The following is a 43,175-nucleotide window of genomic DNA, read 5'->3' on the forward strand; positions in this document are numbered from 1 at the left end:
GCAGCCGACACTTCGAAACCAAGACAGCCAGCGGCGTCAGATACGCGCGTGAGTCAGACCGCGACCAGGCCCACCAAGCCAATCACTGATACGCCGCCTCGCTGGCGCTCGGCGGCTACTCAACCAACGAGCAGCCCAGCAACCGAGTGCACTCGGCAATCAGGGCCGCCCGGATCGGAGCACCCCGCTCGGCGTACTCGCGCTGGAGAGAGACGTACTCGGCCTTGCCCTCAGGAGTCTCGATGGCCACCGGCGTCCACGGCTCGCCGGTGGGGTCGAGGGTCCAGCCGGTCATGTCGTACGGCGCCGCGCGCATGTCGAGGATCCGGATGTCCCAGGCGAGCTCGAAGGCATCGGCGACGAGGTCCGAGCAGATGTACGGCGAGAGCCGGAACGCGTGCTTGTAGAGGTCCATGCCGCCGTGCAGGCAGGCCGGCTGCTCGTACGCCGGCCGGTCGTCGGCCCGAGGGGACAGCGTGTTGAACGAGCGCGCGGACGGTGTGAAGAACCGGAACGCGTCGAAGTGCGAGCAGGCGATCCGGTGCGACTCGGTGACGGCGTCGGTCCCAGCAGCGCCGAGCCGAAGCGGAACAGGATGACGGTTCTCCGAAGCGCCGTGCACCATGGCCCACTCGTGCAGCCCGAAGCACCCGAAGTTCCCGGGCCGCCCCGCAGTGGCGCGAAGCAGCGACAACAACCCCTCGACCAAGGGCTGCTTCGCGGCAGGCAGCGGCACGTCACCGGGGTGCCAGGTCAGCAGCTGGGTGGGCCGGTAGGAGTAGTAGACGAACAGGAAGTCGTGGACCGGATGCTTGATCCCGGCCGCGCGGCGCGCGAGGTACGGAGCGACGTACGGCGCAAGGCGCGCGCGATGTGCCTCGGCGGGGTCGTCCATGGGGTTATCTTCGCGCGGTGAGCAATCCTCCGGCCGGGTGGTACCCCGACCCCACAGCGCCGTACGCCGATCCGCCGCACATGCGCTACTGGAACGGTGCCGCCTGGACCGAGCACGCGTCCTCGCCACCGGCCGCCGGCATGCCGCCCACCCAGGGCGTCGGCACCGCGACCACGCCTGACGGCGTACCGCTGTCGGGCTGGTGGAAGCGCGTGCTGGCCTACTTGATCGACGGGCTCGTCATCGGCGTGCCGACGCTGATCGTGGTCGCGCCGCAGCTCGGCGACCTGCTCGACGTGATGCGCGACCAGATGCATCAGGCGGAGGCGCACCCGGGCATGAGCACCCATGCCTTCGACGCGCGCTCCGCGCACATCTTCCACACGATGTCGCTGCACCAGCTCCCGATCGTGCTGCTCAGCCTGGTCTACTTCGCCGGCATGCTGCGCTGGAAGGGGGCGACGCTCGGGAAGCTGGCGACCGGTCTCCGGGTCCGCCTGCGCGAGCAGCCCGGCCAGCTGCCGTGGGGCGCGGTCCTGCGCCGCGTCGGCATCCTCAACGGCCTGAGCCTGGTCCCGAGCCTGCTGGGCGCGGTGGGGCTGGAGCAGGTCGGCTCGCCGCTCGGCATCCTGATCGGCATCTTCGTCACGGTCGACGTCCTCTGGCCGCTGTGGGACAAGAACCGCCAAGCCCTGCACGACAAGGTCGCCGGCACCAACGTGGTGAAGGTGCGCTGATCCCTGCCCGGCGCGCACGGATAGGCTCCGGTGCGTGCGCATCGTCAGATTCACGACAGGTGAAGAACCCGCTTACGGCGTCCTGACGGGCGACCTCGACGAGTACGGCCAGCCCGACGAGGACGCGGTGATCGTCGGCCTCGCCGGCGACCCGATGTACGTCGGCATCAAGCTGCTCGAGCAGGAGCACAAGCTCGCCGACGTGAAGCTGCTCGCGCCGGTGCTGCCGCGCAGCAAGGTGGTCGGGATCGGCAAGAACTACGCCGCGCACGCCGCTGAGATGGGCGGTGACGTGCCGAGCGAGCCGCTGATGTTCCTCAAGCCGAACACTTCCGTCATCGGCCCGAACGACCTCATCGTCTACCCGGCCCAGAGCGAGGAGGTGCACTACGAGGGCGAGCTCGCCGTCGTGATCGGCCGCATCTGCCGCGACGTACCTCCCGAGCAGGCCACCGACGTCATCTACGGCTACACGATCGCCAACGACGTGACGGCCCGCGACCTGCAGCGCAAGGACGGCCAGTTCACCCGGGCCAAGGGCTTCGACACGTTCTGCCCGCTGGGCCCGTGGGTCGAGACCGACCTCGACCCGCACGACTTCTCCACGGGTCGGCGGATCCAGACCTTCGTCAACGGCGACGTCGTCCAGGACGGCAACACCAAGGACATGGTCGCCGACATCCCGGCCCTGGTCGCCCACGTGAGCAGCGTGATGACCCTGCTGCCCGGCGACGTGATCCTCACCGGCACCCCCGAGGGTGTCGGTCCACTGCAGGTCGACGACGAGGTCGAGGTCTTCATCGAGGGCCTCGGCACCCTGATCAACAAGGTAGGCAAGCGATGACAGGCTCGACCACCGGCAAGGTCCGTGTCCGGATGGCCCCGTCCCCGACGGGCAGCCCGCACGTCGGCCTGGTCCGCACCGCGCTGTTCAACTGGGCGTTCGCCCGTCACCACGGCGGCACGTTCGTGTTCCGCATCGAGGACACCGACAAGGAGCGCAACACCCAGGAGTCGTACGACGCCCTGCTCGACCTGATGCGCTGGCTCGGCCTCGACTGGGACGAGGGCCCGGAGGTCGGCGGCGAGCTCGGCCCCTACCGCCAGTCCGAGCGCAGCGACATCTATGCCGACGCGCTCGCCAAGCTGCGCGGCAACAGCCACGTCTACGACTGCTACTGCACCAACGCCGAGGTCGAGGAGCGCCGCAAGGCGTCCGGCTCCAAGGTGATGGGGTACGACGGCTTCTGCCGCGAGCTCTCCGCCGAGCAGGTGGCGGCGTTCGAGGCCGAGGGCCGCGCGCCGATCGCCCGCTTCCGGATGCCGGAGGGCTCGATCACCTGGAACGACCTCGTGCGCGGTGACGTCACCTTCGAGACGCAGTTCGTGCCGGACTTCGCGCTGTGCCGTGCCAACGGCGACCCGCTCTACACGCTGGTCAACCCGGTCGACGACGCGCTGATGGAGATCACCCACGTCCTGCGGGGCGAGGACCTCCTGTCCAGCACGCCGCGCCAGATCGCCCTGTACGAGGCGCTCAAGGAGGTCGGCATCGCCCAGGCGACCCCCGCGTTCGGGCACCTGCCCTACGTCATGGGCGAGGGCAACAAGAAGCTCTCCAAGCGCGACCCGGAGGCGCACGCGCTGGCCTACCGCGACCAGGGCTTCATCCCCGAGGGCCTGCTCAACTACCTCGCGCTGCTCGGCTGGGCGATCGCGGCCGACCGCGACGTGTTCACCCTCGACGAGATGGTCGCCGCGTTCGAGATCGGCGACGTCAACGCCAACCCGGCCCGCTTCGACATCAAGAAGTGCGAGGCCATCAACACCGAGCACATGAAGCAGCTCTCCGAGGCCGACTGCAAGCAGCGGATCCTGCCGTTCCTCGTGCGCGAGGGCGTGGTGGGGGAGCAGCTCACCGCCGACGAGGACGCGCTCCTCGACCAGCTGATGCCGCTGATCGCGCCGCGCCTGCGCAAGCTCACCGAGGCGCCGGCGCTGGTCAGGTCGTTCTACGTCAGCGAGGACGACTTCGCGATCGACGAGGCCGCGAGGGCCAAGGTGCTCGACGAGCAGGGTCTCGAGGTCGTGCAGGCGGCGTACGACGCCCTCGGTGCCGTCACCGACTGGACGACCGCGAACATCCAGGCCGCCCTCGAGGGCAAGCTGGTCGACGAGCTGGGGCTCAAGCCCCGGGTCGCCTTCGGGCCGGTGCGGGTCGCCACCTCGGGTGCCCAGGTGTCACCGCCGCTCTTCGAGTCGCTGGAGATCCTCGGCCGCGAGCGCAGTCTCGGCCGGTTGCAGCGTGCGCTCGGCTGATCCCGACAGGCTCGATCACCGATGACGGGGCCGCCCCCGCGGGGCCTGGGCTACCACCGGCTCCTGCAGCTCTCGGCGCCGGGAGGCTGGCGGCCGCCGGTCGGCGTGCTGACGGTGAGCTTCGTCGTCCTGGCGATCCTGCCGCTGCCGGCGTTCCTGGTGCTCAGCCCGCACAACACCGATGGGCACCCGGTCACGCCGGGCTACCTCGGCGCGGTGAACCTGACCTGGGCGCTGGCGATCCCGACCGTCATCGGGGTCCTCGCCCTCATCAACCGGACCGACTCCCGCTGGGTGCTGTCGGTCGTACGACGCCTCCGCTGGGGCTGGTTCGCGACCTGCCTCGGGCTCGCCGTCGTCACCCTGGCGATCACCGTCTGGCTCTCGGCGGTGCTGCCCTCGCAGGGCTCGGCCGGCGTGGAGATGTCGGGTGAGCTGCACCCGTGGAGCTCGCAGGTCCGCGACTTCCTGCTGGTCATCGTGCTGCTCACCCCGCTGCAGGCCGCGGGGGAGGAGTTCGTCTTCCGCGGGTACCTGACCCAGGCCATCGGCTCGCTCGGCGTACGTCTGAGCGATCGCCGCCGCGCCGTGATCGCCGTGCTCTTCCCGGCCACGCTGTTCGCGGTCGCGCACGGCAGCCAGGGGCTGCCGGTCTTCATCGACCGGTTCGCGTTCGGCGTCGTCGCCGGCGTCCTGGTGCTCGTGACCGGCGGGCTGGAAGCCGGCATCGCGATGCACGTCCTGAACAACTTCGTGGCCTTCGGCCTGGCGCTGGCGTACGGCGACATGACCTCGGCCCTGCACCCCGGCCACGGGTCGTGGTGGTCGCTCCCGGTGACGCTCACGCAGTCCCTGCTCTACCTCGGCCTGTGCTGGCGGTGGAGCCGGAAGCGGGGCCTGGAGCGGCGTGCGGGGGAGGGTGTTTTGGAGGCCGAAGCGGGCGCCATGTAAGGTTTCTCCCCGGTCCTCCGGTGAACTCCGAGGGGCCGGAAACACCTTGGGATATGGTGTAATTGGCAACACTACGGATTCTGATTCCGTCATTCTAGGTTCGAGTCCTAGTATCCCAGCGAAGCTCCCGCGGGCAGCGTCACAGCAAGCCGATTTGGCTGGTCAGGACGCAGATCGCTAGAGTTCCACCCGTTGTTCCGGAGAGATCTGGGGCAGCAAATGCCCCCGTTGTGTAGCGGCCTAGCACGCCTGCCTCTCACGTAGGTAGCGCCGGTTCGAATCCGGTCGGGGGTACACACACAGAAGGCCCTGGTCCCTGACCAGGGCCTTCGTGCGTTTTCCCGTAGCCCTGTCGCATCGGTGTGACGCGTGCCACAATCCTCGGCACCTACCAGTGACACCGTGTCGCTGCTACTCCTGCTCCCTGGAGGAACGATGACCCTCACCCTTCCCGAGGGGGCCGACGACACCGGCTTCTTCGTCGCGCACCACGGTGACCCCGACGACTACACCAAGAAGGGCAAGCTCAAGAAGGAGGTGTACGAGCGGGAGATCGAGCACCTCCAGCAGCAGCTGGTGCAGCTGCAGTACTGGATCCAGAAGCAGGGCCTGAAGGTGCTGGTGATCTTCGAGGGCCGTGGCTCGGCGGGGAAGGGCGGCGTCATCAAGACGATCTCGGAGCGCACCAGCCCGCGCACGATCCGCACCGTCGCGCTGCCCAAGCCGACCGATCGGCAGCGCACGCAGTGGTACTTCCAGCGCTACATCGAGCACCTGCCGGCCGCCGGCGAGATGTGCCTGTTCGACCGGTCCTGGTACAACCGCTCGAACGTCGAGTGGGTGATGGACTTCTGCAGCCCCGAGGAGCACCAGGAGTTCCTCCGCGCGACGCCTGACTTCGAGCGGATGCTGGTGCGCAGCGGGATCATCCTGATCAAGTACTGGTTCTCGGTCTCCTACGAGGAGCAGCGCAAGCGCTTCGAGGCCCGCAACGCCGAGCCGCTCAAGCGCTGGAAGCTCTCCGACATGGACCTCGCCGAGCACGAGCTGTACGTGCGCTACTCGATGGCCAAGGACACGACCTTCCAGCACACCGACACCAAGCAGGCGCCCTGGTACGTCGTCCCCAGCGACGACAAGAAGACCGCTCGGCTCAACTGCATCAGCCACCTGCTCAGCCAGTTCGACTACGAGGACGCGGCCCCGGCCGAGGTGGTGCTGCCGACGATGCGCGAGGAGACCTACATCCGCCCGCCGATGCACGAGCAGACGTTCGTGCCACAGCTGTTCTGAGGAGGGGCCGTGCCCGACAACCTGCCGCACGCGCCCCATCTCGACCGCGAGCTCAACGAGCTGCTCCAGGAGCTGCGGGTGATCCAGGGCGGCATCCTGCTGCTCGTCGGATTCGAGCTGGTCGTGGTGTTCTCGTCGGGCTTCGCCGACGCCACGCGCTTCCAGAAGATCGACTACTTCCTGACGCTGCTCGTCACCGGAACCGCCGCGATCGTCGTGGTGGCGCCGGTGGTGCACCACCGGATGGCGTTCCGCAGGCGCGACAAGGAGCGGGTGGTGGTGCGCGGCAACGCCTGCATCCTCGTGGCGATCCTGCTGGTGGCCTTGTCGATGCTGGGTATCGCCACGCTGGTGACCAACTACCTCTGGGGGACCACGCTCACCATCGTCGTGGCGGCGCTGTACGTCGCCTGCGTGTCGCTGCTCTGGGGCGTGCTGCCGCTGCACTCGCTGCGGGTGGCAGCGCGTGAGAACGGAGCCTGAGCGCGCCTGCGGGCGCGCCCCCGTGCCCGGCCCTATTTTGAGAGCGCCATGGAGACGCAGCGCCTGAACGTCAGGGTCGCCGGCCGTACGCACGTCTTCGACGCGGACGCCGAGCTCGGGCGGCTGCACCTCCGTCTCGACGAGCACGGCTGGACCGCCGTCGACGCCGGACTCGAGGGCGGGCTGTTCCTGCACGGCTGCCGCGTCGCCTCGCTACCGGTCGACCCCGACCGCTCCGTGACCGTGCACATCGGCGAGGACGGACCCGAGGTGCTGCTCGAGGTCGAGCCCGCACCGCTTCCCGTGACGGTCGCGGTGCAACGCCCGCGACCGCCGATCGCGCTCGCCGTCGACCACGTCGGGTTCGCCACCGACGGACGGACCCTGCTGAACGGCATCACGTTCGCCCTGCCGCCGAGCTCCCTGACCGCGGTGATCGGCCCGTCAGGGGCCGGGAAGTCGACGCTGCTGCGCGTCCTCACCGGCCAGGCGAAGCCGTCGTACGGCCATGTCCGCTGGCGCGGGACCGACGTCCACGCCGACCACGAGGCGTTGCGCAGCCGGATCGGGCTGGTGCCGCAGGAGGAGATCCTGCACCCGCAGCTGACCGTGGCGACGTCGCTGGAGTACGCCGCAGAGCTGCGGCTGCCCGCCGACACGACCCTCGCGCAGCGCACCATCCGGGTCGAGCAGGTGATGGACCGGATGGGCATCGCGCGGCAGGCCGACCAGCGCATCGGCGCCCAGCTCTCGGGAGGTCAGCGCAAGCGGGTCTCGATCGCCACCGAGCTGCTCACCGCGCCGCCGCTGCTGTTCCTCGACGAGCCGACCTCCGGGCTCGACCCCGGCCTCGACCGGTCGGTGATGCAGGAGCTGCGTGGGCTGGCCGACGAGGACCGTGTGGTCGTGGTCGTCACGCACTCGGTCCTCGGCCTCGACGTCTGCGACAACCTCGTCGTGCTGGCGCGCGGCGGCGCGCTGGCGTACGTCGGCCCGCCGGAGGAGGTGCTCGACCACTTCGACTGCGAGGACTTCCCCGAGCTCTTCGACCTGCTCGAGGCGCGCCAGGTGCCGGCGTACGTCCCCTCGGACGGGCTGTTCGCGAACGAGACCCGGCGCCGGGGCGGGACCGGCGTACCGCCGCCTCAGCCGGGGTCCCAGCTCCGCACGCTCGTACGCCGCAACCTCGCGGTCCTCCTCGCCGACCGGCTCCACCTCGCGCTGCTGGTCGCGCTCCCGCTCGTGCTCGCCGGCCTGGCCCGGCTGGTCCAGGGCGACGCCGGGCTGTCCATGTGGCACACCCGCAACCGGGCCGGCCAGCTGATCGGCACCGAGCCCTCGCAGCGGCTGACGATCCTGGTCATCGCCGCGGTGCTGATGGGCATCGCGATGACCGTGCGCGAGCTGGTGGGGGAGCGCGCGGTGTTCCGGCGGGAGTACGCCGTCGGCCTCTCGCCGGGCGTCTACTACGCCAGCAAGGCGCTGGTGCTCGGCACCGCCTGCTTCGGCCAGGGGTTGGTCGTCGCGTGGATCGCGCTGGCCGGGATGCCGGGGGTGGACCGCGGCGGCGTGCGCGGCTGGGGGTGGTGGGAGATCGCCCTGCCGGTCGCGCTCCTCGCCGCCGTCACGGCGCTGATCGGCCTGGTCGTCTCCGCCCGGGTCCGCGCGCTCGAGCACACCATGCCGGCCCTCGTCGCGGTCGTGATGGCGCAGCTGGTCCTCTCCAGCGCGATCGTCCGGATGGCCGGGCGGCCGGTGCTCGACCAGGTCTCCTGGCTGTCCCCGTCGCGCTGGGCGTACGCCGCCGGCGCCAGCTCGGTGCGCCTGGGCCGCGCCCACCAGTTCGACCCGACCACGCACGACGACCCGCTGTTCCACGCGACCGGCGGCCAGTGGCTGCTGGACGTCTCGATCCTGGTCGTGCTCGGCGCCGTGGTGGTCGCGCTCGGCGTACGGGCCGTGCGGCGGTCCGCCGCCTAGGCTCCGCGGATCAGGTCGGTGAACAACCGCGGCGCGACGATGAGCCCGCTCAGTCGGCCTTGGTGACCGCGTTGACCCGGCGTACGAGCGTGGTGAGCAGGGTCTTGGCGATGGCCGTGACGGCGAGCTGGTCGACGATCGGGACGCGCTGGTCGGCGCTGACGGTGTAGTCGATGCGGGTGCCGGTGCCGTCGGCGGTGAGCACGACGTCGCCGTGGTAGTTGCGGAGGGGCACGCCGCTCAGCGCCTTGTAGCCCAGCCGCGCGCCGGGCTCGAAGACGGTGATCTCCTCGACGATCGCGGGCGCCGGACCGGGCGCGTTGATCTCGCGGACCGCGCCGACGCCGTTGCGCTCGGGTGCGCCCTCGGTGCGCAGGCTGACCTTCAGGCCGGGCGCCCAGTGGGCCATGCCCTCGTGGTCGGAGAGGATCGCCCAGACGGCGTCGGGGGCGGCGGTGACGGTTGCGGTGGAGGTCGACTGCATCGGGCCAGTCTGCCGGGTCACGCCGGCACGACCTCGACGGGCACGCCGTTGAGGGCCGTGGTGCCGGTCGGCTCGTCCAGGAAGGCATCGTCGACCAGGACGTTGCAGTTGACGCCCGCGTGCTCGGTCGCGGTGGTGGTGCGGGTGCCGTCGGTGCCATGACCCCAGCCGTGGGGGATGGAGACGGTGCCGGGTCGCGCGGTGTCGGTGACCTCGACGGGGACGCGGACCTCGCCGGTCCGGGAGCGGACGATCGCGTCGACGCCGTCGCGCAGACCGAGTCGCTCGGCGTCGCGTGGGTGGAGCTGGGCGGTGCAGGTGTTGCCGCCCCTCACCAGCGCCGGGATGTTGTGCATCCAGGAGTTGTTGGAGCTGACGTGGCGGCGACCGATCAGCACCATCGAGCCCGGGTCGGCGGGCGTCGCCAGCAGGGCGGCGAGCCGTGGGACGTCCTTGGTGATCGGCTCGGGCGCCAGCTGGACCCGGCCGTTCGCGGTCGAGAGCGCACCGGGCAGGCGGCTGGCGAGCGGACCGAGGTCGAGGCCGTTCGGGGCGCTCTCCAGGTCGGCCAGCGTGACGTCGTACGGACCGCTGCGGAGCATCAGGTCGACCAGCCGCGCCGGACCGACCCGGTCGCCGACCACGGCCACGTCGAGCCCGGACCGGCGGGCGACGTCGTCGGCGACGAAGGCGTCGAGGCCGGCCACGTCGGCGTACGGGCCCATGCCCATGGCGATGCCCGAGAGGCGGAGCAGGGTCTCCCACTCCTGGGGCACGTCGGAGGTGAGCGCGGGCGTGCTCCAGTTGGCGACGTTGTGGATCGCCAGCTGGTAGAGCGCCAGGTCGTAGTGGGGCCGGGCCAGGGGAGAGGGGCCGGGCAGGATCACGTCGGCGTGGCGCGTGGTCTCGTTGAGGTAGACGTCGAGGCTGACGACGAGGTCGAGCGTCTCCATCGCCTTGTCGAGCGCCGCGGCGTTGGGCGTGGACAGGCACGGGTTGCCGCAGACGGTGACCAGCGCACGGACCTGGCCGGGGCCCGGTGTGGTGATCTCCTCGGCCAGCGTCGCCACCGGGAACTCGCCGATCACCTCGGTGAGGCCGCGCACCCGGCTGTGCGCGCGGCCGGCCGAGAACGGCCGCGGCTTGCGGGCCGCGCTGTTGGCCTGACCCGCGGCGGCCAGCGGGAACATCGCGCCACCCGCCTTGTCGAGGTTGCCGGTCAGCACGTTGAGCACGTCGACCAGCCAGCTGGCCAGTGTCCCGAAGGCCTGCGTGGTCGTGCCGAGCCGGCCGTACACCGCCGCGCTGCCGGCCGCCGCGAGGTCGCGGGCGGTGCGGCGTACGACGTCGGCGTCGATGCCCGTGTGCGCGGCGACGTCCTCGGGGGCGAAGCCTTCGGCGATGGCGCGTACGTCGTCGAGGCCGTCGACGTGGTCGGTCAGGTGACCGAGGTCGACGAGGTCCTCGGCGAACAGGACGTGCGCGATGGCGAGGAGGAACAGGGCATCGGTGCCCGGCACGATCGCGAGGTGCTCGTCGGCGATCTCGGCGGTGCGGGTGCGGCGCGGGTCGACCACGACCAGCCGGCCGCCGCGCTCCCTCAGGGCCCGCAGGCGGCCGCGCATGTCGGGGGCGGTCATCAGGCTGCCGTTGGACACGAGCGGGTTGGCGCCGATCATCAGCAGGTGGTCGGTGCGGTCGATGTCGGGCACCGGGATCGTCAGCGGGTGGCCGAACATGTAGCCGGCGGTGAAGTGCTTGGGCATCTGGTCCACCGAGCTGGCGGAGTAGACCTGGGTGGTGCCGAGGGCCTTGATCAGCACACGGCCGTAGAGCGAGGTCGACAGGTTGTGGACCGACGGGTTGCCGAGGTAGACGCCGACGGCGTCGTTGCCGTGCTCGTGGCGGATCGCCTGCAGCCGTTCGTCGATGAGCGCGAACGCCTCCTCCCAGGTGGCCTCGACATGGACGCCGTCGCGCATGACCATCGGCGTGGTCAGCCGGTCGGGGTCGTGGTGCAGCGCCCCGAGCGAGGCGCCCTTGGGGCAGAGATAGCCCTTCGAGAACACGTCGTCGGGATTGCCGCGGACCTCGGTCACCCGTGGCCCCTGCTCGGTCTGCTCGAAGCTCACGCGCAGGCCGCAGGTGGCCTCGCACAGCGGGCAGGTGACCGTCGCCGTCGTCATGCCGGCGACGCTACTCCTGCCGGGGCGGGCCGCAAGTAACACGCTGTCCGCGGTGCTTCCACGGCGGCACGACAGCGTGGAAGCGCAGAAAACGGGGCGGTAGACGTGCGAACAGCGTGTTACTTCGGAAGCCGGATCGGGCCGAATTCGGTGTACCCGCGAGTAGACCGACGGGTAGGTTAAAAACATGAGAAAACCCTCTACATAGATTTGAGGATCGCCTCACGTTCTGCTCTCATGGTGGACGTGACGAGCGATGCCATCGACGCCAGTGCCCCTACCCGCCGCGACCACTCCGCGAGCCTCTCGGCCGCGCCGCGGTCAGCCTCCCGTACGCCGAGGAGGCTGCTCGACCGGCTCGCGGCGGGCACGCCGTACGCCGTCGGCTTCGGGGGCCAGGGCGTCGACTGGCTGCCGGGCCTGGCCGAGCTGGTGCGCACCCACGCGCTCGACCTCTCCGGGCTGATCGCCGAGTCCGAGGCGCTGCTCGCTCCGGTGCGGGCCGATCTCGGACCGACCGCGCAGGGCTTCGCGCCGCTCGCCTGGGTCGACGCCCACCTCGCGGCCTCCTCGGAGTCCGTGGACACCGACGGCGACGCCGCTGCGGTCCCGCCGCTGGAGGAGCGGACCGCTCCGGCGTACGCACTGCCGGGGGTGCTGCTCGCGCAGGCCGCCGCCCTGACCGCAATCCGCGGGCTCGGCCTGGACCCGCGTGGCGCCGTCACCGCCATCGGCCACTCCCAGGGCCTGCTCGCCGTCGAGATCGTGGACGGCGCCGACCCCGCCGAGGTGCTCGCCCTCGCCCGCCTCATCGGTGCGGCCACCCAGCAGGTCGCGCCGGGTCTCGGCCTGGCCGGCGAGACGATGCTCGGTGTCTCGCTGCCCCTGGCCGAGGTCGAGGAGATCATCGCCGGCCTCCCCGCTTCGTCGCGCCTGGTCGCCGGTGTCCGCAACGGCCGCGCCAGCACCGTCGTCTCCGGCACCCCGCGCGGCATCGAGCGGCTCCAGGAGGCGCTGCCGAAGGACGTCACCTCCGACGTCCTGCTCATCGGTGCCGCCTTCCACCACCCCGAGCTCACGCCGGCCGTCGACCTCGTCGTCGACCTCGCCGAGCGGGCCGGGCTCGACGTCGAGCGCGCCGGACGGCTCGCCCGGGCGCTGCTCGTCGAGGGTCTCGACTGGCCCGCCGAGGTGGCCTCGGCCAGCGGCGCCGGCGCGCGGTGGCTCGTCGACCTCGGCCCCGGTGACCTGATCAGCCGGGTCAGCCGCCCGCTGGCGGCGGCGCACGGCATCGGCACCATCGCCCCCGTCACCCCGACCGGTCTCCGCGAGCTGACCGTGCTCGGTGCCGCGCCGCAGCAGCCCCAGGGCTGGGACCGGTTCGCCCCGTCCGTCGTACGCCTGCCGGACGGCACCGTGCACGCCGAGACCCGCTTCACCCGCCTCACCGGCCGTTCCCCGATCCTCCTCGCGGGCATGACGCCGACGACGGTCGACCCGGCCATCGTCGCCGCCGCTGCCAACGCCGGCCACTGGGCCGAGCTCGCCGGCGGCGGACAGGTCACCGAGCCCGTCTTCGCCGCCAACCTCGCGCGCCTGCGCGAGCTGCTCGAGCCGGGCCGCACCGCCGCGTTCAACGCGCTCTACCTCGACCCGTACCTCTGGCGGCTCCAGGTCGCCTCCCAGCGACTGGTGCAGAAGGCCCGCGCCGCCGGTGCGCCGTTCGACGCGGTCGTCGTGACCGCGGGGGTCCCGGAGCTGTCGGAGGCCGCCGACCTGGTCGCCGAGCTGCGCGAGGCCGGCATCGAGCACGTCGTCTTCAAGCCCGGCACCGTCGCGCAGATCAGGTCCGTCCTGGCCATCGCCGACGAGGTCGCACCCACGCCGCTGATCGTCCAGATCGAGGGCGGCAAGGCCGGCGGCCACCACTCCTGGGAGGACCTCGACTCGCTCCTCCTCGCGACGTACGCCGACCTGCGCCGCCGCGAGAACGTCGTGGTCTGCGTAGGCGGCGGCATCGGTACGCCGTCCGTGGCCGCGCGCTACGTCTCCGGCGCCTGGAGCGAGGAGTACGCCGAGCCGCGGATGCCGCTCGACGGCGTGCTGGTCGGCACCGCCGCGATGGCGTGCCTCGAGGCGACCACGTCGCCGGCCGTGAAGCAGCTGCTGGTCGACACCACTCCCGACCAGGTCGTCAGCGGCCGCAGCCAGCTCGGCGCCGACATCCACGAGATCGACAACGCGGCCTCCCGCTGCGGTGCCCTGCTCGACACGGTCGCCGGCGACGCCGACGCCGTGGCGGAGCGCCGCGACGAGATCATCGCCGCTCTCGCGCTCACCGCGAAGCCGTACTTCGGTGACGTGCTCTCCATGACGTACGCCGAGTGGCTCGGTCGGTTCCTCGAGCTCTCCTCCGACGGGTCGGGTTGGCTCGACGAGACGATCCGCGACCGCTTCCACGAGATGCTCCAGCGTGCGGAGGCCCGCCTCGCCGACGCTGACCACGGTCCCATCCCGACCCTCTTCGAGTCGCCCGCCGACGTCGAGGACGGCGCCGCCGCACTGGCGGTCCTGACCGATGCCTACGCCGCCGGCGTGCGGCTCCACCCGGCCGACCTGCCGTTCTTCCTCGAGGTCTGCACGCGTCCGGGCAAGCCGGTCCCGTTCGTCCCGGTGATCGACCAGGACGTACGTCGCTGGTACCGCTCGGACTCGCTCTGGCAGGCCCACGACGCGCGCTACGGCGCCGACGCCGTCGTCGTCATCCCCGGCCCCGACGCGGTCGGCGGGATCACCCGTGCCGACGAGCCGGTCGCCGAGCTGCTGTGCCGCTTCGAGGCCGCGGTCGTCGCCTCCGTCGAGGACGCCGCGATCCAGGACGTGCCCGGTCGCCGGCGTACCGACGACGCCGAAGGCGTGCTCGCGCTTGCCCTCGCCGCCCCCGACGCCGTCTGGGGTGGCCGCACGGTCGTCAACCCGCTGCGCCGGCTGGTCTCGGCCGACTCGACCACCGAGGTGGCGATCGAGGTGGAGGGCGACGCCGTCGTCGCGACGGTTCCGCTGTCCCGCGGCTCGCTGCGGCTGCGACTGCTGGTCGACGACGCCGTCGCCTCTGGCGCCGCTCCCGTCGTCGATGCGCCGGCCGAGGCGATGCGCGACCTGCTGGCCTTCGCGGCCGGCGGCTCGTCGGTCCTCGACAAGCGGCTGCTCACCGCGCACGCCGCGGTGACCGCCGTGGGCCGTACGCGCGTGGAGCCCGTGCTCGACGTGCTCGTCGGCCTCGCCTGGCCGGCCGTCTTCGCGGCTCTCTCGGCCCGCGAGGACGTCGCCGAGGGCTTCCTGGACCTCGTCCACCTCGATCACTCGATCGCCGGCTCGATCCCCAACACCCCGGTAGAGCCTGAGGTTGCGGCCTCCCTGGTCGACGTGCGCGACACCGAGGTCGGCCGCGTCGCCTCGGTGGCGGTCCGCGTCGGCGGCGTCCTGCTCACCGAGCGCTTCGCGATCCGCGGGCGTACGTCGACCGCCAAGCTCGCCGACCCCGCCGGCGCCGGAGGGGTCGCGGAGGTCGCGCCCGCCGAGCGTCGCAGCCGCGGTCGCGTCACCGTGACCGCACCGACCGACCTGCGCCCGTTCGCCGAGGTCACCGGCGACCACAACCCGATCCACACCAACGACGCGGTCGCCCGCCTCGCGGGCCTCCGCGGCCCGATCGTCCACGGCATGTGGATCTCGGCCACCGCGCAGCGCGCGCTCGCCGAGACCCTCGGTCGCCCGGTCGAGGGCTGGACCGCCCGCTTCCTCGCGCCGGTCAGCCCGGGGGCCAAGGTCGACCTGGCCTTCACCCGAGTCGGCTTCTCCCACGGCGACGAGGTCGTCGAGGTGCAGGCCAGCGTGCTCACCGAGGACGGGAGCACGCTCGTCATGACGGCCACGGCTCGCGTCCGGGCCGCGCGGACGGCGTACGTCTTCCCCGGCCAGGGCATCCAGAAGCAGGGCATGGGCATGGAGGGCTACGCGCGCTCTGCGGCCGCCAAGGAGATCTGGGACCGCGCCGACCAGCACACCCGCAAGGTGCTCGGCTTCTCCGTGCTCCGGGTCGTCAAGGACAACCCGACCGAGCTGCTCGTCGACGGCACCTGGCACCGCCACCCCGACGGCGTGCTCTTCCTGACCCAGTTCACCCAGGTCGCGATGGCGGTCCTCGGCTCGGCGCAGATGGCCGAGATGATCGAGGCCGGCGTGGCCGTCGACGACGCGGTCATCGCGGGTCACTCCGTCGGTGAGTACAACGCGCTCGCCGCCGTGTCCGGCGTCCTCGAGCTCGAGGCCGTCGTTGAGATCGTCTTCCGCCGCGGCTCGGTGATGCACACCCTGGTGCCGCGTGACGCCGAGGGCCGCAGCGACTACCGCCTCGCGGCGATCCGCCCCGCGCAGTTCGACTGCGCCGACGACGACGTCGCCGCGTTCATCGACTCGGTCGCCGAGACGTCCGGGGAGTTCCTCCAGATCGCCAACCTCAACCTCCGCGGCTCGCAGTACGCCATCGCCGGCACGGTCGCCGGCATGGACGCGCTCCAGGCCGAGATCGAGAAGCGGCGTGCGGCGTACGGCGGAAAGGCCGCGTTCGTCCTGGTGCCCGGCATCGACGTGCCGTTCCACTCGCGCGTGCTCGCCGACGGTGTGTCCGACTTCCGCCAGAAGCTCGACGAGCTGCTGCCGCCGGTGGTCGACCCCGCGCTGCTGGTCGGTCGCTACGTGCCGAACCTGGTCGCCCGTCCGTTCGCCCTCGACCGCGCCTTCCTCGAGGCGATCCTCGAGGTCGCGCCGGCCGACGCGATCCGCGTCGCCCTCGACGACTTCGACGCCTGGGCCGGCCGAGACGGCGAGCTGTGCCGCCTGCTGCTCGTCGAGCTGCTCGCCTGGCAGTTCGCCAGCCCGGTGCGCTGGATCGAGACCCAGGACCTGCTCTTCGCCGACGCCGCCGACGGTGGCCTGGGTGTCGAGCGGCTGATCGAGGTCGGTGTCGGCTCCGCGCCGACCCTGGCCAACATCGCCGCGTCCACGCTCAAGGTCCCGGAGGTACGCCGTACCCTCGCCGGCCCGGTCGAGGTCCTCAACCTCGAGCGTGACGCCAACGTCGTCTTCGGCCGTGACCAGGACGAGGTCGTCGAGCCGGACGTCGAGCCCGCCACGGATGCCGCGCCCGCCGAGGCGAAGGCTGCTCCGGTCGCCGCGCCCGCGTCGGTGTCGACCTCCGCGGCCCAGGACGTCGCCGACCTGCCGTTCACCGCGGCTGACGCGACCACGCTGCTGCTGGCCTGGTGGACCAAGTCCCACCCCGACGCGCTGGCGCCGACCGACAGCATCGAGAGCCTCACCGACGGTGCGTCGTCGCGCCGCAACCAGCTGCTGATGGACCTCGGTGCCGAGCTCGGCCTGGGTGCCATCGACGGTGCCGCCGAGGCACCGATCGCCCAGCTGACGGGGCAGGTCCAGGGCCTGGCCCGCGGCTACAAGCCGTTCGGCCCCGTCCTCACCGCTGCTCTCGGCGACCAGCTCAAGAAGGTCCTCGGCCCGATCGGCGCCCGCCAGTCGAGCGTGACCGACCGGGTCACCCAGACCTGGCAGCTCAGCGCGGGCTGGGGGAGCCACGTGCTCGCCGAGCTGGCCCTCGCCAGCCGCGAGTCCAGCGTCAGCAGCCTCGACGACGCCGTCGACGCGGCCGTCCAGGTCGTCGCCGAGCGCAACGGAGTTTCCGTCGCCCTGCCGTCCACCGGTGAGGCCGGGGGCGGAGTCATCGACTCGGCCGCCGCGGCCGAGCTGACCGGTGGCATCACCGACGCGCTCGTCGCCTCGGCCCGCACGATCCTGTCCCGCCTCGACGGGGCGTCGGTCGCGCCGGTCTCGACGGGCTCGAACGCCGAGGCTCTCGCTGTCGTCGCCCGCGTCGAGTCCGAGCTGGGCTCGGACTGGATGCGCCTGACCACCCCGAAGTTCGACGAGCGCCGCGCGGTGCTCTTCGACGACCGCTGGGCCAGCGCGCGGACCGACGTCGTCCGGGCCGCCCTGGGCAACGCCCCGCAGGCCGACCTGACCGGCGCGGGCGAGGCGGTGGCCGCCATCGCCCGCTTCCACGGCCTCGACGCGCTCGCCGAGCAGGCACTGGACACCACGCCCGGCACCTGGTCCGGTGAGGTCGCCGTCGTCACCGGCGCCGGCCCCGACTCGATCGCGGAGTCCGTCGTCGCGGCGCTCCTCGCGGGTGGTGCGACCGTCGTCGCGACCACCTCCAACGACAGCCCCGAGCGCATCGCCCGGTTCCGCGACCTCTACGCCCGCACGGCCCGCGCCGGCGCGGCCCTCTGGGTCGTCCCGGCCAACCTCGCGGCGTACGCCGACGTGGACGCGCTGGTCGACTGGGTCCGCAACGAGCAGGTCAAGCGCGTCGGTCCCAAGACCGAGGTCCTCAAGCCGGCCCTGCACCCGACGCTGCTGTTCCCGTTCGCGGCCGGCCCGGCCGCCGGCGACCTCGCCGACGCCGGCGCGCAGTCCGAGGCCCAGGCCCGGATCCTGCTGTGGTCCGTCGAGCGGCTGATCGGCGCCACGTGGGGCGACCAGCGCGTGCACGTCGTGCTGCCCGGCTCGCCCAACCGCGGCACCTTCGGCGGTGACGGCGCGTACGGCGAGACCAAGGCCGCTCTCGACGCCATCGTCGCCAAGTGGTCGGCCGAGCGCGGCTGGCCCGAGCGGGTCACCCTCGCCCACGCCGTCATCGGCTGGGTCGCGGGCACCGGCCTCATGGGCGGCAACGACCCGATGATCGACGCGGCCCGCGCCGCCGGCGTACGCGTCTGGAGCCCGGAGGAGATGGCCGCCGAGCTGCTCTCCCTGTGCACCGTCGAGGCTCGTGAGCAGGCGGCCGAGCGCCCCCTGCACGCCGACTTCGCCGAGGGCCTCGAGGGCGTCAACCTCCGCGACATCGCCGCCGGCATGTCGATGCCCAAGGCCGCAGCGGAGGACGAGATCACCACGATCGCCGCCCTCCCGGCCTCGCCTGCCGCCATCGCCGAGCCGGCCCGTCCCGAGGTCGCCCACCCGGCCCTCGCCGTCGACGACATGGTCGTCATCGTGGGTGCCGCCGAGCTCGGTCCCTGGGGCTCGAGCCGCACCCGCCACGAGGTCGAGGTCGGCGAGCTGTCCGCCGCCGGCGTCCTCGAGCTCGCCTGGTCGACCGGCCTGGTCCGCTGGGACGAGCAGGGCCGCACCTGGCGCGCCACCGAGGGCGACGAGGCGGTCGCCGAGCACGAGATCTTCGAGCGCTTCCACGACGTGGTCGTCGAGCGCTGCGGCATCCGTGAGTACGCCGACGACAACTCGATGGTCGACGGCACCGCGCCGCTGCTGGTCGGTGTCTTCCTCGAGGACGACCTCACGTTCAACGTCGACACCGAGGCCGAGGCCCGCGCCCTGCAGGCCAGCCACCCGGAGCAGACGCGCATCGCGCCGGCCGCCGACGGCTGGACCGTCACCCGCCTCGCGGGCACCCAGATCCGCGTCCCGCGCCGGATGAAGCTCACCCGCACCGTGGGTGGCCAGATCCCGACCGGCTTCGACCCGACGGGCTGGGGCATCCCCAAGGAGATGGTCGACACCGTCGACCGGCTCGCGCTGTGGAACCTCGTCTGCACCGTCGACGCGTTCCTCGCCAGCGGCTTCACGCCGGCCGAGCTGATGCGGTGGGTCCACCCGTCGCTGGTGGCCAACACCCAGGGCACCGGCATGGGCGGCATGACCTCCATGCAGTCGCTCTACCTCGACACGCTCCTCGGTGAGCCGGTCGCCAACGACCTGCTCCAGGAGGCGCTGCCCAACGTCGTCGCGGCGCACGTCATGCAGTCGTACGTCGGTGGCTACGGCGCGATGTCGCACCCCGTCGGCGCCTGCGCCACGACCGCGATCTCGATCGAGGACGGCATGGACAAGATCCGCCTCGGCAAGGCCGACTTCGTGGTGGCCGGTGGCTACGACGACCTCGGCGCCGAGGGCGTGATCGGCTTCGCCGCCATGTCCGCCACCGCCGACACCGAGGCCATGCGGGCCCAGGGCATCGCCGACAACCGCTTCAGCCGGGCCAACGACCGTCGCCGCGGCGGCTTCGTCGAGGGCCAGGGTGGCGGCACCGTCCTCCTGGCGCGCGGCAGCGTGGCCGCCCGGATGGGCCTGCCCGTCCTCGGTGTGGTCGCGTACGCCGCGTCGTACGCCGACGGCATCCACTCCTCGATCCCGGCCCCTGGGCTCGGGGCGCTGGCCGCCGGCCGGGGACGCGAGAACAGCCCGCTGGCGCGTGCGCTGGAGTCGCACGGCCTGAAGGCCGACGACGTCGCGGTGATCTCCAAGCACGACACCTCGACGGCCGCCAACGACCCCAACGAGGCCGACCTGCACGAGCGGCTCGCCGCGGCCATCGGCCGCAGCGAGGGCAACCCGCTGCACGTCGTCTCGCAGAAGACGCTGACCGGTCACGCCAAGGGCGGCGCCGCGGCGTTCCAGGTCATCGGCCTGTGCCAGACCCTGGCCGCCGGCGTCATCCCGCCCAACCGCAGCCTCGACTGCGTCGACCCGGAGATGGCCAAGCACCCGCACCTGGTGTGGCACCGCGAGGCGCTGCGCACCGGCCCGCTCAAGGCCGGCCTGGTGACCAGCCTCGGCTTCGGCCACGTCGCCGGCATCGTCGCGATCGCGCACCCCGAGGTGTTCGTCGCGGCGCTGCCCGCCGACGAGCAGGACGCCTACCGGGCCGCGGCGCGCGAGCGTCGCATCGCCGGTGCCCTCCGGGTCGCCCGCACGATGCTCGGCGAGCCGGGATTCGTACGTCGCTCCGACCGCCGACTGGGCGAGGAGACGCCGAAGGAGCTCGAGGCCGACGTGCTGCTCAACGCCGACGCCCGGTTGGACGAGTCGGGCGTCTACGAGTGGTGCAAGCGATGACGGCCGGGCTCGGGGTGGACCTGGTCAACGTACCCGCGTTCGCCGAGCAGCTCGCCCGGCCGGGCTCGCGGTTCTCCACGGTCTTCACCGTGGGGGAGCGGGCCGAGGCCGTGAACCGGCAGCTCGAGGGTGACCGCCTGGCGGCCTACTGGGCCGCCCGGTGGGCCGCCCGCGAGGCACTGGTCAAGGCCTGGTCGGCGACCGTCTACGGCGAGGCGCCGCCGGCCGGCGACGAGGTGCTCGGCGAGGTCGAGGTCGTCGTCGACGCCTGGGGCCGGCCGCGGCTGTTGCTGCACGGTGGCACCCGGGAGGCGCTGTCGGCGTACGACACCCAGCTCTCGCTCAGCCACGACGGCGACAGCGCGATCGCCGTCGTCATGCTCAACGAGTCCGCTCAGTCGCCCGCCTCGGCAGCGAGCAGGTAGGCCATGAGCAGCCGTTTGAGCTCGATGATCGCCTCCGCGTGGCTCTGCCCGTCGCGGACCGAGAAGTTGAGCATGGAGTAGGCGACGTGGACGAGTACTTCGGCAATGATGCGTCGGCGCTCGCGCGGCGTCTTCGGGGTGAGTGGTGCGAGCACGCGCGCCACCTCGGCCGCCAGCTCGCGCTCGGTCACGGCCGCCGTGGCACGGGTGGAGGGCGTGGACTGGACCGCGTGCCAGACCGCGCGCCGCGACGGGTCCTTGGCCCACAGGTCCGCCACGTGGTCGATCAGGCGGTCGACCAGGACCAGCCAGTCGAGCGTGGGGAGCTGCTCGGCCAGGACCGCCAGCTCCTCCTGCACCGCGACCGCGTCGACCCGGTCGAGCTCGCACACGATGACGTACTTGTTCGCGAAGAACTGGTACAGCGTCCCGATCGGGACCCCCGCCCGCGACGCCACCTCCTCGCAGGTGAACGACTCGAAGCCCACGTCGAGCAGCACGTCACGGCTCGCCTGCAGCATCTGGTCGAACTTGATCCGGCTCCGCTCCTGAGCGGGGCGCCGTCGCGGCTCGAGCAGATCAGTCACGACCCGAACCATAGACAACACAGAGCCCCAACGGGAGGAACCCGATGACCCAGCAGCTCGAACGCCCCGCCACCCGCCCCGCCCCCGCTCACCACCGCGACGTCCTGGAGGACCGTCGGGCGCGCGACATCCCGGCGCCCCGCGGGGTCCGGGTCTACACCGCCGGGGAGCGCGCCCGGGGCCTCTGCGACCCCGGGACGTTCGTCGAGCTGACCCCGATGCGGGCCGGCGGAACCTCCGGAACCGTCGCCGGTTGGGGCGATGTCGAGGGGCGTCCGGTCGTCGTCATCGCCCACGACGCCGCCGTCGCCGCGGGTGCGATCTCGGCCGTCTTCGCCGAGGGCGTGCAGAAGGCGCAGCGCCTCGCGATCGATCGCGGCTTCCCGATCGTCTACCTCAACGACTCCAGCGGCGCCCGCATCCACGACGGCATCCACGCCCTCCACGGCTGCGGTGGCATCTTCAAGCTCAACGTCGAGGCCTCGACCAAGGTCCCGCAGATCTCGGTGATCCTCGGCCCGTGCGCCGGCGCCGCGGCGTACTCGCCCGCCCTCACCGACTGGACGATCATGGTCAAGGGCGCCGCGCAGATGTTCCTGACCGGGCCCGACGTGGTGCGCTCGGCCACCGGTGAGGACGCGACCGCCGACGAGATCGGCGGCTCGGGCATGCACACCCGCGTCAGCGGCGTGGCCCACCTCGAGGTCGAGAGCGAGGACGCCGCGATCCAGGCGACCCGCGACCTGCTCTCCTACCTGCCCAGCGCCGTCGGTGGCGAGCTCCCGCTCCGCACTCCCCGCGAGCCCGACGCGCGCGCCGCCGAGCGGCTCCCGCACGTCGTGCCGGACAAGTCCTCGGTCGTCTTCGACATGAACCAGGTGCTCGACGGTGTCCTCGACGCCGGCCCGCGACTGACGCTGATGCCCGACTACGCGCCGTCGATCCTGACCACGTTCGGCCGGCTCGCTGGCCGCCCGGTCGGCGTGCTGGCCAACCAGCCGGCCGCCCGCGGCGGCATCCTGGACGCGAAGTCCTCGGTCAAGGCGAGTCGCTTCGTCGAGTTCTGCACCCGCTTCGGCGTACCGGTCCTGACGTTCGTCGACGTGCCCGGCTTCCTGCCCGGCACCGTCGAGGAGTCGCGTGGCGTCATCACGCACGGCGCCACGCTGCTGCGGGCGTACGCCGCCGCGACCTCGCCGCTGCTGACCGTGGTGGTCCGCAAGGCGTACGGCGGCGCGTACATCGCGATGGGCTCCAAGTCGCTCGGCGCCGACTTCTCGTGGGCCTGGTCGGGCTCCGAGGTCGCCGTCATGGGGCCGGGTGGCGCGGTCAACCTGCTGCACCGCCGCGCCCTCGCTGCGTCCGACGACCCGGAGACGCTGCGCGCGGACCTCGCGGCCGACTACCGCGAGGAGGTCGCCCGCCCGTGGCTGGCCGCCGAGGCCGGCATCATCGACGACGTCATCCTCCCCGAGGAGACGCGCGAGCGGATGGTCGCTGCGCTGGCGATGCTGTACGCCGGCGGAGCCCGATGAGGCCCGTCCTGGCCCCGATCGTCGCGACGGTCTGGAAGATCGACGTCGCTCTCGGGGACAGGGTGGAGAAGGGCCAGCAGGTCGCCGTCCTCGAGTCGATGAAGATGGAGATCCCGCTCAACGCACCGGCCAGCGGCGTCGTGATGGCGCTCCCTGCCGCGATCGGTCAGATCGTGCAGGAGGGCGAGCCGGTCGCGTTGATCAATCCTGCTTCTTAGGCGCTGCCTTCTTGGCCGGAGCCTTCTTCGCGGCCGGCTTCGGAGCGGCGGCCTGCTTCGGGGCAGCGGGCAGTGCGGGCGCGGCGGCCGCCTTCTTGGCTGCCGCCTTGGTGGCGAGCGCTGCCTTCGCGACCCGAGCGGCCTCGGCCTTCGCCTCCTTGGCGGCAGCGGCGGCCTCGGCCTTCGCCTGGCGGGCGGCTGCGGCGGCCTCGGCCTTCGCCTCCTTGGCGGCCTGGAGCTCGGCGTCCTTGGCGGCCCGGACCTCGGCGTCGGTCAGCTCCCGGGTCAGCACCCGAGCCGCCCGGTTCTTCGCCGGCGTCGGATCGGTGCCGACGATCGCGAAGATCGGCGAGGTCAGCTTCTCCAGCGCGGTGACGGCCTCGGCGTGCCGCTCGGCCAGCTTGGCGACGACACCGGCGAGCTCGGCCTGAGCCTCGGCCAGGGTCGCGACCGTCTCGGCGAGCTCGCGCTGGCGCACGATGAAGTCCTGCAGCGGCTGGGCCGTCGCGCCGGCGATGCCGGTGATGCCCGCGGCCAGGCCCGCGACCGTTCCGGCGAGGTCGGCCACCTGTCCGGCGACCTGACCGACCAGCTCGTCGGGCCGGGTCACCGCGGCACCGGCGATGCCGGCCGTCGTACGGACCGTCTCGGCGGCGAGCTTCGTCGCTCCTCGCTGTACGGCGAACAGCAGGTCGAGGGGGTTGTCAGCCATGGCGACAGAGTGGCAGACGGCAGCGCGTTCCGACCATGAATACGGTCATGTCCGATTTCCGCTAGAAGGTGTCGGTGGCGACGGGCAGGATGGAGACATGACCCAGCCCGACACCGACGAGGCCCGCTACACCGCGGTGAAGTCGCGCGATCGGCGCTACGACGGGGTGTTCTACACGGCCGTCCGCACGACCGGCATCTACTGCCGCCCGTCCTGCCCGGCCCGTACGCCGGCCCGCGGCAACGTCAGCTTCCACCCGACCGCGGCGGCCGCGCAGCTCGCCGGCTACCGCGCCTGCAAGCGCTGCCTGCCGGACGCGACACCCGGCAGCCCCGAGTGGGACGTCGCCGCGACCGCAGCCGGGCGGGCGATGCGGCTCATCCTCGATGGCGTCGTCGACCGCGAGGGCGTGCCCGGTCTCGCGGCTCGGATGGGGTACGCCGAGCGGCACCTCAACCGCGTCCTCACCGCCGAGCTGGGAGCGGGGCCGCTCGCGCTCGCGCGGGCACAGCGCGCGCAGACCGCGCGGATCCTCATCGAGACCACCTCGCTGCCGTTCGCCGACGTCGCGTTCGCTGCGGGCTTCGCCAGCGTCCGGCAGTTCAACGACACCGTCCGCGAGGTGTACGCCGCCAGCCCGACCGAGCTGCGTGGCCGGCGCGGGGGAGTCGGAGGGAGCGGCATCGAGCTGCGGCTCGCCGTACGTGCGCCGTTCGCGGGCCGCGCGTTGCTCGACTTCCTCGCGGTCCGCGCGGTGCCGGGCATCGAGACGAGCGGGCCGGGCTGGTACGCCCGGACGCTCGACCTCCCGCACGGACCGGCGACGGTCCGGCTCGAGCTCGACGACGTGGCGGGGGAGGGGACGGCGTTCGTCCCGGCGAGGTTCGTCCTCGCCGACCTGCGCGACCTCGGCGCGGCGATCGCCAGGACGCGCCGGCTGATCGACGCGGACGCCGACCCGGTCGCGGTCGACGACCACCTCGCTGCCGACGCCACGCTCGCGCCGCTCGTCGCGCGGCGGCCGGGGCTCCGCGTGCCCGGTCACGTCGACGGCGTCGAGCTCGCGACCCGCGCCGTGCTCGGCCAGCAGGTCAGCGTGGCCGCCGCCCGGACCCTCGCGGCTCGGCTCGTCGCGGCGCACGGCGAGGAGGTCGAGACCGACGTACCCGGCCTGACGCACCTGTTCCCGTCCGCGCCGGCGCTGGCCGCGATCGACCCGGGGTCCGTCGCGGTGCCGCGGGCGCGCGGCCGGTCGCTGATCGGCATGGCCCGCGCGCTCGCCGACGGCGACCTGGTCCTCGAGCCGGGGCCGGCCCGCTCCGACGTACGCCGCGACCTGCTCGCCCTGCCCGGCATCGGCCCCTGGACGGCCGACTACATCGCGCTGCGTGCGCTCGGAGATCCGGACGTGTTCCTGCCGACCGACGTCGGCGTACGCAACGCTCTCGGTGGTCGGGCCGGCCGACACCCGGACCCCGAGGCCTGGGCGCCCTGGCGCTCGTACGCCCTGCTGCACCTGTGGACCTCGCTGACCCCGACCCCTGAGGGAGAATGACCGCGACATGTGGACCGTGATGAGGAGCCCGATCGGGCCGCTGCGGATCGTCGAGCACTCCGGTGCGATCACGGCGATCGAGTTCAGCCCGTTCATCGACCAGTCGGGTCGGCCGAAGGGCGAGCGCGCCGACGACGCACCGCTGCTGCGTGCCGCCGTCGACCAGCTCACGGCGTACTTCGCCGGCGAGCTCACCACCTTCGACCTCCCGCTCGAGCCCTACGGCAGCCCGTTCCAGCAGGCCGTGTGGGCTGAGCTGGTCAAGATCGACTACGGCCAGACCGCGTCGTACGGCGAGATCGCCGCCCGCCTCGGCAAGACCAACGCCGCCTCCCGCGCGGTCGGCGTCGCCAACGGCGCCAACCCGATCCCGATCGTGATCCCGTGCCACCGCGTGATCGGTGCCGACGGCACCCTCACCGGCTACGCCGGCGGCATCGAGCGCAAGCAGACGCTCCTCGACCTCGAGCGCACCGACCAGCTGTTTTGAGGGGCGCCCGCCGGGGCAGGACGTGGTGCGTGACGACGCCACGACTCTCGCCGCAGGGCAAGGCGCAGGCCGCGTTCGGCATCGGCCTGCTGCTGGCCCTGCTCAGCGTGCCGTTCGCCGACGACCTGGCCCGGCTCCTCGTCGACCTCGGTGTCGCCGGCCGTGGGGCCGCGCCGCACAACGTGCGCGTTCTCTGGCTCGCCAGCGCGACGCTGCTGCCCCTGACCGTGGCGATCGGGTCGACCCTGCGCAGGGGCTGGCTGATGCCGCTCGGCTACTGCGTCGGTCTGCTTCCGGTGCTGCCGCTGCTCGGCGGACGTCGGCTCGCGTTCGAGCGCAACATCGACGCGGATCCGCAGGCCTCGGTCGGCGCGACGTTCCTCGTCGTTGCCCTGCTGCTGGTGTGCACGATCGTGCCGGTGGTGGCGGTCAACCTCGCTCGGCCGGTACGGCCTGAGGGCGGCTGATCTGCGGCATCAGTTCTGAGGTTGTGAAGTGGAGCGAGGCCCAGGGGCCTCGCTCCACTTCACAACCTCGAGGTCACTCGGCGGCAGCCCGCCGCAACGACTCCGACAGCCGCTCGGCGGCGGCGAGAACGGCGGGGGCGTGCATCCGGCCGGGCTGGCGGGAGAGGCGCTCGAGCGGCCCGGACACGGAGACCGCCGCGATCACCTTGCCGCCGGGGGAGCGGATGGGGGCGGAGACGGACGCGACGCCCTGCTCGCGCTCGCCGACCGACTGGGCCCAGCCACGGCGGCGGATCGCCGACAGCTCGGCGGCGGAGAACGCGGAGTTCTGCAGGCCGCGGTGGATGCGCTCCGGGTCGTCCCAGGCGAGCAGGACCTGTGCGGCCGAGCCGGCCCGCATGGTCAGCTGCGAGCCGACGGGGATGGTGTCACGCAGGCCGGAGGGACGCTCGGCCGCGGCGACGCAGACGCGGTGGTCGCCCTGGCGGCGCCACAGCTGGGCGGACTCGCCGGTGATGTCGCGCAGGCGGGCCAGGACCGGTCCGGCGGTCGCCAGCAGGCGGTCCTCACCGGCTGCGGCGGACAGCTCGGCCAGGCGCGGGCCCAGGACGAACCGGCCCTGCATGTCGCGCGCCACCAGCCGGTGGTGCTCCAGCGCGACCGCCAACCGGTGCGCGGTCGGCCGGGCCAGGCCGGTCCCGGCCACCAGGCCGGCCAGGGTCGCAGGTCCGGACTCCAGTGCAGTGAGCACCAGGGCCGCCTTGTCGAGTACGCCGACGCCGCTCGAGTTGTCCATATGGCAATACTGCCGTCTCAGCCCCTGGGATGCAAGCGGTAGGCTGGTGAGCAGCAGCTCAGACCGGGCTGCGCAGCACTCACGGAGGTAGTCATGGGCAAGACCCTGGCGGAGAAGGTCTGGGACGAGCACGTCGTCCGATCGGTCGATGGTGAACCGGATCTGCTCTACATCGACCTTCACCTTCTGCACGAGGTGACCAGCCCGCAGGCGTTCGACGGCCTCCGGATCGCGGGCCGCAAGGTCCGCCGTCCGGACCTGACCCTCGCGACCGAGGACCACAACGTCCCCACGCTCGACTGGGACAAGCCGATCGCCGACCCGGTCTCCAAGACCCAGGTCGACACCCTGCGCAAGAACGCCGCCGAGTTCGGCGTACGCCTCCACCCGCTCGGTGACATCGAGCAGGGCATCGTCCACGTCGTCGGCCCGCAGCTCGGCCTGACCCAGCCGGGCATGACCATCGTCTGCGGCGACTCGCACACCTCCACGCACGGCGCGTTCGGCGCCATCGCGTTCGGCATCGGTACGTCGGAGGTCGAGCACGTCCTGGCGACGCAGACCCTGATGCAGGCCAAGCCCAAGACCATGGCGGTCACCGTCAACGGCACGCTGCCGGCCGGTGTCACCTCCAAGGACCTGATCCTCTACCTGATCACCCAGACCGGCACCGGTGGTGGACAGGGCTACATCGTCGAGTACCGCGGGCAGGCCATCGAGGAGCTCTCGATGGAGGGCCGCATGACGGTCTGCAACATGTCGATCGAGTGGGGCGCGAAGGCCGGCCTCATCGCTCCCGACCAGACCACCTTCGACTACATCGAGGGCAAGCCCGAGGCGCCCAAGGGCGCCGACTGGGACGCCGCGGTGACCCACTGGAAGACCCTCGTCACCGACGCCGACGCGCGGTTCGACAAGGAGATCGTCATCGACGCGGCCGACGTGACGCCGTTCGTCACCTGGGGCACCAACCCGGGTCAGGGCGCGCCGCTCGGCTCCAACGTTCCGGTCCCGTCGGACTTCGCCGACGAGCAGGACCGCATCGCCGCCGAGAAGGCGCTGGAGTACATGGGCCTCGAGGCCGGTCAGCCGCTGCGCGAGGTCAAGGTCGACACCGTCTTCGTCGGCTCCTGCACCAACGGCCGCATCGAGGACCTCCGCCTCGCCGCCGACATCATCAAGGGCCACAAGGTCGCCGACGGCACCCGCCTGCTCGTCGTCCCCGGCTCGGTGCGCGTGCGCAACCAGGCGATGGAGGAGGGCCTGGACAAGGTCTTCATCGAGGCCGGCGCCGAGTGGCGTGGCGCGGGCTGCTCGATGTGCCTGGGCATGAACCCCGACACGCTCGCCCCGCAGGAGCGCAGCGCGTCGACGTCCAACCGCAACTTCGAGGGGCGCCAGGGCAAGGGTGGTCGCACCCACCTGGTGTCCGTCCCCGTCGCGGCGGCCACCGCCGTCCGCGGAACCCTCTCGTCCCCCGCCGACCTGGAGGCCTGATCACCATGGAGAAGTTCACCTCCCACACCGGTACGGCGCTCCCGCTGCGTCGCTCCAACGTCGACACCGACCAGATCATCCCGGCGGTCTACCTCAAGCGCGTCACCCGCACGGGCTTCGAGGACGGCCTGTTCGCCGCGTGGCGCAACGACCCGGAGTTCGTGGCGAACAAGCCCGAGTACCAGGGTGTCTCGATCCTCGTGGCCGGTCCCGACTTCGGAACCGGCTCCTCGCGGGAGCACGCCGTCTGGGCGCTCATGGACTATGGCTTCAAGGTCGTGCTCTCGAGCCGCTTCGCCGACATCTTCCGCGGAAACTCCGGCAAGGCCGGGCTCCTCTCGGTGCCCGTCGAGCAGGACGTCATCGAGAAGCTGTGGGACCTGGTCGAGGCCGACCCGGCCACGCAGATCACCGTCGACCTCGAGGCCAAGACCGTCACCGCCGGTGACCTCGTCGCACCCTTCGAGATCGACGACTACACGCGCTACCGCCTGCTCAACGGCCTCGACGACATCGGCATCACGCTCGGCAACGAGGCCGACATCTCGGCGTACGAGTCGAAGCGGCCGACCTGGAAGCCGGTCACGCAGCACGCCTGATCCATACGTCATCAACACCGAAAGCCCCCATTTCATGGGGGCTTTCGGCATTTCGGAATCAATTCGTACGCCGATTGGTCGATGCCGCACATCGCGGATCCCGCAAAAAAAGGGCAAATAGTGCGGCGTGGTGATTGGCAGAAGGGGGTTTCCTGCTTAGCGTCATCGACTAAGGACGTCGGGCGAGGGCCCGGCTGCGGACCAGCAAAGGGCGGCGGGGAAGCCGCCCTTGCGGAAGGACAAGTAGTGAACAAGTCTCAGTTGATCGATGCGCTCTCCGAGCGTTTCGATGGCAACCGCAAGGCGGCAGCGAACGCTCTCGACGCCGTGCTCGACACCATCACGCGACAGGTCGCGAAGGGCGAGAAGGTCGCCATCACCGGCTTCGGCTCCTTCGAGAAGCTCGTGCGCAACCCGCGTCTGGTCCGCAACCCGCAGACGGGTGAGCAGATCAAGACCAAGAAGAAGTCGGTTCCGAAGTTCACTCCGGGCCAGGACCTGAAGAACATCATCTCCGGCGCCAAGAAGCTGCCGCCGCTGCCGAAGGCCAAGAAGGCCGCCGCCAAGCCGGCCGCCGTCGCCGCGCCCGTCAAGAAGGCAGCCGCCTCCGCGTCCAAGAAGGCCGCTCCGGCCAAGAAGGCGGCGACGTCCGCCGCCAAGAAGGCCACGGCTCCGGCCAAGAAGGCCGCTGCTCCGGCGAAGAAGGCCGCGACCACGGCGGCCAGCACCGCCGCCAAGAGGGCCGCTCCGGCCAAGAAGGCCGCCACGACCGCCGCCAAGAAGGCGACGACCACGGCGACCAAGAAAGCCGCTCCGGCCAAGAAGACGGCGACCACGGCCGTCAAGAAGGCGACCGCTCCGGCCACGAAGTCGGCGCCGGCGAAGAAGGCCCCCGCCAAGAAGGCCGCTCCGGCTGCCAAGAAGGCCGCTCCGGCCAAGAAGGCGCCCGCGAAGAAGGCGCCCGCGAAGAAGGCTCCGGCCAAGAAGGCCTGACCTCACCGCACCGTCACGACGGGCCGTCCCTTCGGAGGCGGCCCGTCGTCATTCCTGGGGGAGGAGCCCCAACGCGGCCGCGGTCGAGCGCCCGACGCCGAGCCTGACCGCCTCGGCCAGCGTCGCCTCGTCGTCCACGTCGCGGCGCAGCCTGGCCAGCTCGCCCGCGATCGCGACCGCCCCGGTGCCCGCGTGCGCGGCGCGCGAGTCGATGCCGAAGTGCGGGTCGAACTCGTCGTACGCCGCCGTGTAGAGCGTGGTCCCGCTGCCTTCGGCGTCCGCGCAGTACGCCGGGCGCGACCCGACCGACGACAGTGCGACGTCCAGCTCGGCACCCGTGAGTGCCGGCAGGTCGGCGAGCAGCGCGACCGGTCGCAGCTCGGGCCAGCGGGCGGCCGCGTCCGCAGCGCCCAGGCGCAGTGCGGCATTCAGCCCGTCAGCAGGATCCGCGACGACCTCCGCGCCGAGCTCGCGTGCCGCGGGCGCGAAGTCGTCGTCGGTGATGACCACGACCCGGCGTACCCGCTCGGCGCGACGTGCGGCGTCGATCGTGTCGACCGCGATCGCGCGCGCGAGACCTGGGCGATCGGGGACCCCGGCGAGCCGGGACTTGCCCACCGCCGGTGACTTCACCGGGATCAGCGCGACGAACCGCAGCTCTGCGAGGGACACGGGTGCATCGTCCCAGGTGACGCCATGGGAGTCGGCAGGCCGGGGCCGCTTCGTTCAAAGAATGAACATCCGGCCCGTACCCATTCTCCGCGAGAGTCAAGACTTGAACATGGACCGGGAGGACGGTTGAGTGGCGTGCGTCACATTCTCGGACCGTCGGCTCCGCCCCACCAAGGCAGCCGGCAGCAGGAAGGAACCCCCATGAGCGAGCACGCGGCTCTGTCGGACGAACCATCGATCTTCGGCGACGACGAGGGAGGCAGCAGCACCGGCGTCATCCGGGTCGCCTCGGTTGCCGCGCTCGGCGGCTTGCTGTTCGGCTACGACAGCGCGGTGATCAACGGCGCGGTCGCCTCCATCCAGGACGCCTTCCACGTCAGCGACGGGGTGCTCGGCTTCGCGGTCGCCTCGGCGCTGCTCGGCGCTGCCGCCGGTGCGATGAGCGCGGGGCGCATCGCCGACCGGATCGGACGACTCAGGGTCATGAAGATCGCCGCGGTGCTGTTCTTCATCAGCGCCGTCGGCACCGGCCTGGCGCCGAACCTCACGCTGCTCGTCGTGGGCCGAGTCGTCGGCGGCGTCGCCATCGGCATCGCGTCGGTCATCGCGCCGGCGTACATCGCCGAGACGTCCCCGGCACGCATCCGCGGCCGTCTGGGCTCCCTGCAGCAGATGGCGATCGTGCTCGGCATCTTCTTGTCGTTGCTCGTCGACTACCTGTTGGCCCACGCGGCCGGCGGCGCGGACCAGGACCTCGCGCTCGGTCTGGAGGCCTGGCGCTGGATGTTCATCGCGATGGCCGTGCCTGCGGTGGTGTACGGCGTGCTGTCGATGACCATCCCGGAGTCCCCGCGCTTCCTGGTGGCGCAGCAGCGGATCCCCGAGGCCCGCAAGGTCCTCACCCTGCTGCTCGGCGAGGCGAACCTCGACATCACCATCGACCGGATCCGGACCAGCCTGCACACGGACAAGAAGCCGTCGTGGAGCGATCTGCGCCGCGCGACGGGCGGGATCTACCCGATCGTGTGGGTGGGCCTGGGCCTGTCGATCTTCCAGCAGGCTGTCGGCATCAACGTGATCTTCTACTACTCCAACATCCTCTGGGAGGCCGTGGGCTTCAAGGAGAGCGCATCGTTCAAGATCAGCGTGTTCACCTCGATCGTCAACATCCTCACCACCATCATCGCGATCGCGCTCGTGGACCGGGTGGGGCGCAAGCCCCTGCTGCTCGTGGGCTCGGCCGGGATGGCGGTGACCCTGGGCGCCATGGCGATCTGCTTCGGCACCGCCGACGTGGTCAACGGGACGCCCCACCTGCACGGTGCCGCCGGGCCGGTCGCGCTGGTCGCCGCCAATCTGTTCGTCGTGTTCTTCGGGATGAGCTGGGGTCCGGTCGTGTGGGTGCTGCTCGGCGAGATGTTCCCCAACCGGATCCGCGGTGCGGCCCTGTCGCTCGCCGCGGCCGGGCAGTGGGCGGCCAACTGGGTGATCACCGTCAGCTTCCCGCCACTCAAGAGTCTCTCCCTGGTGCTGGCCTACGGGCTCTACACGATGTTCGCCGTGCTCTCGCTGCTGTTCGTGGTCAAGCTGGTCAAGGAGACCAAGGGCATGGCCCTCGAGGACATGGACGAGACGGCGGGCGTGAGCCCCGAATCGCCCATCGCACCGGCACTCTGAGGATCCGTCATGAACACGAACACGAAGAGGCGTCGCAAGGTCGCGGTGCTCGGCCCCATCCCGCACGACCACATCACCACCCACAACGGCGAGGTCATCGACAAGTACGGCTGTGCGCTCTACACGGTCGCGGCGCTCGCCTCGCTGCTCGGTCCCGACGACGTCGTGTGCCCGATCGTCAACGTCCGTCAGCACGACGAGGCGCACATCAAGGAGGCGCTCAGCCAGTTCACCAACGTCGATCTCACCGGTATCCGGTCGGAGAGCGATCGCGGTGACGTCATCGAGCTGACCTATACCTCGCACAACCGGCGCGACGAGCGCCAGACGGGGTTCATGCACCCGATCGCGCCCGCCCACGTGGACTTCGCGCTCGATGCCGACATCTTCGTGGGGGTGCCGATCACGGACTACGAGCTGGCTCAACCGACGCTGGCCTACATCCGGGCCCACAGCGAGGGGACCATCCTGATGGACTGCCACGGCCCCACGGTCGCGCTGACTGCCAGCGGTCAGCGGGTGCCGCGGCTCTGGATCGACCGGGACCCGTGGCTGCAGAACATCGACATCATGAAGATGAACCTCGAGGAGGCGGGGTGCAGCTGGTTCCCGCCTCCGGGCGCTGACCCGGCCCTGCTGGGTGCGCCTCTTCCGGTCGAACAGCTCCCCGAGTTCGCCGAGCACTGCCTGGGCCTCGGCGTGAAGGCCGTGTGCGTGACGCTCGATGAGGAGGGCTGCGCCCTGTTCTTCAACGACGACAACGGCGAGATCGTGCACCACGTCGTGCCCCAGATCCATGTCCCCGACGTCGTCGACACCACCGGCTGTGGAGACTCCTTCGCCGCCGGGATGGCGTTCGGCTATCTCGAGACGGGTGATCTCGTCGCCGCGGCGCAGTACGGCAACGCGATGGGTGCGCAGCGCTGCTCGGGCAAGGACCTCTCGGTCTACCTGTCGCTGGAGCAGACCCGGGAGCAGATCCGGGTCGCGTACGGCGCCAGCGCGCGGGTCTGAGGGACGGGCGATGGAGAGCAACGACAGCTGGCTGCTCGAGGAGCAGGGCTGGGACCCTGCCCGTGCCAACTACCACGAGACCGTCTTCACCGTCGGCAACGGCCGGCTCGGCACCCGCGGGTGCCTGGAGGAGCGGCACACCGGTGCGATCCCCGGCACCTTCGTCGCGGGTGTGTACGACGGCCACGACTCGCCCGTCGTGGACCTCGTGACAGCACCGGACTGGCTCTCGACCGACGTGTACGTCGACGGCGTCCGCCTCGACACCCAGTCCGCGACCGTCGCGTCGCACCACCGGGTGCTCGACCTGCGTACCGGCGTGCTCACCCGCACCACCGAGCTCACCGATGCGGCGGGGCGCCGCACGCGGCTGGTGACCCGACGGCTGGCGAGCATGGCCGACCGCGACCTGTGTGCGCTGCAGATCGAGGTGACCCCGCTCGACCACGACGCCGAGATCGTCGTCCTCACCGGGATCGACGGTCACTGCCGCAACCTGGAGCGGTTGCCGGCGTACCCCGAGGGCACGAGGTTCGGCTACGACCGCAAGTGGGACAAGTGGGCCCGCTCCACCCACCTCGTCGAGCAGGGGCACGGCTTCGAGGCCGGCATCGGGCATCTGACGATGCGCACGATCGAGTCCGGCGTCGACATCGGGTACGCCGTCGAGGTGTCCACGCCCGGCGATGCCGTCCCGCGCCGCCAGGTCCAGCGTCATGAGTACGTCGGTGTGCAGCTCACCTTCGAGGGGCGAGCGGGGGAGCCGGTGGTCGTCGACAAGCTGGTCGCGATCGCCACCTCGCGGGACCCCATCGGTGTGCCGGACGTCAGGGCGCGCGCGATGGAGGTGCTGGGCCGGCACGGCGCGGGCGGCTACCAGGCCGCTGCCGAGGCCAGCGCCGTCGCGTGGGAGCGGCTGTGGGACGCCTCCGACATCACCGTGGTGGGCGACGACCGCGTCACCCTGGCGCTGCGGCTCTCGGTCTACCACCTGCTGATCGCGGCCAACCCCGACGACCCGACGGTCAGCATCGGCGCGAAGTCCCTGTCCGGCGAGGGCTATCGCGGCCACGTCTTCTGGGACACCGAGATCATGATGTTGCCGTTCTTCCTGTTCACCCAGCCACAGACGGCGCGCGCGCTGCTCGGCTACCGCCACCACACGCTGCCGGGGGCCCGGCAGGTCTCGCAGGAGAACGGCACCGGCGGCGCGCGGTTCCCGTGGGAGTCGGCCGGCACCGGGCTGGAGGAGTGCCCGATGTTCACCCCCGACGGGCAGAACCGCTTCTACACCCGCGAGGAGGAGGTCCACGTCTCCGCGGACGTCGCCTTCGGCATCGTGCAGTACGCCGCTGTCACCGGCGACGACGACTTCCTGCTCGGCGACGGCGCGGAGGTGCTGTTCGAGACGAGCCGCTTCTGGGTCGACCGGTGCGAGGCCGACGGCGACCGGCTCGCGATCAGGAAGGTGATGGGCCCCGACGAGTTCCACTCCCACGTCGACAACAACGCCTTCACCAACCGGCTCGCGGCATGGCACCTCGAGCAGGCCGTCGCGGTCCACGACCGCATGCGCACCGAGCGGCCCGAGCAGCTCGCCGAGCTGGCGGACCGGATCGGGCTCGGCCCGGACGAGCCCGCGCGCTGGGCGGACGCGGCTGCCCGGATCACGGCGGTGCCGGCCGCTGACGCGGGCCTGATCGAGCAGTTCGACGGCTACTTCGATCGTCTCGACGTCCCGGTCACCGACTGGGACGCGAACGACATGCCTCGCTACCCGGAGGGTCGCAACCACTTCAACTGTGAGGAGACCCAGCTGCTCAAGCAGCCCGACGTGGTGATGCTGATGTATCTGTTCCCCGACGCCTACACACCGGAGACGCGGCGCGCGAACTTCGACTACTACGAGGCCAGGACGCTGCACAAGTCATCGCTCAGCCCCTCCATCCACGCGATCGTCGGCCTCGAGATCGGTGACACCGAGCACGCCGAGCGGTACTTCGGTCGGTCGGCGTACGTCGACCTCGACGACAACCAGGGCAACACGGAGGAGGGAATCCACATCGCCTCGGCCGGTGGCACCTGGCAGATCGCGGTGCACGGCTTCGGGGGATTCCGGGTGCTGCAGGGCGGGCTGCACTTCGACCCCAAGCTGCCGGCCTCCTGGGAACGTCTGCGGTTCAGCGTGCGCCACGGCGACGCCGTCGTACGCGCCGACCTCGGACACGACGACGCGGTCCTCCTGATGGAGGGGGTCGCCGAGCTGCCGGTGGTGGTGCGCGGGGCGGAGGTCACGCTGCGGAACGGTGTCGAGCAGCGCGTGCCGCTCACCGCGTCGTGCCCGCCGTCGGGACGGTGAGGCGGGGGTGACGTCAGAGCCGCGCGAGGGGTCGCTGGCCGGCCTCCGGGAGTTCAACCGGGCCCGCATCATCGGCGTGCTGCGCGCCGCGGGCGAGCTGAGCCAGGCCGATCTGGTGCGGCACACGGGCCTCTCGGCCGCCACCATCTCCAACATCGTGCGCGACCTGGACGGCGCCGGTCTCGTCACGGTGCGGACGAAGGGGCGGCGCCGTACCGTCCGGCTGCAGCGCGTCGCGGGCTTCGTCGTCGGCGTCGACTACGGCCACCGGCACCTCTCCGTCGCCGTGGCCGACCTCGCCCACGAGGTGCTCGCCGAGCAGCGCGTCGAGCTGCATGAGGACATCGGCGCCCGAGCGGGCCTGGCGCTGGCTGCCGAGCGGATGCACCAGGTCCTCGACCAGGCCGGCGTGGCTGCGGCCGACGTGGTCAGCGTCGCGATCGGGCTGCCGGCGCCCATCGAGGCAGCCACCGCGCGCGTCGGTGCACCCTCCATCCTGCCGGGCTGGGTCGGCGTGCCGGTGCGCGAGGTGGCGGCCGCTGCCTTCGGCCTCGAAGCACCCCTTGCGGTCGACAACGACGCCAACCTGGGCGCCCTCGCCGAGCACCGCTGGGGCGCCGGCATGGGGTGTGACGACCTCGCGTACCTCAAGATCTCCGAGGGGGTGGGGGCCGGGCTGGTCCTCGGCGGACGGGCGTACGCCGGCCCCACCGGCACTGCGGGCGAGATCGGCCACCTGACCGTGGACGAGATGGGCGCGGTGTGCCGCTGCGGCAACCGCGGTTGTCTCGAGACCTTGGTCTCGGCGCGAAGCGTGGCCTCGATCCTCGAGCCCACCCATGGCCCGGGCCTGACGATCCGCGACATCGTGCAGGCCGCCGACGACGGTGATCGTGCCTGCGCGCGCGTCCTCACCGATGTCGGAACCCAGGTCGGCCGGGCGGTCGCCGACCTGTGCAGCCTGCTCAACCCCACGCTGGTCGTGGTCGGGGGCGAGCTCGCCCAGGCCAATGACTACCTTCTGCCCGCCATCCGTCGGGTGGTGGCGCGCTGCAGCGTGCCTGCTGCGGCCGACCGGCTACAGCTCAGGACGGCTGCGTTGGGCGACCGAGCGCACCTGCTCGGTGCCATCGCCCGAGCGCTGGATCCGCTGCCTGTCGGTCGACTCGACGGGCGACGTGACCGGTAGCCTGCACTCGTGACGGTGCGGAAGATGCGCGAGCAGCGCGGTTGGGCCTTCTGGTTCGCATGCTTCGTGGTGAAGCCGTTCATGTGGCTGGCGACGCGCCGCGAGTGGATCCATCCCGAACGCATCCCCGAGACCGGCGGCTTCGTCATCGCGATGAACCACATCTCCCACATCGACCCGATCACTGCGGCGCACCTGGTCTACGACTACGGGCGACTGCCGCGCTACCTGGCCAAGGCGGGCCTGTGGAAGGTCAGGCTGATCAAGCCGATACTCGACGCCACCGGGCAGATCCCGGTCGAGCGCGAGTCCAAGGGAGCGGACGCCTTCGCGGCCGCGGTCGACGCTGTCCACGCGGGCAAGGCGATCGTGGTCTACCCCGAGGCGACGCTGACCCGCGACCCCGACCTGTGGCCGATGACGGGTAAGTCGGGCGCGGCCCGGATCGCCCTTGCCACCGGCTGTCCGGTGATCCCTGTCGGTCAGTGGGGCGCCCAGGACCTGCTGGCGCCGTACGGCAAGCGCCTGCACGTGCTGCCGCCGCGCAAGCGCCTCGTCCAGCGCGTCGGCGAGGCGGTCGAGCTCTCCGATCTCGCTGCGCTGGAGCCGACACCGGAGGTCGTCGCGGAGGCGACGGAGCGGATCATGCAGGCGATCACGCACGAGCTGGAGCTCATCCGTGGCGAGAAGGCGCCCGCCCACCGTTGGGACATGAAGGTCGACGGCGACCGCTTCGCCACGAGCACCGATAAGGACACCAAGTGAGCAAGAAGGTCGCGGTGCTCGGCGCCGGTTCCTGGGGTACGGCGTTCTCGATGGTGCTCGCCGACGCCGGCAACGAGGTCAGCATCTGGGCGCGCCGCGACGAGGTGGCCGCGAACATCAACGAGCGCCACGAGAACGTCGATTACCTGCCCGGCATCGAGCTGCCGCGCGCGATCAGCTCGACCCACGACCCGGAGCAGGCGCTCGCCGGTGCCGACGTCGTCGTGCTCGCCGTGCCCTCGCAGTCGCTCAGCGAGAACCTCGGCCAGTTCATGCCGTACATCGCCGACGACGCCGTGCTGGTCTCGCTGATGAAGGGCGTCGAGCTCGGCACCCTGCGGCGCATGTCCGAGGTCATCGGCGAGGTCGCCGACGTGCCGAGCAACCGCATCGCCGTGGTCAGCGGCCCCAACCTCGCCCGCGAGATCGCCCGCCGCGAACCGGCCGCCTCGGTCGTCGGCTGCGTCGACGAGGAGGTCGCCCGCATGCTGCAGCAGCGCTGCCACTCGCCGGCGTTCCGGCCGTACACCTCCACCGACGTCCTCGGTTGCGAGCTCGGCGGCGCCTACAAGAACGTCGTCGCGCTCTGCGTCGGCATGGCCGTCGGCCTCGGCTTCGGCGACAACACCACCGCCTCACTGATCACCCGCGGCCTCGCCGAGACCGCCCGCCTGGCGATGAACCTCGGCGCCAACCCCCTCACCCTCATGGGGCTGGCCGGCCTCGGCGACCTCGTCGCCACCTGCTCCTCGCCGCTCTCTCGCAACCGCACCTTCGGCGAGAAGATGGGCCAGGGGATGAGCGTCGAGGACATCTACGCCTCCTCCCGCCAGGTCGCCGAGGGCGCGAAGTCCTGCTCCTCGATCCGGGCCCTTGCCGAGAAGACCGGTGTCGATGCCCCCATCGCCATCGCCGTCGACCAGGTCGTCGCCGGCCGCCTCACCACCGCCGAGCTGATGGAGTCCTTCATCAACCGCGACACGAAGCCCGAGCTCCACTGAGTCCATTGGCGCGAGCGCGTCGCCGCTGATCGGCGCCTCGCCTCACGTGCTCCGGCCACTCGCTCCGGTCCCTCGTTCCTCGCTCCCTGCGCTCGCGTCCTCCGCGCGCTCGGCAACCGGCGCCGGCGGCGCCGCGCTGCCGCGCACGCAGTCGAGGTCCGCTCGGCGCAAGGTCCATTGGCGGCCCGCGGTCACCTGACCGCGCGATCCAACGCCTGCCGCAGGTCCTCCCAGAGGTCCTCGACGTCCTCGATGCCCACGGACATGCGGATCAGTCCCTCGGGGATGGTCGGCGACTCGGTCTTCCAGCGGCGTCGCCGCTCGAAGGTGGACTCCACGCCGCCGAGCGAGGTGGCGTGGATCCACAGCGACGTGCCGCGCACGACGAAGTCGGCCTGCTCCGGCGTCGCCAGGACCGGCGCGACGATCGCCCCGAAGCCCGGGTAGCGCACCTCGTCGACGGCCGGGTGCTCGCGCAGCCGGGTGACCAGCTCGCGGGCGTTCGCCTCGGCCCGGTCCAGCCGCACGTGCAGCGTCCGCAGCCCGCGCAGCGCCAGCCAGGTCTCGAACGGCCCGGGCGTGGCTCCGGTGAGGTCACGCCGGCCCTTGACCGCGGCGTACGTCGCCTCGTCCTTGATCGTCAGCGTCCCCAGCTGTACGTCGCTGTGCCCGGCGATGTACTTCGTCGCCGAGTGCAGCACGATGTCGGCGCCGAGCTCCAGCGGCTTCTGCCGCAGGGGGGTGGCGAACGTGTTGTCGACGACCACCAGGATCCCGTGCTCGTGGGCCGCGGTCGCGAGTGCGGAGATGTCGGCCAGCTCGAGCGCCGGGTTGGTCGGCGACTCGATCCAGAGGATCGCGCAGTCCTCGTCGGCATCCATCGCCGCGATCACGGCGGCCGTGTCCGAGATGTCGACCAGCTGCGTCTTGATCCGGCCCCGGGACTCGGCGTCGGCCAGCGCGACCAGGCAGCCTTGGTAGGCATGCCGCGGCGCGATCACGCTCGACCCGATGCCGACCAGGTCGATCAGCATCGCCGCGGCGGCCATGCCCGAGGAGAACGCCAGCGTCCGACCGTCGCCCTCCAGTGCCGAGAGGGCGTCCTCGAACGCCGTCCAGGTCGGGTTGCCGTAGCGCCCGTACTCGACATCGCCCGTCGCGACGTACGTCGAGGCCATCGTGATCGGCGGGTTCAGGGGCGCGTCGGGAGTGTGGGCCGGACGGCCCGCGGTGACGGCCACGGTGCTGGGGTGCAAGCGCTCGATCGACATGGCCCAACGGTAAGGTCAGGCCGGTGAGCCAGCGCATCCGAGTCGCCCTCGTCTTCGGCGGACGCTCCACCGAGCACGCCATCTCGTGCGTCACGGCGGGCAGCGTCCTGAAGGCGATCGACCGCGACAAGTACGACGTCACCCCGATCGGCATCGCGACCGACGGGCGCTGGGTCCTCGAGGCCGACGACCCGGAGCGCTTCGCGCTCGGCGGACCGCGCGAGCTGCCGTCGGTCGACGGTGACCGTACGCCGGCCCGCCTGGAGACCGGCGAGGGCAGCGGCTTCGACGTCGTCTTCCCGCTGCTGCACGGCCCCTGGGGCGAGGACGGCACCATCCAGGGCCTGCTCGAGATGACCGACACCAGGTACGTCGGATCCGGCGTGCTCGCGTCCGCGGTCTGCATGGACAAGGCGTTCATGAAGGTCGTCCTCAAGGACGCCGGCCTGCCGGTGATGCCGGGCGCCACCGTCACCGCCCGTGAGTGGGCCCGGGACGCCGAGGGCGTGAGCGCCCAGGTCGGCGACCTCGGCTACCCGCTGTTCGTCAAGCCCGCCCGTGGCGGCTCCAGCATCGGCATCGCCAAGGTCCACGACGTCTCCGAGCTCGCCAGCGCCATCGAGGGTGCGCTCGCGCACGACCCGAAGGTCCTCGTCGAGGTCTCGGCGCAGGGCGCCCGCGAGGTCGAGTGCGGTGTCCTCGAGACGTTGGAGGGCGGCGTGGCCACCACCATGCCCGCCGAGATCCGGATCAGCAGCGAGCACGAGTTCTACGACTTCGAGGCCAAGTACAACGCGGAGGAGCACACCGAGCTCGACGTACCCGCCAAGCTCCCCGACGACGTCATCGACCGGATCCGCGAGATGTCGGCGCGCGCGTTCACCGCGACCGGCTGCGAGGGCCTGGCCCGCGTCGACTTCTTCTACTGCGCCGACGGCTCGCTGGTCATCAACGAGCTCAACACGATGCCCGGCTTCACGCCGTTCTCGATGTTCCCGCAGATGTGGGCCCACTCCGGCCTGGAGTACCCCGAGCTCGTCGACCGGTTGATCCAGCTCGCACTGAACCGCCCGACCGGCCTGCGCTGAGGCGTCAGACGCAGCTCTTGTTCTTGGTGAGGAGCCTGCGCACGGGGGCGGCGAGCTCGGCCATCGCGGCGGCGAGGGCGCCGGGGCGGTAGCGCGCCGGGATGACCACCTCGACGACGGGGGAGTAGCCCGGGGAGTACACGGTCGCGTCGAGCGACTGATCGGAGTACTGCGCGTTCGGCAGCCACCAGCCGACGCCGTTGGCGACCTCGCACTGCGCTCCGAGGCCGAACTCCTTCGGTACGCCGACCCCGCAGGACACCACGATCGCGGGATCGCCGTACGACGCCTGCGGGCCGGCGTCGGCGCGCGAGGTCAGCGTCTCGCCGGCGAGACGGTCGGGCAGCGCCTTCATGAACGCCGCACAGGTCGCGGCGTCCGCTCCGCTCGGATGGGGGACGGCGACGCCCCCACCGCAGGCGGTGAGGGCGAGGCTGAGAACGAGGGCGCCCAGGGCGGGCGCGAGCGACCTGCTCAGGATCAGATGTGGACGACGGGGCAGGTCAGCGTGCGCGTGATGCCGTCGAGCGTCTGGACCTTGGAGACGACCAGGGTGCCGAGCTCGTCGACCGTGCGGGCCTCGGCGCGGACGATCACGTCGTAGGGACCGGTGACGTCCTCGGCCAGCTTGACGCCGTCGATGGCGCCGACGGCCTTGGCGACCTCGGCGGCCTTGCCGACGTCGGTCTGGATGAGGATGTAGGCCTGCACCGTCATGGCGGGACTCCTGCCGGGGTCTGAATTGGTCGGAACTCCTAGAAACTACTCCCGTCCGCAGGAATCGCCCAATCCCAATCCGGGCGTCATCACCGCGCTCGGATCTGGTGGGATTGGCCCATGGCGGAGAGCGGAACGACCCTGGCGGACCTCGGCGAGTTCGGTCTGATCGACGCGGTCACAGCGGTGATCGCGGAGCTCGCTCCCGGCCAGGACGTGCTGGTCGGGCCCGGCGACGACGCAGCGCTGCTGCGCGTGCGCAAGGGCCACGTGGTGGTGTCCTCGGACCTGCTGGTGGAGGGTCGCCACTTCCGCCGCGACTGGGCGGACGCGACGGACATCGGCCACCGCGCCGCCGCCCAGAACCTGGCTGACGTCGCGGCGATGGGTGGCCGCGCGCAGTGGCTGACCATCGGACTCGCTGCGCCGACGGACCTGCCGGTCCAGTGGGTGCTCGACTTCGTGCGGGGCTTCTGCGCGGAGGCCTCGGCGGTCGGGGCCGGCGTCGTCGGGGGTGACGTCACCGCCTCCGACAAGATCACCGTCGCGGTCACCGTCATCGGCGAGTGCACGGTGTCCCCGGTCCTGCGTTCGGGCGCCTCGGTCGGCGACGTCCTCGCCCTGGCCGGTCGGCAGGGGTGGGCCGCGGGCGGGCTCGCCGTGCTCGGGCGGGGCTTCCGCTCGCCGCGGGTGCTCGTGGAGGCCTACCGCCGGCCCGAGCCGCCGTACGCCGCCGGCCCGGCGGCCGCGGATGCCGGCGCGACCGCGATGATCGACATCTCCGACGGACTCCTCGCCGACGCCGCCCACCTCGCCCGCGCCTCAGGCGTCTCCATCGACGTCGAGTCGGGGTCCTTCGACGTCGCCGAGCCGCTGCTCGCCGTCGGCCAGGCCATCGGCGCCGACCCGATGCGCTTCATCCTCACCGGCGGCGACGACCACGCCCTCCTCGCGACCTTCCCCGCTGGCTCGGTGCCCGCCGGCTGGGCCGTCATCGGTCGCGTCGTCGCCCCGTCGGAGTCCGAGGGGACGCGGGTGACCGTCGACGGTGCGGCGTACGACGGTCCGCAGGGGTGGACCCACTTCTGAGGTGCAGGTTTCCCAAGGTATGCAGGGAAACCTGCACGTCCCAGGCGCTCAAGGTCCAGCGGTCTAAGCAACGGGTGGTCAGGCTGCCTGGGTCAGCAGTTGGTTCAGCCGTTGGGCTGGGGTTTGCAGATCCAGGGTAG

At 71.6% G+C, this 43,175-nt stretch carries 35 protein-coding genes and 2 tRNA genes; 27 read left to right on the plus strand and 10 right to left on the minus strand.

The genetic code is table 11. The features are described 5' to 3' along the window. Positions 1-115: 115 nt before the first annotated feature. Entirely contained in the window at positions 116-895 is a 780-nt protein-coding gene (locus ACYVJ3_RS15985) for a 3-methyladenine DNA glycosylase (RefSeq protein WP_460854069.1), read from the minus strand. Positions 896-912: 17 nt separating this feature from the next. On the opposite strand from ACYVJ3_RS15985, the gene ACYVJ3_RS15990 reads away from it, so the two are divergent. From ACYVJ3_RS15990 to ACYVJ3_RS16030, 9 genes are all read left to right on the plus strand, one after another. Then, positions 913-1,632: an RDD family protein gene (locus ACYVJ3_RS15990; RefSeq protein WP_460854070.1), complete on the plus strand. Its 720-nt coding sequence runs from the start codon at positions 913-915 to the stop codon at positions 1,630-1,632. A 34-nt stretch (positions 1,633-1,666) separates the two neighbouring features. After that, positions 1,667-2,476 carry a fumarylacetoacetate hydrolase family protein gene (locus ACYVJ3_RS15995; protein WP_460854071.1) on the plus strand — a complete coding sequence of 270 codons (810 nt, stop codon included), beginning with the start codon at positions 1,667-1,669 and terminating at the stop codon, positions 2,474-2,476. Further along, positions 2,473-3,951 carry a glutamate--tRNA ligase gene (gene gltX, locus ACYVJ3_RS16000; protein WP_460854072.1) on the plus strand — a complete coding sequence of 493 codons (1,479 nt, stop codon included), beginning with the start codon at positions 2,473-2,475 and terminating at the stop codon, positions 3,949-3,951. Before ACYVJ3_RS15995 ends, gltX begins: the two co-directional genes overlap by 4 nt. Before the next feature lie 21 nt (positions 3,952-3,972). Beyond that, the gene (locus tag ACYVJ3_RS16005) at positions 3,973-4,902 is read left to right on the plus strand and encodes a lysostaphin resistance A-like protein (protein WP_460854073.1); all 930 of its coding nucleotides are present in this window, start codon (positions 3,973-3,975) and stop codon (positions 4,900-4,902) included. Between the two features lie 47 nt (positions 4,903-4,949). After that, positions 4,950-5,021, plus strand: a tRNA-Gln gene (locus ACYVJ3_RS16010). Between the two features lie 102 nt (positions 5,022-5,123). After that, positions 5,124-5,196, plus strand: a tRNA-Glu gene (locus ACYVJ3_RS16015). 141 nt (positions 5,197-5,337) lie between these two features. Then, positions 5,338-6,195: a polyphosphate kinase 2 gene (gene ppk2, locus ACYVJ3_RS16020; RefSeq protein ID WP_460854074.1), complete on the plus strand. Its 858-nt coding sequence runs from the start codon at positions 5,338-5,340 to the stop codon at positions 6,193-6,195. A gap of 9 nt (positions 6,196-6,204) precedes the next feature. Then, complete coding sequence (locus ACYVJ3_RS16025) at positions 6,205-6,678, plus strand: DUF6328 family protein (RefSeq protein WP_460854075.1); 474 nt, start codon at positions 6,205-6,207, stop codon at positions 6,676-6,678. A gap of 48 nt (positions 6,679-6,726) precedes the next feature. Further along, positions 6,727-8,658 carry an ATP-binding cassette domain-containing protein gene (locus tag ACYVJ3_RS16030; protein ID WP_460854076.1) on the plus strand — a complete coding sequence of 644 codons (1,932 nt, stop codon included), beginning with the start codon at positions 6,727-6,729 and terminating at the stop codon, positions 8,656-8,658. 49 nt (positions 8,659-8,707) lie between these two features. On the opposite strand, the gene ACYVJ3_RS16035 is transcribed toward ACYVJ3_RS16030, so the two are convergent. Together ACYVJ3_RS16035 and ACYVJ3_RS16040 are read right to left on the minus strand one after the other, a co-directional pair. After that, complete coding sequence (locus tag ACYVJ3_RS16035) at positions 8,708-9,142, minus strand: SRPBCC family protein (RefSeq protein WP_460854077.1); 435 nt, start codon at positions 9,140-9,142, stop codon at positions 8,708-8,710. 17 nt (positions 9,143-9,159) lie between these two features. After that, on the minus strand, positions 9,160-11,328 hold the full coding sequence (locus ACYVJ3_RS16040; protein WP_460854078.1) for a molybdopterin-dependent oxidoreductase: 2,169 nt from the start codon (positions 11,326-11,328) through the stop codon (positions 9,160-9,162). Positions 11,329-11,574: 246 nt separating this feature from the next. On the opposite strand from ACYVJ3_RS16040, the gene ACYVJ3_RS16045 reads away from it, so the two are divergent. Continuing rightward, positions 11,575-20,319, plus strand: coding sequence for a fatty acid synthase subunit beta domain-containing protein (locus tag ACYVJ3_RS16045; RefSeq protein WP_460854079.1), 8,745 nt, complete (start codon positions 11,575-11,577; stop codon positions 20,317-20,319). Continuing rightward, on the plus strand, positions 20,316-20,744 hold the full coding sequence (acpS, locus tag ACYVJ3_RS16050) for a holo-ACP synthase AcpS (protein ID WP_460854080.1): 429 nt from the start codon (positions 20,316-20,318) through the stop codon (positions 20,742-20,744). The genes ACYVJ3_RS16045 and acpS overlap by 4 nt, the downstream gene beginning before the upstream one ends. Here the strand turns inward: acpS and ACYVJ3_RS16055 are convergent. Continuing rightward, positions 20,714-21,331: a TetR/AcrR family transcriptional regulator gene (locus ACYVJ3_RS16055; RefSeq protein ID WP_460854081.1), complete on the minus strand. Its 618-nt coding sequence runs from the start codon at positions 21,329-21,331 to the stop codon at positions 20,714-20,716. The genes acpS and ACYVJ3_RS16055 overlap by 31 nt on opposite strands. Positions 21,332-21,375: 44 nt before the next feature. On the opposite strand from ACYVJ3_RS16055, the gene ACYVJ3_RS16060 reads away from it, so the two are divergent. Together ACYVJ3_RS16060 and ACYVJ3_RS16065 are read left to right on the plus strand one after the other, a co-directional pair. Beyond that, on the plus strand, positions 21,376-22,866 hold the full coding sequence (locus tag ACYVJ3_RS16060; RefSeq protein WP_460854082.1) for an acyl-CoA carboxylase subunit beta: 1,491 nt from the start codon (positions 21,376-21,378) through the stop codon (positions 22,864-22,866). After that, positions 22,863-23,084, plus strand: a complete 222-nt coding sequence (locus ACYVJ3_RS16065) for an acyl-CoA carboxylase biotin carboxyl carrier protein subunit (RefSeq protein WP_460854083.1) — start codon at positions 22,863-22,865, stop codon at positions 23,082-23,084. The genes ACYVJ3_RS16060 and ACYVJ3_RS16065 overlap by 4 nt, the downstream gene beginning before the upstream one ends. On the opposite strand, the gene ACYVJ3_RS16070 is transcribed toward ACYVJ3_RS16065, so the two are convergent. Next, entirely contained in the window at positions 23,068-23,796 is a 729-nt protein-coding gene (locus tag ACYVJ3_RS16070; protein ID WP_460854084.1) for a hypothetical protein, read from the minus strand. The two genes, ACYVJ3_RS16065 and ACYVJ3_RS16070, sit on opposite strands and share 17 nt — an antisense overlap. 97 nt (positions 23,797-23,893) lie before the next feature. On the opposite strand from ACYVJ3_RS16070, the gene ACYVJ3_RS16075 reads away from it, so the two are divergent. From ACYVJ3_RS16075 to ACYVJ3_RS16085, 3 genes are read left to right on the plus strand one after another with little or no spacing between them, the layout of a single operon-like run. Further along, the gene (locus ACYVJ3_RS16075; RefSeq protein ID WP_460854085.1) at positions 23,894-25,351 is read left to right on the plus strand and encodes an AlkA N-terminal domain-containing protein; all 1,458 of its coding nucleotides are present in this window, start codon (positions 23,894-23,896) and stop codon (positions 25,349-25,351) included. Between the two features lie 19 nt (positions 25,352-25,370). Beyond that, complete coding sequence (locus ACYVJ3_RS16080) at positions 25,371-25,841, plus strand: methylated-DNA--[protein]-cysteine S-methyltransferase (RefSeq protein WP_460854086.1); 471 nt, start codon at positions 25,371-25,373, stop codon at positions 25,839-25,841. 29 nt (positions 25,842-25,870) lie between these two features. Then, positions 25,871-26,308 carry a hypothetical protein gene (locus ACYVJ3_RS16085; protein ID WP_460854087.1) on the plus strand — a complete coding sequence of 146 codons (438 nt, stop codon included), beginning with the start codon at positions 25,871-25,873 and terminating at the stop codon, positions 26,306-26,308. A gap of 73 nt (positions 26,309-26,381) precedes the next feature. On the opposite strand, the gene ACYVJ3_RS16090 is transcribed toward ACYVJ3_RS16085, so the two are convergent. Next, complete coding sequence (locus ACYVJ3_RS16090; RefSeq protein ID WP_460854088.1) at positions 26,382-27,104, minus strand: IclR family transcriptional regulator; 723 nt, start codon at positions 27,102-27,104, stop codon at positions 26,382-26,384. Positions 27,105-27,197: 93 nt separating this feature from the next. Here ACYVJ3_RS16090 and leuC point away from each other — a divergent pair, with 93 nt between their 5' ends. The 3 genes from leuC to ACYVJ3_RS16105 all read left to right on the plus strand — a co-directional run bounded on the left by leuC (position 27,198) and on the right by ACYVJ3_RS16105 (position 30,193). Further along, the gene (gene leuC / locus ACYVJ3_RS16095; RefSeq protein WP_460854089.1) at positions 27,198-28,601 is read left to right on the plus strand and encodes a 3-isopropylmalate dehydratase large subunit; all 1,404 of its coding nucleotides are present in this window, start codon (positions 27,198-27,200) and stop codon (positions 28,599-28,601) included. 5 nt (positions 28,602-28,606) lie between these two features. Further along, complete coding sequence (gene leuD, locus ACYVJ3_RS16100; RefSeq protein ID WP_460854090.1) at positions 28,607-29,200, plus strand: 3-isopropylmalate dehydratase small subunit; 594 nt, start codon at positions 28,607-28,609, stop codon at positions 29,198-29,200. Between the two features lie 246 nt (positions 29,201-29,446). Next, positions 29,447-30,193, plus strand: a complete 747-nt coding sequence (locus tag ACYVJ3_RS16105; RefSeq protein ID WP_460854091.1) for an HU family DNA-binding protein — start codon at positions 29,447-29,449, stop codon at positions 30,191-30,193. 48 nt (positions 30,194-30,241) lie between these two features. Here the strand turns inward: ACYVJ3_RS16105 and cofC are convergent, their stop codons facing one another. Continuing rightward, entirely contained in the window at positions 30,242-30,865 is a 624-nt protein-coding gene (gene cofC, locus ACYVJ3_RS16110; protein WP_460854092.1) for a 2-phospho-L-lactate guanylyltransferase, read from the minus strand. A gap of 24 nt (positions 30,866-30,889) precedes the next feature. Here cofC and ACYVJ3_RS16115 point away from each other — a divergent pair, with 24 nt between their 5' ends. The 6 genes from ACYVJ3_RS16115 to ACYVJ3_RS16140 are packed head-to-tail and all read left to right on the plus strand — an operon-like array spanning position 30,890 to position 38,870. Next, complete coding sequence (locus ACYVJ3_RS16115) at positions 30,890-32,542, plus strand: sugar porter family MFS transporter (RefSeq protein ID WP_460854093.1); 1,653 nt, start codon at positions 30,890-30,892, stop codon at positions 32,540-32,542. 9 nt (positions 32,543-32,551) lie between these two features. Further along, complete coding sequence (locus ACYVJ3_RS16120; RefSeq protein WP_460854094.1) at positions 32,552-33,556, plus strand: carbohydrate kinase family protein; 1,005 nt, start codon at positions 32,552-32,554, stop codon at positions 33,554-33,556. A 10-nt stretch (positions 33,557-33,566) separates the two neighbouring features. Next, positions 33,567-35,915 (plus strand): glycoside hydrolase family 65 protein, encoded by a 2,349-nt coding sequence (locus ACYVJ3_RS16125; protein WP_460854095.1) that lies wholly within the window; start codon positions 33,567-33,569, stop codon positions 35,913-35,915. A 7-nt stretch (positions 35,916-35,922) separates the two neighbouring features. Then, positions 35,923-37,104 carry an ROK family transcriptional regulator gene (locus tag ACYVJ3_RS16130; protein ID WP_460854096.1) on the plus strand — a complete coding sequence of 394 codons (1,182 nt, stop codon included), beginning with the start codon at positions 35,923-35,925 and terminating at the stop codon, positions 37,102-37,104. A gap of 9 nt (positions 37,105-37,113) precedes the next feature. Next, a complete protein-coding gene (locus ACYVJ3_RS16135; protein WP_460854098.1) occupies positions 37,114-37,869 on the plus strand; it encodes a lysophospholipid acyltransferase family protein in 756 nt (251 codons plus the stop codon). Further along, positions 37,866-38,870 carry an NAD(P)H-dependent glycerol-3-phosphate dehydrogenase gene (locus tag ACYVJ3_RS16140; RefSeq protein ID WP_460854099.1) on the plus strand — a complete coding sequence of 335 codons (1,005 nt, stop codon included), beginning with the start codon at positions 37,866-37,868 and terminating at the stop codon, positions 38,868-38,870. The genes ACYVJ3_RS16135 and ACYVJ3_RS16140 overlap by 4 nt, the downstream gene beginning before the upstream one ends. A 191-nt stretch (positions 38,871-39,061) precedes the next feature. On the opposite strand, the gene ACYVJ3_RS16145 is transcribed toward ACYVJ3_RS16140, so the two are convergent. Continuing rightward, positions 39,062-40,141: a trans-sulfuration enzyme family protein gene (locus ACYVJ3_RS16145; RefSeq protein WP_460854100.1), complete on the minus strand. Its 1,080-nt coding sequence runs from the start codon at positions 40,139-40,141 to the stop codon at positions 39,062-39,064. A gap of 23 nt (positions 40,142-40,164) precedes the next feature. Here ACYVJ3_RS16145 and ACYVJ3_RS16150 point away from each other — a divergent pair, with 23 nt between their 5' ends. Then, positions 40,165-41,229 (plus strand): D-alanine--D-alanine ligase family protein, encoded by a 1,065-nt coding sequence (locus ACYVJ3_RS16150; protein ID WP_460854101.1) that lies wholly within the window; start codon positions 40,165-40,167, stop codon positions 41,227-41,229. 4 nt (positions 41,230-41,233) lie between these two features. Here the strand turns inward: ACYVJ3_RS16150 and ACYVJ3_RS16155 are convergent, their stop codons facing one another. Together ACYVJ3_RS16155 and ACYVJ3_RS16160 are read right to left on the minus strand one after the other, a co-directional pair. After that, positions 41,234-41,731, minus strand: a complete 498-nt coding sequence (locus ACYVJ3_RS16155) for a DUF3515 domain-containing protein (protein WP_460854104.1) — start codon at positions 41,729-41,731, stop codon at positions 41,234-41,236. Beyond that, positions 41,710-41,946, minus strand: coding sequence for an Lrp/AsnC family transcriptional regulator (locus ACYVJ3_RS16160; RefSeq protein ID WP_460854102.1), 237 nt, complete (start codon positions 41,944-41,946; stop codon positions 41,710-41,712). The genes ACYVJ3_RS16155 and ACYVJ3_RS16160 overlap by 22 nt, the downstream gene beginning before the upstream one ends. 120 nt (positions 41,947-42,066) lie before the next feature. On the opposite strand from ACYVJ3_RS16160, the gene ACYVJ3_RS16165 reads away from it, so the two are divergent. Next, positions 42,067-43,035, plus strand: a complete 969-nt coding sequence (locus tag ACYVJ3_RS16165; RefSeq protein ID WP_460854103.1) for a thiamine-phosphate kinase — start codon at positions 42,067-42,069, stop codon at positions 43,033-43,035. The last annotated feature ends 140 nt before the right edge of the window (positions 43,036-43,175 follow it).

The sequence above is a fragment of the Nocardioides montaniterrae genome, from assembly GCF_054782655.1.

Bases quoted from the DNA above. Each gene is read 5' to 3' on its own strand.
- ppk2 (WP_460854074.1), top strand. From the start codon at position 5,338: ATGACCCTCACCCTTCCCGAGGGGGCCGACGACACCGGCTTCTTCGTC.
- gltX (WP_460854072.1), top strand. From the start codon at position 2,473: ATGACAGGCTCGACCACCGGCAAGGTCCGTGTCCGGATGGCCCCGTCC.
- ACYVJ3_RS16070 (WP_460854084.1), bottom strand. From the start codon at position 23,796: ATGGCTGACAACCCCCTCGACCTGCTGTTCGCCGTACAGCGAGGAGCG.
- ACYVJ3_RS16090 (WP_460854088.1), bottom strand. From the start codon at position 27,104: ATGGACAACTCGAGCGGCGTCGGCGTACTCGACAAGGCGGCCCTGGTG.
- ACYVJ3_RS16040 (WP_460854078.1), bottom strand. From the start codon at position 11,328: ATGACGACGGCGACGGTCACCTGCCCGCTGTGCGAGGCCACCTGCGGC.
- ACYVJ3_RS16125 (WP_460854095.1), top strand. From the start codon at position 33,567: ATGGAGAGCAACGACAGCTGGCTGCTCGAGGAGCAGGGCTGGGACCCT.
- ACYVJ3_RS16005 (WP_460854073.1), top strand. From the start codon at position 3,973: ATGACGGGGCCGCCCCCGCGGGGCCTGGGCTACCACCGGCTCCTGCAG.
- ACYVJ3_RS16120 (WP_460854094.1), top strand. From the start codon at position 32,552: ATGAACACGAACACGAAGAGGCGTCGCAAGGTCGCGGTGCTCGGCCCC.
- leuD (WP_460854090.1), top strand. From the start codon at position 28,607: ATGGAGAAGTTCACCTCCCACACCGGTACGGCGCTCCCGCTGCGTCGC.
- ACYVJ3_RS16065 (WP_460854083.1), top strand. From the start codon at position 22,863: ATGAGGCCCGTCCTGGCCCCGATCGTCGCGACGGTCTGGAAGATCGAC.
- ACYVJ3_RS16030 (WP_460854076.1), top strand. From the start codon at position 6,727: ATGGAGACGCAGCGCCTGAACGTCAGGGTCGCCGGCCGTACGCACGTC.
- ACYVJ3_RS15985 (WP_460854069.1), bottom strand. From the start codon at position 895: ATGGACGACCCCGCCGAGGCACATCGCGCGCGCCTTGCGCCGTACGTC.
- ACYVJ3_RS16145 (WP_460854100.1), bottom strand. From the start codon at position 40,141: ATGTCGATCGAGCGCTTGCACCCCAGCACCGTGGCCGTCACCGCGGGC.
- ACYVJ3_RS16075 (WP_460854085.1), top strand. From the start codon at position 23,894: ATGACCCAGCCCGACACCGACGAGGCCCGCTACACCGCGGTGAAGTCG.
- ACYVJ3_RS16035 (WP_460854077.1), bottom strand. From the start codon at position 9,142: ATGCAGTCGACCTCCACCGCAACCGTCACCGCCGCCCCCGACGCCGTC.
- ACYVJ3_RS16060 (WP_460854082.1), top strand. From the start codon at position 21,376: ATGACCCAGCAGCTCGAACGCCCCGCCACCCGCCCCGCCCCCGCTCAC.
- ACYVJ3_RS16165 (WP_460854103.1), top strand. From the start codon at position 42,067: ATGGCGGAGAGCGGAACGACCCTGGCGGACCTCGGCGAGTTCGGTCTG.
- ACYVJ3_RS16160 (WP_460854102.1), bottom strand. From the start codon at position 41,946: ATGACGGTGCAGGCCTACATCCTCATCCAGACCGACGTCGGCAAGGCC.
- ACYVJ3_RS16115 (WP_460854093.1), top strand. From the start codon at position 30,890: ATGGGAGTCGGCAGGCCGGGGCCGCTTCGTTCAAAGAATGAACATCCG.
- ACYVJ3_RS16080 (WP_460854086.1), top strand. From the start codon at position 25,371: ATGAGGAGCCCGATCGGGCCGCTGCGGATCGTCGAGCACTCCGGTGCG.
- leuC (WP_460854089.1), top strand. From the start codon at position 27,198: ATGGGCAAGACCCTGGCGGAGAAGGTCTGGGACGAGCACGTCGTCCGA.
- acpS (WP_460854080.1), top strand. From the start codon at position 20,316: ATGACGGCCGGGCTCGGGGTGGACCTGGTCAACGTACCCGCGTTCGCC.